Source organism: Clostridium sp. SM-530-WT-3G (genome assembly GCF_012843905.1).
Classification (GTDB): domain Bacteria; phylum Bacillota; class Clostridia; order Clostridiales; family Clostridiaceae; genus Clostridium.
The window spans coordinates 1-57671 of record NZ_JABAGC010000004.1 but is presented as its reverse complement, the minus strand read 5'-3'; the positions used below and the strand labels follow the sequence as shown (position 1 = coordinate 57671).

Below are 57671 nucleotides of genomic sequence, written 5' to 3'. Positions count from 1 at the left end.
TAATTTGTTCAACCTTTTCTGGTTTAACTTTTAAAACTATATCGTAATTTGAATTATCTTTATTGTTAGAATTATCAGCAGAATCTAAATCAGAAGCCGCTTCAGAAGTTTCATTATCAGATTGTAGAGCATTAGAGCTTTCATCTAGATTACCATCATTGTTTAAAGTCTTTAATATAGATACTGCTTCATCTTCCATAGCATTATCAATATATTCATCTGTAGTTTCGTCAATTGGCGATTCTAAATCAGTGTTATTTTCCACAGAAGAAGCTTCTGCGGCAGATTGAGTTCTTTCAAGCTTGTTCTTTAATATTTCTACTTGTTTTTCAAGTCTCTTTTCCTTTTTTCTTTGTTCATTTTTAGCTAAAGTTTTACTGTCTAATAAATTGTCTGCAACAGGAGGTGTATCTCCGAATTCTTCAGTATATGATTGTTCAATTTTTGCGCATATTTCTTCTGGTACACCACTTTCAACAAGAAGATCTGATATTGCATTGTTTGTAAGAAGCTTTGGTTCTGCTTCTGTACCATTTATTGCTTCATGGTCATCTATCATAGTATTTAATGTATCTTGAATTTCCATGATTAAGTTATCAGATTTTTCATCATCACTGCCTACAGCATTTTTTATTATGTTTGTAAATGTTTCTTTTTGTTCAGCAGCAGTTCTTACAGGTTCACAACCTAAAGTTCCTTCAACAAGTTCTGGATGAGTATCTTTAGGATTTTTTGTGTAATAAATAACTGAATGTATATCTGAACCTCTGTCTATAAAAGCTGGAAATATAAATCCATTTGAAGGTGCTTCTACAACCCAGTCTCTTTCTCTTGCACCAATTCTATCTTCTTCAGGGTGATAGCTTAACCCAGGTTTTGATAGTGATACAGGGCATATAGCACATAAAATATATTCATAAACTTCTTCAGATTCATCAAGTTTTGAATTGTCTGTTGTTTTAATTATTACGTCATAAGCATCATGGAAAAGAAGTATTAAGAAATTACCTTCATAATCATAGTTATCTATAACATTGTTATAAAATTCATCAAGAAGTGCTTCATCCTTAAGACAGCTTCTTTTAAGTTTCATAAGATCGTATTGTCTGCCACCTTCTTCTTCTTGCTCAAAAGGAAATTCAAGATTTAAAAGGTTGTTTCCAATAGTACCTGATAATGTTTTTTTAGCAATTTCTAAGTATTTAAAAAATTCATCTTCATCTAGATTTAAAAAAGTCTCATTAAACTTTAATATTATGTTTTTTTCTCCATTTACATAGCAACCGCACATCTTTGTAAATGTACAGTCATCTTTTTTTAATCTTTTTTTTAATTCTAAAATATCTTTTTTTCTCATAATCTGTCCTTTCATTTCATGAGGTTTTGTAAGAAACATTCACGATTTTATTTATATTTTTAATTGTTTAATTTGTAAATATTGCTATAAATTAGTTTTTTATAAGCTTAAATTATAAAAAAGCCTTGTATATTTATAGAGGATAATTCTAATCACAAAACTTTTTTAGGAAGCTTAACTTGAAAAAAATATGTTACTAATAATAAGTATATTATTGAAGTTAATCATGTGCAAGAAGTATAAAAAGTTTATTTTTTCATAATTAAAAATTTTAGTATTAAGTTATATAGTATTAGAAAGATTAATATAAATTAAGTAATTATTATATATTAGGAGGAATAATTTTGGGATTAATTAAAGCTGGTCTTGGTGCTGCAGGAGGAATTATGGCAGATCAGTGGAAGGAATTTTTTTATTGTGATGCCTTAGAAGCAGATGTTTTAGTTGCAAAGGGACAAAAAAAGACTTCTAAACGATCATCTAATGCAAAGGGTGAAGAAAATATAATATCAAATGGATCAACAATATCAGTAAATGATGGGCAATGCATGATAATAGTTGAACAGGGAAAGATAGTAGAGTTTTGTGCAGAGCCGGGGCAGTTTGTATGGAATGCATCAACAGAACCTAGTATTTTTGAGGGGAGTCTTGGAGGAAATATAAGAAAGACATTTTTACAAGTTGGTAAACGTTTTACTTATGGAGGAGATACAGGAAAGGATCAGCGTATTTATTATTTTAATACTAAGGAAATTTTGGGTAATAAGTATGGTACTGCAAATCCTTTTCCATTTAGAATTGTAGATAAAAATATAGGTTTTGATTCAGATATTTCTATTCGTTGTAATGGGGAATATTCATATAAAATTATAGATCCAATGCTTTTTTATACTAATGTATGTGGTAATATTGATAACATTTATGAAAGAGACAATATAGATAGCATGCTTAAGACAGAAATTTTAACTGCTCTTCAGCCAGCATTTGCTAAGATTGCTGAAATGGGAATACGATATAGTTCATTACTTGGACATACTATAGAAATAGCAGATTCACTTAATGAAGTTCTGTCAAAGAAGTGGATTCAAACAAGAGGAATACAAATAGCATCTTTTGGAATTAACTCTATTACAATATCTCCTGAAGACGAAAAGATGATTAAGGATCTTCAAAAGTTAGCTGTATATAAAAATGCAGGTATGGCAGGTGCTGGTCTTGTAGATGCACAGGTTGAGGCTATGAAAAATGCTGCTAAAAATGAGAATGGAGCAATTATGGGCTTTATGGGCATGAATATGGCTCAGCAAACAGGCAGTAATATGAATGCTCAAAATTTCTTCCAGATGGCACAACAACAGCAACAAAATTCTAACAACCAATTTAATAATCAATTTGAAAATAATAATATGGTTAACCAAGGAAATGAAAATAGTTTTAATAAGATACAAAATACAACCAACAATAGTGTTGGCATGTGGACATGTAGTTGTGGTGCTACAAATAAAGGAAAATTTTGTGCTGACTGTGGTAAACCTAAGCCTATTTCAAATGATAATGGATGGACATGTAGCTGTGGTGTTTTTAATTCGGGAAAATTCTGTAGTGAATGTGGAGCTAAAAAACCACAGAGTGTATCACTTTATAGATGTGATAAATGTGGATGGGAGCCAAAAGATCCTGCACACCCTCCAAAATTCTGCCCTGAATGTGGAGATCCCTTTAATGATGAAGATATTAAATAAATGATATTTATAAAAATATTAATAGAAGAGTGGTGAGTACAATAAGCGAAACATTAGAATATAAATGTCCATGCTGTGGTGGAGCAATTGAATTTGATAGTACTATTCAAAAGATGAAGTGTCCTTATTGTGATACAGAATTTGAAATGGAGGCATTGAAATCATTTGATGAGGAGCTAAAAAAAGATAATAATTCTAATATATCATGGGATATGCCTGAGGGAAGTGAGTGGCAGGATGAAGAACAGAAGAATATGAAGGTATATTTGTGTGAATCATGTGGTGGAGAGATAGTTTCAGATGAAAATACAGGGGCTTCTTCTTGTCCTTATTGTGGAAGTCCTGTAGTTATAAAGGGGCAATTTTCTGGAAAACTTCGGCCAGAATATATTATTCCATTCAAGCTTAGTAAGAAAAAAGCAAAGGAAGAACTTAATAAACATCTTATGGGAAAAAAGCTTCTTCCTAAAGTATTTAAAAATCAAAATCATATTGATGAAATAAAGGGGATGTATATTCCTTTCTGGTTGTTTAATGGTTCTGCTTCTGCTGATATGAGATATACGGGTGAAAATTATGAATACTGGAGTGATTCAAACTATAATTATACAAGAAAAAGTTATTATATGGTATTACGTAGTGGTAGTGTGGAATTTGAATATATACCAGTAGATGGCGCATCAAAAATTGATAATGACCTTATGGAATCTATTGAACCCTTTGATTTTAGTGAAGCTGTTGAATTTCAAACTGCATATCTTGCTGGGTATTTAGCAGATAAGTATGATATTAATTCAGAAGAAAGTATAACTAGAGCTAATGAAAGAATTAAAAATACTACAGAAAGTGCTTTTAAGGAAACTGTAGCTAAATATGATAAAGTACAACTTGAGAATAGTAATATTCAAATTGAGAATGGTAATGTAAAATATGTACTTTATCCAGTATGGATTTTGAATACTACTTGGAATAATGAAAAATATATTTTTGCTATGAATGGACAGACAGGAAAGTTTGTGGGGAATCTTCCTATGGATAAATCTATATATTGGAGATACTTTACTATCTATACATTAGTTTTTGGAGCAGTTATATATGCAGCAATGTGGCTATATTCATTATTGTAAGGAGGCTTGGATTATGAAAAGACACATTATATGTAGGTTTATGAGTATTATAATGACTTTAGCATTATTAGTTTGTATTCTTCCCGTGCCTTCTTATGCTGATAATAAAAACGTAAATAATATTCCAGATAAAAGGCTGTTTGATAGAATTGTTGATAATGCTGATATTTTAACAGATAGTGAAGAAAAATCATTGTTAAGTAAAGCTGATGAAATAAGTGAAAGACAGAAATGTGATATAGCAATTGTTACAGTAAATTCTATAGAAGGCAAAACTCCAACAGAATATACAGATGATTTTTTTGATTACAATGGATATGGTATTGGGCAAAACAAAGATGGAATATTATTTTTAATAGCTATGAATGAGCATGAATGGGCTATTTCTACTCATGGTTATGGTATAACCGCATTTACAGATGCAGGACAGAAATATATGATGAAAGATGTTATTACTAATTTAAGTAGTGGTAAATATGAAGAAGCATTTTCAGTATTTTTAGATTATTGTGATGATTACTTGACTCAGGCTTATACAGGAACTCCATATGATTCAGGTAATCTACCTAAAGAACCAGTATCTTCAATATGGATTTTAGGTAGTTTATGTATTGGAGCAGTTATTGCATTTATAATTCTTAGCACATGGAAAAAACAATTAAAGACAGTTGAAATGCAGAATTGTGCAGATAATTATATTGTGCCTAACAGCTTTGAGCTTAGTTATGAAAATGATGTGTTTTTATATGATACTATAATAAAAGTAGAAAAGCCAAAGGATAATGATAGTGGAAGCAGTACACATACAAGTTCATCTGGAGAAGAACATGGAGGAAGTAGTGGGAGTTTTTAATGCTCTATAAGATAAAACATATTATTTTGATAGGAATTGAAAAAATGTGATTTAAATCACATTTTTTTTGTGGAATTATATATATAATTTATTTGTAGTCAAGTTTTGAAAGAAAAGATTCAAATAGTTTGATACAGAAATTTAAATAATGTTAATAAAATAAGTTATTTAACAAATAAAAAATAAAATTCTAAAAGCAAAATTTAGATGTTGATTTAAGGAGAAATAATTATGATATATACAGAAAAAGTAATGGATCATTTCCAAAATCCAAGAAATGTAGGGGAATTAAAAGATGCAAATGGTATTGGTGAAGTAGGAAACGCTAAATGTGGAGATATAATGAGAGTATACTTAAAGGTTGAAGATAACATAATTAAAGATGTTAAGTTCATGACTTTTGGATGTGGATCTGCAGTTGCTTCATCATCAATGGCAACAGAAATGATTAAAGGAAAGACTTTAGAAGAAGCTTGGAATTTAACAAACAAAGCAGTTGCTGAAGCATTAGATGGACTTCCACCAGTAAAAATGCACTGTTCAGTGTTAGCCGAAGAAGCTATACATAAAGCTATCAACGATTATAGAGAAAAAGCTGGATTAAGCATGGATGGATGGGAATTTAAAGAAACTGACCATGATGAACTTCATGAAATGGAACATGATAATTAAATAATATATATAAAATATCTGCTTCATTATGAAGCAGATATTTTTATTTGATGGTATATAGGTAATCTGTTATATAAGCAGGTGCTTTTTTTATGATTTATCAAGAAATATAAATAATATAAATAATATAAATATATTTTTTTATTTGATTAGAATCACATTTTTTAATTTTAAAAACTTATATAATGATGTTGTAAGGTAAAGGGTCAATATATTAAAAATATATGATAATATCCTATTAAATTACGATATGAGAAGTCCGTTTAATGACTTATAACATAAATAAAAAACTATCAAGATAAATGTAGGTAGTAGGGGTGAAGTTTTTATGACAGATAAAAATATAAATATAGTTGATTCTAAATGGAAGGGATTCAAAGAAGCACAAGTATTTAAGATAATAGAAGAAAGTAATAATGTTAAATCCTTTTATTTAAGAATGGCAGATGGCACAGCACTTCCAAGCTTTGTTCCAGGACAGTTTATTGCCGTTAAAGTAAAAAACGAAGATGGCACTTATACTAAGGTTAGACAATATACATTATCAAAAGATTATAATAGTAATTATTATAGAATAAGTATTAAAAGAGAAGAAGAGGGTTATTTAAGCAAGATATTATGCGATACAATAAAAGAAAATGATATTATTGAAATAACTGCTCCAATGGGGAATTTTGTACTTAAAGAGGGTAAGCATCCACTTGTTTTAATTGGTGGTGGAATTGGAATAACACCAATGATTACAATGGCATATGATTCTAAGGATGCAGATAGAGATGTATATTTTATATATAGTATTCCAAATTCAAATTGTCATTGTTTTATTGATGAAATAAATAATATTGCAAAAGAAAATGATAGATTAAATAAGACAATAGTCTATACACGACCTTTAAGTTCTAATGAGATTGGAAGAGATTTTGATTTTAAGGGACGAATCAATAAAGAATGGATGAAAAGTCATCTTCCTAAAGATGCAGAATTTTATTTCTGTGGTCCAGTTTCATTTATGAAATCTATTTATGATAATCTAATAGACCTAGGAATAGATGAAGATAGAATTAATTATGAATCATTTGGACCAGGTATGAATTTTTCAAAGTAAGATTTTAAAATATTTTTATTATTAATATAGATAGCAGGTATTTAAAGTATTTAAAGTTTGTACGTATATACCTTTAATTGAATTGTTACTAGGGAGGAAATATATATGTTTAGTGATATAAGAGTAAACAAAAGATATAAAAACTTAATTAATGGGGAGTGGAAAGAGAGTAAAGGTGGTAAATTTATAGAAATTAAATCACCTATAGATGATTCTCTTTTAGGTGAAGTACCAGCTATGACTCAAGCAGAAGTTGATGAAGTTATTGAAGCTGCAACCATTGCTCAAAAAGAATGGAAGAATGTACCTACAAATAAAAGAGCAAAGATATTATATAAAGCAGCTGATCTTTTAGAAGAAAATGTAGAAGAATTAGCAAATGTAATGATGATGGAAATTGCTAAGGACAAGAAGAGTTGCAAATCTGAAATAATAAGAACTGCAGATTTTATAAGATTTACAGCAGATAGTGCTAAGAATATGTCTGGTGAAAGCTTACCAGGTGATAATTTCCCAGGATTTAAAAACAATAAGGTTTCTATAGTAAGAAGAGAAGCTTTAGGAGTAGTCTTAGCTATTTCTCCATTTAACTATCCTGTGAACTTAGCAGCATCTAAAATTGCACCAGCAGTTGTAATTGGAAATTCAGTTATTTTAAAGAGTGCAACTCAAGGTTCATTAAGTGGACTTCATTTAGCTAGAATCTTTGAAAAAGCTGGTTTACCTAAAGGCGTGTTAAATACAGTTACAGGTAAAGGAAGTGAAATAGGAGATTATATTACAACACACAAGGGAATAAACTTCATTAACTTTACAGGAAGTACAGCTGTAGGTCAAGGAATAGCTAAAAAGACTGCAATGGTACCTCTTCTTATGGAGCTTGGAGGGAAAGATGCAGCTATAGTTTTAGAAGATGCAGATTTAGATCGTGCAGCTTCTAATATAGTAGCAGGTGCTTTCTCATATTCAGGTCAAAGATGTACAGCTGTAAAGAGAGTCTTAGTAGTAGATAGTGTTGCAGATGAATTAGTAAGAAAGATAAAAGAAAAGATGTCAACTCTTAAAGTTGGAAATCCAATGGAAAGTGAAGCAGTAGATGTAGTTCCACTAATAAATGATAAAGCTGTAGAGCATGTTATGGAACTTATAGAAGATGCTAAGAATAAAGGTGCAGAATTATTAGTTGGAGGACAACGTGAAAATAGACTTATATATCCAACTTTATTTGATAAGATAACATTAGATATGGATTTAGCGTGGGAAGAGCCATTTGGACCAGTGCTTCCTATAATAAGAGTTAAGGATAAGGATGAAGCTATTAAAATAGCAAATGAATCTGAATATGGTCTTCAAAGCTCAGTATTTACTGAAAACATTGATGATGCATTTTACATTGCTGATAAGTTAGAAGTTGGTACAGTTCAAGTGAATAATAAGACTGAAAGAGGACCAGATCATTTCCCATTCCTTGGAGTAAAATCTTCTGGGATTGGAACTCAGGGAATAAGATATTCCATTGAAGCAATGTCAAGACCTAAGGTGACTGTAATTAACTTAGTAAGATAAAATATTATTTAACCTCACAACTGTAAGATTGTGGGGTTTTTATTTGTTGGTATTTTAATTTGGCAAAAAAATAACTTGATTAAAACCAAAATCGAAAAAAGTAATGTATAATATTAAATGATGTTTAAAAATGTCGAAAAATGGTTTGTGAATGATGATTTTGAGTTTATAATATACTTGTATACATAAAAATAATATTGTTTTGATTCTCATTTTTAAGAAAAGGAGGACATACTTGAATAGTGAGATTTCGCAAATATTTAAATATTACTCTTTAGTTTTTGATACTGTAAGGATTGTTGACCCTATTAAGAAGAAAGTAATTTTGAATAGTTGCAGTGATAATGGACAATGTGATAAATTTTGCTTTGAATTACTAAAAAAAGATGGTGCATGTACAAATTGTACATCAGTAAGAGCATATAATGAAAGAAAAAAAATTATGAAAATAGAATATGTTGAAAATAAATTATATATGATTATATCTGCACCTATTGAAATTGAAGAAAAGTTATATATTTTTGAATTTATAAAAGATATTACTGATGAAACGGTTATTAATAATAGTACTATTCAAATGCAAAAAGAAATCGATAGAATTAATCTACTTTCTGTGACAGATGAACTTACTGGAGCATATAATAGAAGGTTCATAAATGAATATCTTTCTGTAGGAATAAATGATGATGATTTAAAGGATAAATGCCTTTCAATAACAATAATGGATATAGATTTCTTTAAAACTGTAAATGATACATATGGACATTCTGCTGGAGATTTTGTATTAAAGGAAATTGTTAAACTTATTAAGTCTAACATAAGATCAACTGAGTGGATTGCAAGATATGGTGGAGAAGAATTCGTTATTGTATTTAATCATAATAAAAGTGAAAATATAATAAATGTAATAGATAGAATAAGAAAAACAATAGAAGAACACGAATTCTTTTTCGAAGGAAATAAAATAAAGGTAAAAGCAAGTTTTGGAGTAGCTTGCCGTATAAAAGATGAAAATATTAATACATTACTTGAAATAGCTGATAAAAAGCTGTATGAAGCTAAAAATAGTGGTAGAAACAAGGTTGTATATTAATTATAGAATGTTTTTCTCCTAGAATTAACAATATTATATTATGTTGATTCAAAAATTGAATTGTATGATATATTTTTAATAAAATATAATGAGGAACTTAGGAGGAAAAGTTATGGATAAAATGAATTGTGAGAAGTGTAGCAGATTTTGTGCTAGTAGAGTACCTATATTTGAAAATTTAGAGTCTCACGAATTAGATGAAATTGTTAGTGAAATTGAACATAAATCTTTTGAAAAGGGAAGCCTTATATTTACAGAAGGCAGTAGTGCCAATACATTGTATTTTATAAATGAAGGAAAAATAAAGTTATACAAGTATAATAAAGATGGAAAAGAGCAGATATTCCATATACTAACCAATGGTGACTTTTTTGGAGAGTTAGATCTTATAAAATCTTCGAAATATAAGTTTAATGCGAAAGCTATGGATAATGCAAAAATCTGTACTTTAAAAAAGAATGAAGTTAAAGATATAGTTTTAAAGAATCCTGAAATTGCATTAAAGCTTCTTGAAAGTGTGGGAGAAAGATTAGCTGCTATTGAAAATCTGGCGCAGAATTTATCAACTAATGATGTGGATGCTAGAATTGCATATTTATTATTAAATCTTATGGATAAGTACAGCGAAGAATTAGAAGGAAAAAAACTTATAAAGCTTCCTTTATCGCGTGAAGATATGGCAAACTATATTGGAGTAACAAGAGAAACAATAAGCAGAAAACTTAAAAAGTTTGAAGATGAAGGTTTTATAAAATTAGTAGGTACTAAAAAGATACTTGTTCTTGATGAAGAAGCTTTAGATGACTGTATATAATCTTAAAAGGTTTAATTTATATATCCTGTTGAAGTAAGATAATTTATATTACTTCAACAGGATATTTTATTTATAGTATAAGTTAGTTAAAGTACAATAATATACAATCATTTACTCAATAAAAAATTAATATAATTATAAAAAAGAGTATGAGGGATAAAAAATGTCTGATAGCAGAAATTTGTTTTATGATCCGAGGGCAGAAAATCGTTTGATAGAGTATCGTGGGAATTTTTTAGAACAGATGAGTAAAATAGACTATGCTGTAGGTAGTGTGTTAAATGAAGCCTTAGGAATAATAGCAGTTTATCCAGAGGATGTAGACAGACTATTAAATGATGTACCAGCTATAATTTATATTGATTTTAGAACTATGTTCGTTTTAGGAGATATTGCTCCAGATTATGTTGATAATATAAACAGTGTAAAGATTAATCCGTACTTAGATCTTAATGGAAGTGGCGTTACAGTTGGAATAGTAGATAGTGGAATCGATTATTTAAATAGTGAATTTATAAATGAAGATGATACATCAAGAATATTAACAATATGGGATCAGACTATAGAAAACAATTCTGATGATCCTAATAAACCATATATAGGCACAGTTTATACTAATGAGCAGATTAATGCAGCTATACAAGCTAAAATAAATAACAATAATCCATATGATATAGTACCATCAAGAGATGAGCGTGGTCATGGTACAAAGGTTGCAGGGATAATAGGGGCAAAGGGTAATGGGATAGGATTTAAAGGTGTAGCAGATAGATGCGACTTTATTATAGTAAAGCTCTTTGAGTCATCTAATTTTAAGGAGAAACTTGAGGGTGATCAAATAGGCGACGTAGCTGTATATAACAATTCAGAAGTTGTAGCAGGTTTAGAGTTCTTAAAACAACAGTTTTTTAAGCTTAACAACAAGGCAATGGTCATATATATGGGAGTAGGAGGTACTAATGGAGCTCATGATGGAGGGAATCTTATTTCTAGATATGTAAGTTCATTGGGAATGAATAGAGGTATGTGTCTAGTTACAGGTGTAGGTAATGAAGGGGATGCGCAGGGGCATGCAGTTGGTTTTCTTAAGTATAAAGGTGATAAATCTATCCAAGAATTAAAGATTCCAAGAGAGGTCAAAATGCTTACTGTGGATATATGGATTCAAAAACCTAATAAAGCCTCTATAAATATTATTTCTCCAACAGACGAATCATCTAGTATTATAGTTTCAAAATTAAATAAAAGTGAAACTAGTAAATTTGTATTTACTGAAACAGAATATAGTGTTTTTTTTAGAACACCTGATCACTTTACTGGACATGATTTAGTTCAGATAGTATTTAAGAATATTAAGCCTGGTATATGGAAGATAATGCTTGTAGGAGAGTATGTAATAAATGGTCGTTACGATATATGGCTTCCACCTCATTCTGTTATTCCGGAGGGCCTCGTATTTCTTACACCAACATCAGATAATACTATAACCCTTCCATCTACATCAACAAATGTAATCTCAGTTGGATATCTTGGAGAAAATAATGTAATAGTTTCTTCATCAGGCAGAGGATTTACTACAAATGTTAATTCAGTTCGTATGGCAGTAACACCTATTATTGCAACAATAGGAAAAAATATTATAACTACAGATCTAAATGGTGCTAATACAACAATGTCTGGTAGTTCTGCAGCTGCAGCAGTAGTAGCTGGAGGATGTGCCCTTCTTTTACAGTGGGGAATAGTAAAAGGAAATGATCCTACTATGTATTCAAAGAAAATAATAAGCTATTTGGAATATGGTGCAGCAAGAAATCCATTATATAAATACCCTAATAAGGAAACAGGCTATGGAGAGTTTAATCTTCTTGGAGTATTTAATGTTATAGGAAGACTATTTAAGAGTTCACAGTTAAATCGTCAGCATAGAGGTATTAGAAATATAGGAATGCAAGTAAATGAATTTGGTGATTACGAGTATTATGTTGATAATCTCTTTATAAGAGTACCTAGAAATTGTATTGAGGAGTTTGTATGGAAAGAGATGTAAAAAATAATAATATATTTAATGATCCTAATTATTATCATTATCTTATACAGTTTATTGGAGATATTAAAGCTGAAATTAATCCTCACCCATATTTTGTAGTTACTATACTTTCAGATATTTATGCCATATTATCCTTTCCTAAAGAACATGTAGATGATATTGACCAGGGACTGAAATTCAAAACAATTGTATTTGTTAAGCCCGCTGAAATATTTACTTTACAATCTATAACACCAGCTGAAGCAGCACAGGCAGAATTTCTACAGTTAGATCTTCCCTTAAATTTAACAGGGCAAGGTGTGGATGTGGCAATTATAGATACGGGTATTGATTATCTTAATGAAGAATTTATGGATAAATATGGAAATTCAAGAATAAGTTTTATATGGGACCAGACTGCTGAAAAGAGAAAAACTGATTTTCCAGTAGATGCACAGTTTGGAACAGTTTATAGCCATGATGAGATACAAAATGCTATTAATGAATATAGAAATGGAAATGATCCTTATAGAGTTGTACCTTCAAAGGATGAAATAGGTCATGGTACTCAGATGGCAGGGCTTATTGGTGGTACAGGAAAAAGACCTGAGCTTAAGGGTGTTGCACCTGAATGTAATTTAATGTGTGTTAAATTAGTTGAAGATTATGGATTTGAAAGTTCTTTTAAACCATCAGCACCTGTGTATAATCTTACTTCTCTATGGGCTGCTTTCTTATTTTTATATCGATATTCCTCAGTATACAATAGACCACTTGTAATATATATGCCTCTTGGAACTAATTTAGGTAATCATAAGGGAAATGGTGTATTAGATTCTTTAATTGATTATATATCCATGAATTCAAGAATAATAGCGGTTACCTGTGCAGGTAATGAAAGAGCAAATAATAATCATGCTTCAGGATCTATAAGTAGTGATGAAAATTCAAAGACTATAGAAATAGATGTTCCTCCTGAAGAAAAAAATCTATGGGCTGAAATATGGGTTGATGCTCCTAATATTATGTCTGTTGAAGTTATATCTCCATCTGGAGAAGATAGTGGAATTTCAACATCTACATCACAAAAAACAAGCACGTATCAATTTATATTTGAAAAAACCACAATAAAATTAAATTATTATATACCAGAGCAATTAACAGGTGACGAGCTTATAAAAATACGTTTTTATGATTTACAGCCAGGCATTTGGAAAATAAGGCTTACAGGAAATATTATTTTAGATGGCAAATTTAATATATGGATACCCCAGCTTGGAATTACATCTGAAAACACTAAATTAAGTCCAGCAGATACCTATGGTACTATAATAAATCCATCTAACAATGATTTTTCAGTTACAGCTGCAGCTTATAATCAAAATAACAATAATGTTGTAAGTTATTCAGGAATGGCTTTTAGTGAAAATTATATAAATGCTATTGATGTTGCAGCTGGAGGTGTAGATGTTTTAACCACTGCACCAGGTAATAAAACTGCCATTGCAAATGGAACATCAGTATCTGCTGCTATAGTGGCTGGAGCATGTGCTATGCTTTTTGAGTGGGGAGTAATACAAAAAAATGATCCTTATATGTATTCTAAAACTATTAAGACATATTTAGCTAGAGGAGTAATTGCAAGAGGAGGAGATTATTATCCTAATCCTCAGTGGGGGTATGGCATACTTAATATATTGAATATGTTCCAAAACCTTACTTAGATTATTATATTGGTTAATGTGTAGAAAACAAATTAATATGGAGGAGATTAAAATATATAGACAGAATATTGGAAGTAGCAAGGTTAATGCTTCCATTGGACTTTTGACCAATGTGCCAATGGAGATTAAAAATAAGATTCTTAGACGTATGTATTCTAACTCTAATGATGGTAACGTCGAAGAAAATATAGAAGTTATAATCTTATATAAATATAATGCTCAAAATATAAAGGGATTTATAGAACAATTAGGTGGGACTTTTTATGATCTCCAATTTAATTTTGCAATAGTTACTATACCTATAAGTAAAATATGGGATTTAGCAAATTATCCAGAGATTAATTATATGGAGCTACCAAAGGAACTTTTTGAATCGGATACGAGTATAACTGTTGGAGCCTGTGGTACACAAAAGATTTCAGTGAAAAATGAAATTACTGGAAAAGGTGTAATAGCTGGATTTATTGATTCTGGTATAGATTTTACTCATCCAGCCTTTAAAGATAAAGAAGGAAATACACGTATTCTTTATATATATGACTTGGTAAGCAATGTGGTTTATGATAAGAATCAAATTAATGCTGCAATAAAATCAAATAATCCATATGAAATGATACCTGTAGAAGATATTACTGGTCATGGTACTCATGTTGCAGGGGAAGCTTGCGGAGGTGGAAATGTACCTTCTGAATATAAAGGTATAGCAGAAGATTCAAGTATAATTATGGTCAGAGGCGGAAGAGGAAGATGGGTTTTAAGCAGTAATATAATGAAGGGCTTAAAGTTTTTAATAGATAAGAGCAAAGAACAAAATATGCCTTTAGTTGTTAATATAAGCTTAAGCACAAATTATGGATCTCATAATGAAGCCAGCCTTCTTGAGCAGTATATAAGTACAGTTGCTGAACTAGAAAAGGTTACAATTGTTGTTGCGGCAGGAAATGAAGGGGATGCAGGTCATCATGTAGAGGGAACTATTAGTCGAATTAATAAACAAAGGCAAGCATTTAATATAGCTAATGATGAAAGTATGGTTGCAATAAACGTATATAAGTCAATACTTCCTCAAGCAACTATAAGTATAATAGGGCCTAAAGGTATAAATAGTGGTGAAATAGAAATTCAAGAGGGATATAAAACACTTACTATTGGACAAACAAGGTGTGATATATATATATCAGGTGCAAGGCCTTTTGATTTAGAAAGTGAAATTCAAATTATTCTTACACCTAAAGTGTCTGAATTTATAATTGAAGGTACATGGAGTATAGAAATTAATTCTGTAGATAAGGAAACTGGAAACTATTATATATGGCTGCCTATTTCTGAAGGACTCAACCCTAAAACAAGATTTTTAACACCTAGTCAAAATAATACCCTAGGAATACCTGCAACTGTAAGAAATGTTATATCAGTTGGGGCTTATAATTCTACTACAAATACGTTATCAACATTTAGTGGAAGGGGAGGTTTAAATCAAAATTATGTAAAACCAGATATTTTAGCACCAGGAGAAAATATATATGGACCCCTTGTTGGAGGTGGATATGATACTAAAACTGGTACATCTATGGCTGCTCCACAGGTTGCAGGTGTATGTCTATTATTTTCAGAATGGGGAATAGTAAAACAAAATGATCCATTACTATATGGTCAGAGATTAAAATATTATCTTATTGTAGGAGCAAATAGAAATAGAACGAATATAGTATATCCTAGCGTATCATGGGGATATGGATCTATCTGTCCTACAAAAAGCTTTTCTATTTTATATAATGACATATTACAGAATAGGGGGGAGTTTAGAAATTCTCATTTGAAGTATAGTGATGAAAATTATATTAAAATAGAAGAAATTAATGATTATATGAAAATTCATGGTGATTTAAATCATGGTAAAAGTAAGCTTTTTTATAGAATGCCTGAATAAATCATAAGGAGTATAAGAATTAATATGTAGTAGTAAATAAAGTGAATATATTTAAATTTTATGGTTGTAATGATGAACAAGGCTTTAGAGATTATAAAGAGCCTTGTTCATTTTTTGTTTTTAATATATGGTAAAATTATGGATTTTGCACCAGTTAAGATATAAAAATAAATATAGTTAATAAAAATAATAATTATTATCATAAATGTGATTCGAATCACATTAAGTTACATTTTTCAGGACTATAATGAAGTCAGAAGTTAAGGAAAGAAACTTAACAAAGTAAAAATAAAGAGTGAAGCTGAGGAGGAATTACCTATGAAAATAGTATATTATAGTGAATCAGGAAATACAAAGAGAATGGCTGAATTAATTGCAGAAGGAATCGAAGTAGAAGGAGAACATGTTAATTTATACGATGTTGAATCAGTTTCAGCTAAAGATTTAGAAAATGAAGATGTAATAATATTAGGATGTCCAGCACAAGGAGCAGAAAGCCTTGAACAAGCAAATATGGAACCATTAGTTGAAGAATTAGAACCTAAGATAAAAGGTAAAAAGGTTGCTTTATTTGGTTCATATGGCTGGGGAGACGGCGAATGGATGAGAAACTGGGAAGAAAGAATGGAAGCTGCAGGTGCAGTATTAGTAGCTAAAGGATTAATAGTCCATGAAGAACCAGATGAAGAAGATAAGGCTAAGTGTATTAGCTTTGGTAGAAGAATTGCAGCTAGTGTATAAGTGAAATTTTTAAATAATAAAAGTAATAATTAAGATAAATATAATATTTATAAATATAGCATTTAACAATATAATTTTATATAGACAAAAAATATAGAATTTAACAAAATAATATTTGATAATGAATAATAATATTTTAAATGGAGTAATGGTTATGGAAATTAAGGAAAGTATGGATGAACTAGAAAGTGTAAATCTTAATCCAGTAAATATAGAAAAAATAAGTGAATCTAAGAAGCTTTTAGGAATGACTCCTAAGTTTAAGACAATGTATTTAAAGTTTGAAGAAGGAAAGAAGCTTTCAAGCAGTTCACATAATGGATATGCTTCAATATTTGTTTATGAAGGTAAGATAAATTTAAAATTTGAAACTGGTGAAGAGTTTCAATTAGAAAAAGGTTCTTATTTAGCTCTTGATGGAAGTGTAAAGCATAGTGCTGTTGTAGAGGCTCCAAGTAAGGTTGTTGTACATATGTGTTTTGAAGAATAATTTAAAAATAACTCTTTTTTGACAATAATGGATGGTTATAATCAAAAAAGAGTTATTTTTATTTAAATTATAATTACTTTACAGAGTAATAATATTTCGATTAGAAAGTCTTTTAGTTGAATTGTATTAGTAGAAAATATATACTAAAGATAGGGGAAAAGGGGGAGCTTGTATGAAGGTAAGAATAGCAAAAGTAGAAGATGCAAAAGAATTGGTTTCTATTTATAAATATTATGTTGAAAACACTGATATAACTTTTGAGTATGATACGCCAACAATTGAAGAATTTGCAGATAGAATAGGAAAACAGGGGATTGGTACTATGCTTTATAATGAGCTAGAAAAATATCTTAAGCTTATGAATATTATAAATGTTAATGCTTGTATTGCATACCCAAATGAAACAAGTGAAGCATTTCATAAGAAATTTGGATATAAAACTGTAGCTCATTTTACTAAGTGTGGTTATAAGTTTGGAAAGTGGAAAGATATGATTTGGATGGAAAAGATGATAGGACAGCATATAGATAATCCTCCTGAAGTTATATCATTTCAGAATATAGTAGAAGGAATATAATAATTTATAAAAGAGAAATAAAAAGGCTTTAAATGAATGGAGACTATAGATATGAGTAAATTAGAAAAATGTATAAATGAAAAGTATAGCTGTTACTGTAACAAGTTAAGAGAATGCAATGAGTGTGAAGGAAATCATATAGTAAATGGTAAATGTGAACTTAATCCTGCTGACTTCTGTACATGCAGACATTGTGGTAAGGCCATTAGAAGTGATGGGTATAGTTATACAGAATAAAAAATTAGATTTTGACTAATATTTAAATTAAAAAATATAGAAAAGTGTTTTAATTATAAGTAGTATTATATTTATATAAAACAAAGGAAGTGTAATGATTATGAATAATAAATATGATTTTATGTTCAAATATCTACATAATGCAACTAAAGAAGAAAGACATATTGAAGAGATGGAAGCATTTGCGAAAAAGCATCCATTACTATTTGCAAAATGCCACTTTTTATTTAGACCAATAGTAAGTGATGATGAAAATAGTAAGGAATACATAGAAGCAAAAGCCAAACTAGAAAAAATATTTGAAAAGAATGAAGAGGATTTTTCTACTTTATTTAATGCTGTTAAAGAAAAATTTTCGGGTAAGTATTTTTAATTATGTGAAAGAGCAATATTAGAACTTTTGTTTAATTAAATATTATAGATAACTTAATAAGCCTACATATCAAATGATATTTTTTGATGTGTAGGCTTATTTTATAGTGTAGGGAAATAAGGAGTTTGAAAAGGCTAGACATAAGTTATATCAATGGTTTGAAAGATATTAAGTGCATTCAATATATTAATATAAAAAATAGTATAAACAGCTGTTTTAAAAAAATGTTGGTGCTTAATTATGCTAGATTAATTATGATATAATCTCACTTAGGTGGTGAATAACATGTATAGATTTAGAAAAACAAAATACTTGTTGGATGAACAGTATGATGAACTTAATAATCAAGAAATATATTTTGCTTCTCCAGAAGAATTAAATGATCCTATGGAAGGTATCAAGGATATATTCTGGCAAGGTGATGAAATTTTATGGAGAAACTTTATAACTCACTATCTTATGTGTCTTGAACATGTTACAAATATGTGGAGTGTAGTAGGTGAAGATAAGGAAATTAATAAGAATTTTATTCCAGTATTTAAAAACAGTATTGAATTTTCATCTGTTAAACATAAAGAGAGATTTATTAAAATACAAGATTATTTCTTTGCAAATAAAATTATAAAGAATATGCCATCATTTTTGGCAGATAAAAATAAGAAAATAAGATACAATGAGCTTCTTAAGTATTTAAAGATAATACATAAGTTCGCATTTGATTCTATAAATTTTGTAGATTATAATTATGGATATATGAAGCGAATTAACATATTTGAAAATATATTAGAAGAAAATAATATAATACAGCTTGAAGGTGGAGATAATAATGGAGAAGAGGATGATAAGGAATTTATATTGGAAGATGAAATTGAAAGTATGTTTAATACTCTTAACAATATTAATTCTAGTAGGGATATTTTTAAGTTTTATGATGAAAAAGGAGAAAGTGTATTTAGTAACAAGACGTTTATAATGATACAGTTTCCAGAAGCATATTTAAGTAAAATTGAAGAACTTATTTGGCCAAAGTGGTATGCTGCATGTTTTACAAATCAATGCACAAGTGTATCATCATGGGGGACTTATGGTGATAATCATAAGGGTGTGTGTTTAAAATTTAAGACTAAGTATAAGGAAGATTCTAAAACAGAATTTTTAAATTTAACAGGGGTTATTAAAAATGGATTTAATTCAGTAATAGGTAGTAATCATTATAAATTATCTAGTGTTAATTATAAGAATGTATTGCCTGAGATAGATTTTTTTAAAACCCTTGGAAGGTTAACTTACCCTAATTTCAATAAACATTGGTATACAAATGAAGAGGCAGAAGTAAGCAATACTATAGTAAATATGGATTTTAATGAAGAATGGATGAAGGCATATTCTAAGAATTTTAATAAAAGTATTACTACCAAAACCACAAAATATTCTAGTGAAGAAGAATACAGAATTATATTAGATGATTTATTCAATGATTATAGTGATAAAGAAGATAGAAAACTAAAATATGATTTTAATGCTCTTGAAGGAATTATATTTGGAATAAAAACAAGCAGTGTAGATAAGGCAGAAATAATTAAAATAATAAGAAGAAAGTGCCATGAAACTGGAAGAAAGAATTTTGATTTTTATGAGTGTGAATATTGTCATGAAAGCGGAAAAATTAAGCCTGTAAAAATTAATATTCCTATATAATAAAATTACTAATGAGATACAAAAGATTTAGTGGGATTTTATTAGGTGATCTATTCTTTATTAATTGTAAAAGTACTGAATATTTGAATCATATACTACAAATAATATATTAAGAATAATAAGTCATTTGGAGTTAATATATGTTTGAACATAAAAAGAATCTATTACAAGAGGTAAAGGTAGAAAGACCTAACCCACAATATGCAGTGCTTATGCAGGAACAGTTAGGTGGAGCAAATGGTGAACTTAAAGCTGCATTACAGTATATTTCTCAAAGCTTTAGAATTAAGGATCCAGTAATCAAGGATTTATTCTTAGATATTGGTGCAGAAGAATTAAGTCATATGGAAATGGTAGCTCAGACAATTAATTTGTTAAATGGTCATGATGTGGATAATGAAAAGGTTGATAACGGACAAATTCAGGCACATGTGGAAAATGGTTTAGCACCTGCACTAAAAAATTCTTCAGGATCACCTTGGACATCAGATTATGTTTCAGTTACAGGAGATCTTGTTGCTGATTTATTGTCTAATATAGCTTCAGAGCAGAGAGCAAAAGTTGTTTATGAAAATTTATATAGACAAATAGAAGATAAAGAAGTAAGAAAAACTATTGATTTCTTATTAAATAGAGAAGAGGCTCATAATGCATTATTTAGAGAAGCATTAAATAAAGTTCAAAAGACTGGTTCAAATAAAGATTTTGGAGTTACTGAAGATTCTAAGTTATACTTTGATTTATCAACACCAGGACCTTCACATGAAGCTCCAAATCCAACACCACCATCTTTTGATAATCCTAGAAGATCATAAGTTTATAATAAAATTATTTTTATACGAAAATACAGGCTGTAGTTATTTTAATATAGTCTGTATTTTTACGTTCTTTAAAATAATGAATTATTAGGGACATAATATGTCTGATAAAATTATGTATAATATTCATATAATAATTATTTAGGAGAGGCAGCAATGAGCGAAGAAGATAGAAGAGAAAAAATTTATAGAATATTAGAAATGTATGAAAGATTTAATAAAGGCGAAAAAAGAAATAAACAGTTTTTTGTAGACAAGTATAATGTTAATGAAAAAACAATACAGAGAGATATTAATGATTTAAAAGGCTACATAGAAAAAGATGAAAGTAATAAAAGGACAATAATATATAACAGAGCAGAAAAAAAGTATGAAATGATTAATCCAACAGGATTTAAATTTTCGGATAAAGATATATATGCATTATCTAAGATTATATTAGAGTCAAGGGCTTTTTCTAAGACTGAAATGAATAGAGTTCTTGATATACTTATTAGCCAGTGTGAAGATGATGGGATAATTAGAAAGATAATTAATAATGAAAGATTTAACTATGTACCTCCAAAACATAATAAAAATATTATAGATTTTATCTGGAAAATAAGTGAAAGCATACAAAGACAGAATATTGCTGAAGTTAAATATGAGAGACAAGATGGGACAATAAAACAATATAAATTAAAGCCATTAGGTTTAGTATTTAGTGAGTTCTATTTTTATCTTATAGGGGAAATGGTGAGTAAGAATAAATCATTTAACATTGTATTTAGAGTTGACAGGTTCCATGAATATTTTATAACAGAAGAAAAGTTTTCTATGCCATATAAGGATAGATTTGAAGAGGGTGAATTTAATAAGAGAATACAATTTATGTATACTGGGCAATTAATGAAAATCCAATTTAAATTTTGGGGAGATTCACTTGAAGCTATTCTTGACAGACTGCCAACAGCTAAAATAATAAAGTATGATGAAAAGGATAATAAGCCTATTATTGAAGCAGAGGTTTATGGGGAAGGCGTTAAAAGATGGATTCTTTCTCAAAAGGAATTTTTAGAAGTATTAAGACCTGAGTCTTATAGAAATGAAATAAAAGAAACTATAAAAAGAATGTATGAATTATATGAAAAATAATCACAAGTACAATATGTGTCCATTAAGTTGAGTTAAAATAATCTCAAGAAAAGGTTAAAAAATATTTATAAACAGAAGATTATTCATGTAATGAATTGGAGGATGGAAAATGGCACACGATATAGTTGCAGTAATTTCAAAAAATTTAAAAGATGTACATAAACTATTAGATCTACATTGGATATATTATCCTATTGAAGATATGTTCCTTGACGATATGGAGAGAATAACTTATACAAGAGAAGAAGTAATTTCTAGAGCAAAAGGCAAATTAGAAGAATTCAATAAAGTTTTTTATTCAAAATATCTTATGGATAAGGAGAGCTTTAAAAAACAATATAAGTATTGGCCAGGATTTTTAGAGTATGTAGAAAAGGTATTCCCAGAAGATCTTAAAAGAAGTGATGATGAAATATATGAAGATATAGTACGTCACCAATTATCATTAAAGAGAAAAGAAGACGGAAGTGTATCACTTGACTATAATCCAGATAGGAAATTTGCTAGGTATTCTTTACCAAGAACACAGGGGACATTATGGGATTTTAAGTGTCCAGATAGAAAAATAAGAAGAAAAACTAAGGGTAGAGTAAAAGATTTAATGAGGGAAAGAAGACCATTAAAGAATGAAAGAGTAAATCTGCAAAAGTATTGGGATGGAGTTATGAAACGTCCAGAAGATGTTAAAGAAATTATTGAATTAGATGGCCTTACACCAGATACGTCAGAACGTTATAAAGACTGTTGTAATAAGAGAGATGCTCTAATAGGTATTTATGGTGACTTTGAAAATTTTCTAAAATATAATAATAAGGTTCAGTCATTTGCAGTGATAACACCTGATGGAAAGTGGCATGAAAATGTACTTAGAGATTGGTTTGGCAATGTAACTCATATTATAGAAGGTGAAAAGGAATGGATCGATAATTATTATGAAAGATTTATTGAACCATATGGTGAGTATTTTATTACATTTGTATGTTTTGCACATTACTAGAATAGTATAAAGTTAATTGTTATTACGTACAAGGGATTGTATCAATGGAGTTTTATGCTCTAATTTGGCACAATCCCTTCTTTCTGTATTCATAGATATATTGTTAAGATTAAATATATTTTAATATATCGAATAATAAATTATAAAAAAATGATTACAGGTACAATATGTGTCCATTAAATTGATATAAACTAATCTCAAGAAAAGATTAAAGATTATTTTATATAACATAACGGAGGATGAAAAATGGCACATTATACAGTTGCAGTAATTTCAAAGGATTTAAAAGATGTAGAGAATTTATTACTACCATATGCAATATATAATCTTGGAGATGCAAAAGAAATAACATATACAAGAAATGAAGTGGTTTCTAGATCAAGAGATAAGTTGGAGGAATTTAATAAATTTATTTATTCAAGATATCTTATAGATGCAGCTAATACTGAAATATATGATATTCAATCAAAATTAATAGAGCTAAGAAGTGAATTAGTAAGATAAATATTTTTGTGAAAAATTTAGGGTTAATTATGAGTTGGATTTATTACTTTAAAATTTAGTTAACAGTAGATTGATTATTATTGTAAAAAAACCGTATTACTCAAAATGAATAATACGGTTTTTATTTAAATAATATTAATAATTGATTCCAGCAGCTTGAACGTTTTCTACGTCATATTGAGAGCATGGAGTAACGCCATATGTCATATGACAATTTGGACATACAGATACGCATGTTTCCATTAAGAAATCAGTTCCGCAAGAACAATGTATTGTATGAGGAGTATCTAAAGGCATATCAGCTCTTCCAACTTCTCTTACTTTATCTACAACAGCTTTTCCATCTTTTTTGTCTGTACCACAACCACAACCCATTGATTGTACCTCCTATGTATAAATAAATATCTATTATTATACAATGAAATTCAATGAGTGTATGTATCATATGTTACATAAAAAATTATTTGTTTAAAAAAGGATATTATAAAAGCAATAAAATTCATAATACCCTTGTATAATATACTGTTTAGTTTGTAATAAGTTCTAGTATTTCACTTTCAGGTAATGAAGAATCACAGCGTACTTTTAAGTCCTCATTTTTTGAAACAATAAAACCAGGAACAGTTGCAATATTATATTTATTTCTAAATGAGCTTATATTTGTATCATTGTGATTAATACTGTCCACATAATATATAGGTACATTAATGTCATTAATAAGTGAACTTAGTTTCTTAACAAATTTTCTGCAGTATGGACATTCCTCTTTGCCTATGTATACAACAATTGTTCCATCTCCATCTAGTAATTTTTCAGCTTCGTCAGAATTTATTTTTTTAAATAAGCTTACATCTTTTTTGTATGTATCTTTATCAAACATTATTCATATTCCTCCTAAGTTTTTTTATAAATTTATTTTTTCCTATTTTATGTGAAAGATACCTCATGATTTCTTTATACCTACATGATAACATATTAAGGTTGAACTAAAAAAGTATAAGGTTTTTGATGAAAAAGTTACTTGTTAGCAGGAATTAAGTGTGGAAATAAATTTGTGTGGAAATAAAAATATTAATATACAATTATTTTAAAAAATGTAGAAATTAACTTGGAATTCATTTATAATGTAACAGAAAACTGTATTAAAAGTAGTTTTTTTTAATTAAATAGAATGTCTTTTTAATATTTTTAAAATTAAATAAAATACTGTAATTAAGGTTCATGGATGAAGAGAATATGTTGGGAGAGGTAATGTGACTAAAAAAAGTTTTATTAAATTATTAATAGCAATAGCATGCTCGCTTATGTTGTTTTCTATTATTTTAGGGAAAATAAGCGGATTTTATGTTTATAACAATAATAATTTTGATGAAAACATAAGCGTAATAGTAGAACATCCAAATGGAAGCAGTGAATATTTCGATTCATTAGATTTTCCTTTAGTTAATAAAGGCGATGTGATTTATGCCACAATCAATTTGGATCAAGATAGATATATTAAAAATTCATCTATTTGTTTTTATGTGTATCATAGTATTGTTTCGATTTATGATGATGAATATAATCTCTTGTATGAAAATGGTAAATATTTAGCGGAACAAGGTAAAATGATTGGGGCGGCTTTCATAGCAGCTGATATTCCAGAGAAAAGCTGGGGCAAATCATTAATTGTAAAATTAGAAGTTACAGAAGATAAAGCTTATTCTAAGTTACATGATTTTATGGTGATAAAAAGTGTAGATTCTTATAAATACTTGATTTTAAATCAACAAGCAGAATTTATAATTTTTATAGCAATATCAACAATATCAATAATAATTGTATTTAGTCTTGTATTTCTTCTTCTATTTGAAAGAAAATGGAGTTCTATTAGCAGGCAAGGAATATTTTTATTATCATTTTTGTTTTTAATATCTTCATGGTTCTTAGCTTTTAATGGTATGTGCAACATTTTTATAAATGACAAAGTGTTTTGTGCGGACATAGAATATATATCATTATTTTGTACTCCAATAATGCTATCGCTGTTTTTCTTTGAACAGACTAAAGAGTATAGAGTTAAAAAGATTCAAATACAATTAGCTATATTATATAGTTTATTTGCTATTATATGTATTATTTTAAATTACAATACTCAAAATTATCATTATTGTAAGATGATATCTATTTTTCATGTTTTACTGTTAATTGGGACTGTTTTAGATTTTATTATAATTATGAAATATGATATGAAGAACGAGTTGTCTAGTGCAGTAATTAAATATGGTGCATTAATATCACTAGCAATTATGTTTTTTGAAATAGTCAGATATAATATACATAGACATGCAAGTATATACATATCAGCCTTATCACGAAGCTTTACATCAATTGCAGTTGTAATATTTATCTTGGCCTTAGGATTAAGCTATGTGGTGCAGCTGGCAGATCATTATATCAGTAAATATGAAAAAAGAAATCTTGAAAAGCTGGCATATTATGACGTGTTAACAGGAATTTCTAATAGAGCTGGATGTTATAAACATTTTGAAAGTTTAGATGCATCTAAGGAAAATGCTTTAGTATTCATAGATGTAAATAATTTAAAATATGCTAATGATGTTTTTGGGCACGAAATGGGGGACAAGCTTATAGTATTTGTTGCAGAAGCTTTGAAAACTGCTTTTAGAAAAGATGGCTTTTATGGAAGATTAGGTGGCGATGAATTCGTAGCAGGAACTTATTCTGATAAAGGTCAAAATATTTATGTTTGTATGAATAGATTCAATAAAATTCTATATAATGCAAATGAAGAAAAGTTATTTCCTTTTAATGTTTCAGTTTCATATGGAATTAGTATAAGTAGTAAGGAAAATCCAATTTCTATAGACCAATTAATAAAAGAAGCGGATAAAAAAATGTACGAAAATAAGAAATTGAACAAAATGGAAAGATGTCAGTAAGATTAATATAACTATTTAATGTGTTAATTTAAAAAAGTATATAAAAAGGATATTGTGAAGACTTTAAAATTCACAATATCCTTTTTATATTCATTAATTTATAAGAGTTCTAATATTTTATTCTATATATATCTAATGTATTAAATTAGTTATATTTAATAACGAAATAGAAAATTATATTAGAATAATATTGACAAATCCTTTTTAGAAAAGATGATTCTTTTATGAATTGAAACTGAGATGGCGATATATAATTATTGAAAATGTAGAATTTATTTTGGGAATGCTATATAATAAAGTAGCATTATTAAAGCATTAAGTATTTATTTTTCATATAAAGGATTATCTTTTACTTCTAACTTTTGAAGTTTTAGAGAAATTATGAGTATGGGTTATATACTAAGGAAAAAGTTAGGAGATTTACGGTGACTAAAAAAGGTCTTATTAAACTAATTATAATAATTATGTGTTCACTTTTATTATTTTATCTTATTATAGAAAAATTAAGTGGATTTAATGTTTATAAAAATAATAATTTTGATAAATACATAAGCACAGAAATAAAACATCCAGATGGCACAGTTAATTATTATGAATCGGGTGTATTTCCTTTAGTTAATAAGGGGGATACAGTTTATGCTAAGGTTGATTTGCCTCTAGACAGATATATTAATGATTCAGCAATTTGCTTTTACGCATATCATAGTGTTATTGATGTTTATGATGAAGAAGGTAATTTGCTATATGAATATGGAGATAATCTGGCTAAAGAAGAAGATATGATTGGAGGAACGTATGTATTTGCTCATATTCCTAATGAAGCTTGGGGAAAATCTCTAACAATAAAATTACAAGTTCAAAAAGATAAAGCTTTCTCAAGAATACAGGGAGTTGTGATATTAGATAGTTTAGATGCTTACAAATATTTAATAGGTGATAAAGAACCTGAATTTATGATTTTTTTAACCATATTTGTAATTTCAGTAATATCATTATTTATTCTTATACTTGAAAGAAAATGGTCATCTATAGTGAGACAGGGAATATATTTATTATCATTTTTATGCTCAATATCTTTATGGCTTTTAGAGTATAATGGTATGATAAATCTTTTTACTAATAATAAAGTATTGGCTGCAGATATAGGATATATTGGGCTATTAATTAGTCCTGTTATGCTGGCATTATTTTTCTATGAGCAGAGCAATAATATAAAAACTAAAAGAATACATCTTTATTCAGCATTAATATTTGGTGTTTTTAGTCTTGTATGTATCTTGTTAAATTATACAACAGTAAATTATCATTATAGTAAGACACTTTATATTTTTCATATTTTGTTAGGAATTATAATTATTCTTGAGTTGTATCAAGTTATCAAACATAGTAAAATAGAAGATTTATCAGGTTTAGCTCTTAAGTATGGAGGATTGATATATTTAGTAATTATTTTACTAGAATTAATACGATATTATATATACAAAAATACAAATTATTATGTTGTAGCACTAACAAGAAACCTTTTTTCTATTGCAATTATGGTATTAATTGTATCTATAATATTAAGTTATGCAACACGACTTGCAAATTACTATATAGATGAATATGAAAAAGGAAATTTAGAGAAATTAGCATATTATGATGCCTTAACTGGAATTCCTAATAGAACAGGATGTTATAGACATTTTGAAAGTTTAAAATCTTCTAATGAAAATGCTATAGTATTTATAGATGTAAATGATTTAAAATATGCCAATGATGTATTTGGACATGGAATGGGAGATATGCTCATAAGGTTTATTGCAGAAACTTTAGAAAAAGCTTTTAAAAATCATGGTTTTTATGGGCGTTTTGGTGGAGATGAATTTGTAGCTATAATTAGCTCTAAGAAAGTTAAAAACATTTATGAATGCATGGATGCTTTTAATGAAGAATTAGCTAAAGCTAATGAAGAAAGTGTATTTCCATTTGAAGTATCAGTATCCTATGGAATAAGTGTAAGTAGTAAGGAAGATCCACTTACTATAGATCAACTAATAATAAATGCTGATAAGATAATGTATCAAAATAAGAAAAAGAAAAAATTAATAAGTAAATAACATTGTTAAAATTAAAAATTTATATTATGTAATTATAGCTTCAGTTAAAAGTAAGCTTTTATATAATGTGATTGTAGTAAAGAAAGAGATTGTTTGAGATATAACAGTCTCTTTTTGTGTTGTATAGGATTTGTAATTAATCGTGTATGTAAAAAATTTAGATAAGAAGCAAATTTATAACGAAAATTTACTTGGTTGTAATAAAATTGCTTTAGTTTATTTAATAATTATTATGTAAAGTAAAGTATAGTTAGTTGGTGGGTTTGAGAATATGCATAATCATGCTTTAATTCACACAAAGGTTAAAAAAGGGAATTCCTATTCCTGACGTCATAGGAATATAAGCGATTCGCGCAAAAACAAGTTTTTGGCTCTCTGCTTATAGAAATATAAAATTTCTATAGAAGAAGTTTGTTTTTATGCAAAAAATGAACAAAGATAAAAATTAATAAAATAATCTTACTTTTATCTTTGTTTTAATAAACTCTATAAAAAGTTATGATAAACAGTTTAATATTTAATTAAAGACATTTTATGTTGTTACAAACTTCAATAGTATGTTTAGCGTTTATCATTACATTTTCAAATGTTGTTTAACAATAGTTTGTTTTTTAAGTATATATTGATATAATTCTAATTTTGTGTATTTCTATTATTTGTTATTTATATAAGGAGTTGTTAATATGAATAATAGTACCTGCAATTGTAACCTATTTCTTAAATGCTATTTAATTATCTTAATTTAAAATAAAATGTCAGAGTATAAAAAACTTAACTCTGACATTATTATTTAATATTTATATATTGTTAACTTTATTTAAATGCTTTATTCAAGCCATATTCTCTTATGCTCATCGATTAAGTCTTTAGAGCATACTTCGTTTTTAAACCATTCACAATGGCTGCATATTTTTATAAAAGTATTATAATTGTAATTCTGATAAATAGTATTTATTATTTCCTTAAAAGAATACTCATGATTATTTTTAAGGCTCAAATATTCAAGGGTATGAGAGTCTAGTAAACTCACATTATTCTGATAAATACATTTACTGTCATTAGTTTTATTTGGACAGCATTTACACAATGAATCACATTGAGATACAAGTTTTATATGCGTATAAGGATTATTGTGTAATTGAGAAATAATATCTTTCATATTAGAAGTAAATTCAAAATTATAACCAAGACCTTTGAAAAAGAATATACAATTTATATGATGTGGTCTAATAAGCAGCATGTTTTTGAGCTCCTAATATAGAGTAAAGTCTAGGCTTTATTGTATATCCTATAAAAATTGCTACAAAGATAGTAATACAGTCTTTTATTATAAATGGCATTATACCACCAGCTATAGCTGCATTCATAGATATTGATGTTACATATTTTAATTGAATAGCACCAAGTATTAAATCAAGTATTATGCCTAAGAAAGCTAGTACATATAATAAAAGTTTATTTTTCTTATAAGATCCAAATCCAACTAAGAATGCAAGTATTATAAAGCCAAAGATATATCCTCCTGATGGTCCTACTAATACACTAAATCCACCATGAAATCCAGAGAAAACAGGAATTCCTATAGCACCTAATAAAGTGTATATAATAAGTGTGAGTGTTGAAAGCTTATGTTCTACAATAACTGAAATTAAAACTACTCCAAAAACCTGAAGTGTTATTGGTACTGGTGTAAAAGGAAGTGGAATTGCAATCTGAGAAAATGCTGCCATGAGAGCAGTACATAGCCCAACTAAAGTTATTTGTTTTGTTGATAAATGTAAATTCATATTTAAACCCCCTAAAATTTACTAGTATATATTGATAATACTACAAAAAAAATAATTGTCAACATAATTTAAGAAAGAGGTTAACAATAAACTTAGACTAAATCCTCAACTAATGCTGTAGTCAGACATAAGGATAATTCAAATAAATATAGGTACTTATTTCTATGTGCTACAATCTTTTTATAAAGTATGATATAATGGTAAAGATTCATATCTAAGCAGTGAAAGGAGTTATCATGACAGTAGCAGAAGTAACAAAAAAGATGATTGAATATTCTAATGGAAATCTTCATGATATAAATCATTTTATGAAGGTTTATGGATATGCAAAAACAATAAGTGAATGTGAAAATGTAGATGCTGATACTAAAGAAATTTTAGAAGTTGCAGCACTTTTACATGATATAGCATGTCCTTTATGCAGAGAGAAATATGGTAATACTAATGGTAAGTATCAGGAAGAAGAAGGCAAAATATTAACAGCTGAGTTTTTAAAGGATACAGGATATTCTGAGGAATTTATAAATCGTGTTGTTTATTTAGTTGGACATCACCATACTTTAACTGATATTAAAGGGGAAGACTATCAGATATTAATTGAAGCTGATTATTTAGTAAATGCTGATGAAAGCAATTATTCTAAAGAAAATATTAAGAATATGCTTGAAAAAGTATTTAAAACATCAACTGGAATTTCATTATTAAAATCAATGTATGGAATAGAGTAGTGGTTTAATATATGGGTGTATTGAAGTGATATGAATTATACTTTAATAAATATAAGGAGTGTTAGTTATGCCATTTATAGGATCAAGAGTAACTGTTAAAATATCAAAGGAAAAAGAGGAAATATTAAAAACTAGATTAGCTGAAGCTGCTGAATCATGCTTAGGTAAACCAGAAAAATTCTTAATGGTAGGTTTTGAAGATGAGTACACATTATACTTTGGCGGAGATAAACTTGAAAAAGGTGCATTTGTTGAAGTAAAAATTCTTGGAAAAGCTACAAGAGAAGAATTTGAAGAAATGACTGCTGAAATATGCAAGATTTATGGAGAAGAATTAGGAATTCCTCAAGATAAAATATATGTTAAATATGAAGAAGTTCAAAACTGGGGATGGAATGGTTCTAATTTTTAATAGTTAAATATATATGTAATTATAAAAGTGTTATAGTAAAATTACTTTTACTACAGCACTTTTTCTATTTTAATTATGTATATAAATCTCACACCTGTTAAACAGTAGATGGCATTGGTTAAATTTTATTGGTTATTTTACTAGAAAGATGTTATCATATTCTATGGTTGTTTATAAATTAAAATAATATTTTGTTAGACAAGTTTTATATTGTATAACAAATATGAAACTTAATTAAAAAATGTAATAATAAATGAGATACTAAGAAAGTAGAGACTATTAATGAATTATATAAAAAAAACTAAAGAGGCAACAGAAAAAATAATAAAAAAAGTTGAGAAGGGAATTAATAATAACATTAATTCAGTAAGAGGAAAAATTTATAAAGCACAGGTTGAAGCAGAAAATAAAGCTAGTGGTTTATCCATAAAGGATATAAAGCATGAACTTCAATTTAATTTGTATTCTAATGAATTAGGAAAATTTTTGATTTCATTCTGTGAATATATCATGTATATATTAGCATTCTGTGGAATTATAACATTTTTATACGGGCAATCTACTGACTATAAGGTGGTGAATTTATCTCTTCAATTAGGTGTAATTCAAATATTTATAGCTTCAGTTATAGGAGGTATATGCTATATAAAGAATAAACCACTACCAATACTAGTTTATACAGTAATAACTGCAATTACATATTTTTTAAGATTAACAGACCGTTCATATTATAATATAATAAATGTTTTTGTATCAGTATGTATGAGTATTGGAGCTGTATGTATCATAAAATCAATTATAAAATCGAAAGGATTAAAAGGAATAACTGGAATTTTTAATGGCTTATTTAGTGCTGATGATGAATATAGTGAGAAGATAAGCCGTACAGAAATCATGATAAGATGTCCAAAGTGTGGAAAGATATGCTCAAAGGATGATAATTATTGTGTTCACTGTGGTGAAATGATTAGATTACAAAGAAGAGTAGAAAGAAACAGTAAGAAAAAAACCACTGAAAAAGCTTCTAGTAAACTTAAGAAATTATCGAAAAAAGCTATGAATGCTAAAAATAATAAAACTACAGTTATGAAAGACATTGAAAAAAAGATTATAAATAATACTCAAGATTAGGTAAAAGATAAGTTATTAAAAAGTATATGGAATTTAATAAAGTAGAAGACAACTTTATTTAAAAAATAAGCATAGGATTTTGTATCTTATGCTTATTTTTTAAAAATTGAATTACAGAATATGGTATAATAGGATGTGTGGAATATATTCCAAAATAGAAAAATTTTGATTTTGAGAAAAGTAGGATTAATTATATGGCATGAAGTTAGTGATGACAAATCAGTAATTTTAGAGGAGGGATTAATTTGGAAATTAAGAAATGTAAAAAAGAATCATTTGTTGTAATAGGGAAAGAAGGTTCTACAGCAGATGGGCAAGGGTTTATTCAAAATTTGTGGAAAGAAGCTACAGAACACTTTGCAGAAATTAAATCATTAGCTAAGAAAGAGGAAAAAGGAAATTTTTTAGGCTTTTGGGGTGCAATGTCGGATGTATCAAGATCATTTAAACCTTGGGAAGATAATTTTACTAAGGGGTTATATTTAGCTGGAGCTGAGTGTAATGATGATGCTGAAGCACCAGAAGGATGGACAAAATGGAAGATTCCAGGTTATGAATATCTTTATGTTGAAAGTAATGGACCAGATACTTTTCCAAATATGATTCAATATTTAAAGGATAATAATATTGTATTAGCTGGAGCGGTTCATGACTTTACATGCCCATGTGACGGAAAAAATTATATGTTTTTTCCTATAAATAAAATTTAATATAGTTATCTTATTTCCAATTAAGTAAGAAACTAATTTTTAAAAAGTAAGTTATTATGGTATAAACAATAGTAGGTATATTCACAATAACTTATAAAAGAGATAAGCATATGGAAGAGGGTGAAGAAAAATGATTTCAATTAAAGAAACAGATGAAGAAGATAGATTAGAAATAATAAGCGACTGGGAAGGCAGAATAGTAAAGCACTTTAAAGGGGACTTATATTTAATAATAGATACAAATGTAATTCATACAGAAACTAATGAAAGAATGATATATTATAAGGCACTGTATGAACAATGCAGAACATTTGTAAGGCCAGCAAATATGTTTATAGAAAAATGTACTGACGAGCAGTATAAAAAATATGGGCAGAAATATAGATTTGAATTGTTTGAGATGGTTTCAAAGAAAAAATAATATGGATCAAAATGAAAAAAAGTACCCAGTAGAGAAAGCTAAAGGTTCAAGCAAAAAGTATACAGAACTTTAGCATAACCAAAAGTGGCAATGACAAATAAAGCTTTTAAGGTTGTTTTTTTAAATACAACTGTATTGGAAACTAGAGCTCAGACACATAAATAAATTTCAATTTGGGCAATTTATCTTAGAGGTGATATATATGAGTAGTAAATATACAAACACAAAAAAGAAGATGGCTTCATTAGGTCTTAAGAAAAATAAACAAGGAGATTATGAATATATAGATCCACAAGATACTACTTCAGAATTTGTGCCAGTAAGAAATTTGAATAGGAAAAAAGAAAAATAATAAAAAACACAGATTTTCTGTGTTCATGGAAGGATAAAAGCCTAGGAGATATTTTATAACATTTCCTGTGACTTTTTTGGTGTAAAAGACTATAGAAATAAATTTAATATACACCAAGGTTTAAAGTATATTAGATATAGGATATATTAATATTCAAAATAGTATAAATAGCTGTTTTAAAATAATGTTGGTAAGATTGAAATTGTATTTTGTAAATTTATTCGCTTGATTTGGATTTTTGCCTTAAAATATACATAGTATGTAAAACAACATTTATTTAAAACAGGATTATATATAATTTCTTTATGTATATGAATTATGAGAGGATTACATGAGAGCTTCAGATAGGTATTATAGAGTTAGTTAGAGTATAAATAATTGTACTGTTGAAGATTATTATCAATGTAGAAAAATATAAAAATATTTTAGTTTAATATTTAATATATACAATTTTTAAAAGATAAAACTGGAGGAATATAATTATGATTAATTATTCAATTAAGGAATGTACATTAGAAGATATAGATAAGGTTAAGGAAATAAGTGAAAAGACATTTTATGAAACTTTTGCAGATCAAAATACAAAAGAAGATATGGAAGAATATTTAAAAGAAAATTTTGCTTATGAAAAAGTTGAAGCAGAGCTTAAAAATGAGTATTCAAAATTTTATATAGTAGAAGATGGTGACAAAGTAGCTGGGTACATGAAGGTTAACTTTGATAAGGCTCAAACAGAAGAGGGATATGATAATTCACTAGAAGTTCAAAGAATTTATATACTTGAAGATTATAAAGGAAAGAAAATAGGTAAGAGTTTAATTACAGAAGCTATTGAATTAGGTAAAAAGAATGATGTTGACTATATATGGCTTGGTGTATGGGAACATAATTTAGATGCTATCAAATTCTATGAGAAGATGGGATTTGAAAAGTTTGATACACATATATTCGTACTTGGCGAAGATAGACAAACTGATAATTTAATGAAGTTAATGTTATAATTTACTGTGGGATAACTATAGGAAATAACGTTGTAATAGGCGCAGGAAGCGTAGTTACTAAGGATATTCCAGATAATATGATAGCAGTTGGAAATCCATTTAGAGTTCTTCGTGAGATTACTGAAGAAGATAGAAAGTATTACTTTAAAGATAGAGTTTTTGACATGGATGATTATAAGTAAGTTTATGTTTAATTACTTATTTCTTATTACTGTTGCCAAAAGTGACAAGGGTAAAAGAAGAATGTAAAAATATTAGAAAATACATAGGAGAAAGTAAGATAATATGAATTTTAGAAAATCAGAAAAATCAGATGTGAAATCAATAATGAAAATTATAAAGCAGGCACAAGAATATTTAAAAAGCCATGGAATTGATCAATGGCAGAATAACTATCCTAATGATGATGTGATAAATAGTGATATATCTAAGGGAGAAAGTTATGTTGTTGAGGAAAATGGAAATATTGTGGCAACTTCAGTAATATCTTTTAATAAGGAAAAAACATACGATATTATACATGAGGGTAAGTGGCTTACTGATGGTAAATATGCTGTTATTCATAGGATAGCTGTAGATAATACATGCAAGGGGTTAGGTGTTTCCCATAAAATAATTGAATATGCAGAAGAAATGTGTAAGGAAAAAGGTATCAATAGTATAAAAATAGATACTCATAAAGAAAATTTATCAATGCAGAAGATGCTTGAGAAAAATGGATTTAAATATTGTGGAATTATTCATTTGGCTGATGGGGCTGAAAGAGTAGCCTTTGAGAAGAATTTCTAAATAATTTTCAGCAGTTAGAAATATAGTATTAGTTTATATGATTATGAAAATAACCGTTATTTTAGGTGAATTATTATCCTGAAATAGCGGTTATTTTTAGTGTAGAAAAAATAATATAGCAAAATTATGATTTGTTTAGAGGAATTGCATTAGTTTTGCCTATTATGAAATTTTACTATAAATAAGTTAACTAACAAAGTTGGATTCTGAGTTTTAGTAAATTTATAACATTGCTAATATAGTTAGACTTCTATATAATAAAGTTTGTTAATTAACTATTAATACTATCTTTGACTAGTTATAGAGAAGGAAACTAATTATAGAGATTTGTATGTATTAGTTTTAGAATTATAAGAAGATAAATTAAAAATATGGTTTTAGAACATTTTTCGTGGTTATAGCTTTATAAGCTATGGGATTTTTTTATGAGCAATAATCAAAATTGCTGCCCTCACTTTATTCTCTATTTTATATAAAAGCTTATTGTAGGTAATCATTTACAGGGGTGTCTACATTTTTTGAATTTATTTAATTTAGAATTTAAATATATAGTAGGAAAAATTATTTTAATACTAAGTAGTATTGTAAAAATTACATAATTCTTGAAGAACTATTTTAATAAAAATAAGATTATGTAAATTGCGCATGAAAGGAATAGACAAGTGAAAAAAGGAAAATTTAAAAAAAAGTTTGTGAGCATTATGCTTTTAATTTTTTTGATTGTCAGTTTTACTACTCCTCCAGTCTATGCACAGAGTAATATTTTTATTGGTGTAGATAATGTAGAAGTAGCAGAACATACAACATTTGATTTACTAAAAGGTGTATATGCACAAAATGAAAAAGGAGAGAAATTACGAGTATCAGTAGCAAGTATACTATGTGATAATAAGAAAATTGACCAGAATGACAATTCAGATACTCTTTTGATTGGCAGTACTGGAACAACGTACATAGTAAATTATAAAGCAGTTTCCTCGGATTTTTCTGAAGAGTATGAAGCTTCAAGAAAAATTATTAGTGTTAAAGATAATGATAATAGTGAAATTAACAATTATTCAGGTGAAAATATTGCAGAATTAGTACAAGATACAACTTCACCAGGAGCAATAAAAGTGTGTTATGCAAATGGAATTCATTACGTTGAAGATAAAGAAGATTCTGATAGTAATCTGATTGTTTATGGTATGAATAATGAATTAAGATCGCCTAATGGAAATGATGCTCCTTATTATAAAGATAGCATTTTGAATCCAAGCGATTTTAAATCTGAAGATGATTATAAGGAATGTAGTAAAAGGCTACGTAAAATACTATATGAGGGCTACCCATATAATGGGGAGAAATTATTTAAAATTGTAGAAGATTCAGAAAGACATATCCCAACAGTAGAAGAGTTTAATGATATGTTAATTCCATTACCAGTATTAAAAGATGCTTTTCCTGAATTAGCTGATTATGATTTTTCATATAATGATTGGTTGAATAAGAATGAGAAGCATTTAAGTGTTCTCTCATCATTTATAAACGAAGTTCTTAAGCTAAAATTATCAAATAAAGAGACATCTAATGGGTTAACAGCTGATGAGATATGTTCTATGCCATTTTACAAAGCTGCATACTGTATGGTATTAGAAATGGCTGAAACACCATTAGAGATATTTTCAATAATTTATGAAGATTCATACTATCTGACTAAAGAACAAGCGTATTTATCAACACAATGTGCAATTTGGATATTATTAAATGAATATAATATTCCTAATAATAATTTAACTCAATCAGTCTTTGCGAATTATCAACTTGCAAAAGTTTTATATGAAGATTCAAATATGGAAAGTGAGCTATTAGAATATAAACCTGATGTTAGTAAAATAAGATTAGAAGGGAATTTAACGTTTGATTACAATCCTAGTGATGGCATGTGGCATAGTGGAAAGCTTATGATAGAAGAACCAGCTGGATATAATGGGGTTTATAAGCTTACTCTCCCAGAAGGAATTACTATAGTGTCTAAAAATTTATCTCAGGTTTTTGGTAATAGTGAATTTGAATTGATTTCAGACAAGCAACCTGAAAGTAATGAAGTTTTAGAAATAGAAGCAGATTTTAATTGGTTAAAAGAACTAAGAAAATATACACCAGTTACGGATACTAAAGTGGATGGAAATAAATTTGAAAACATGGTAGGAGAAGTTGTAGGAAATGAAGATTTTTCATTAGAAACTCATATTAATTCTGATGATGTACCAAGTGATAGTCCAGGAAATCAGCCGGAGGATGTTCCAGATGATAAGCCAAACAATACCCCAAGTGATAATCCAGAAGGTCAACCTGGGGATATTCCAGATGATAAGCCAAACAATACCCCAAGTGATAATCCAGAAGGTCAACCTGGGGATATTCCAGGTGATAAGCCAAACAATACCCCAAGTGATAATCCAGAAGGTCAACCTGGGGATATTCCAGATGATAAGCCAAGCAATACCCCAAGTGATAATCCAGGAAATCAACCAGGGAATGCTTCAAATGGTAAACCTAATAATCATCCAACTGCAAATAAAGCTGATTTAATTATTAGTAAAGTAATTACAGGAGAAGCAGGAGATAAAACTAAAAAGTTTACCTTTGAGATTAATATAGAGAGTAATAAAGGGGCAAAGTTAAATGGTACTTATAAGTATTTAGGAAGTGTTAAAAAAGGCTATGAAAATGAGAGTACAGCACCTGAAAATGGGGAGTTAACATTCGTAAATGGAAAAGCTCAAATTGAACTTTCTCATGGACAACAGATTATTATTAAAAATTTACCACGAGGCTACACTTATACAGTTGTTGAAAAAGAACAAAATCAAGATGGTTATACAACCACATATAATAATGTAACAAAATCAGCAGTAGGAAGCTTAGATAAAGATTCAGAAGTTGATATAGTTAATGATAAAGAAAAAATACCAGAGAATAATATTCCAGGTAATTTAGGTCCAAATGAATCCAATGGATCTAGTGGAAGTAGTAAACCAGATAGCTCTAGCAATCCAAATGAGCTAAATAAAACTGACAAACCTAATGATTCAAGCAATCCAAATGAACCAGATAGAGTTGATAAACCTAATAATTCAAATAAGCCAAGTGAATCAAATAGAATTGATAAATCATATGGTTCAAGTGAGTCAGGTAAACTAGATAAAACTAATAAACCTTATGCTTCAATTAAGTTAAATAAGCCTATTAAAGTTGATGGTTCAAGTAAGGCAAATGAATTAAATAAAGTTAATAAACCTGATGATTCAAATAAACCAAATGAATGGGATAAAGTAGACGAACAGAATAGCTCAAATGAGCCTGATGAGCTTGAAAAAGAAGAGGTTAAAGATAACTATAATTCTGAAGAGGTGTTATCTCAAGCTAAAAATACAAATAATATAATTATTTATATTATTAAATTAATGCTTATTTTATTGCTAGTTTTAATTCTTATTGTTTTCTATAAGAAGAGAAATAATAAATAAGTATATGGATCAATGTTAAAAATTTAAAAAAAGAAATATAAGAAACAACTGGAATACTTAGAGCAGTGATAGTTTTAAGCATTCCAGTTTCTTTTTGATTGTAAATCATAATTATTTAATAATAGATTACATAACGAATTTTTTATACAGTAGAATATATTTAATTTAAGTAGTAATTTCAGTATTATAATAATTTTTATAGTTCATATAATAATTATTATGTAAAGTAAAGTACAACAAAGTGGTGGTTTGGTGGATATTAATAATTTAGCTATAATTCATACTATTCAAGAAAAGAGGAAATTCCTATGACTGACGTCATAGGAATATAAGCGATTCGCACAAAAACAAGTTTTTGGCTCTCTGCTTATAGAAATAGTATATTTCCATAAGAAAGATAGTTATTTTGTTATAGTTTAAAATTAAGGTAATTAGCAATATATTTAATAAAAAATATAGATTGATTCATAAAATTGAACTGATTGATATTTTTAAAGATCTAAATTACAGATATATAATTAATTAGTAAATGTTATGATGATATAGTAAAATAATATAAAAAATTATTGATTGGAGGGTTATTATGGAACTAAATCATTTGTTAAGTAAGGCGGTAGAGTATAAAGAAAATAATACATTTTTTAGTGAGTTTAATCAACAAAAAAAGAATTTTACTAATAGATTTCCTATTACAAGATTGATGAATCTTCCTATAGAGGAATATGTACTTCAGAAAGATAATTATCCTAATAAATACCATGATACTTTTGTATATTGGCTTGAAAGAAAGAAGGGTATTGGTGGAGGAATAGGCGGAGGTAATTCATCTAAATTTTATATTTATATGGATAAAACAGGGGAGTATTGTGTTGGCTATGGAAATAAAAAGAGATATATTTCAGGTGAGGAACTTTCATTTCAATATAGGGAGCTTATTTCTAAAATTGCTAAGGCAATTAAATTGGCTAAGGATGAGAAAATAAGTGAAATTAGAGGCTTGGATATACCAATATGGAATATGGTTCTTTTGAAAATATTATCTATATATGTACCTGAAAAGTTTATTGATATATATTCTTCAAAAGTCTTAATACCATTAGTTGAAACTCTTAAACTACATGTAGAAGCTATTCCAGAAAACATTATTGAGATTAATTATTTAACAAAGAAAAAGTTATTAAGTATGCCAGAGTTTAAGGGATGGAGCAATGCGAAGCTTTCTAATTTTATATGGGAAAACATGCAGGAGAGAAAGCCAGTATACTGGGCATTAGGACATAATTATGATAGAAATCTAGATGTGTTAGATATGTTACTTAAAAAGAATAAAATATCAATTGGATATTTTGATGAAGATTTAAGTGATGTTATTGGAGACAAACAAGAACTTAAATTATATATGGAAAGTAATAATTGTGATAAAAATTCTATAAAATCCTTATGCTATTTTAGTGACATAAAAAAGGATGATATAGTGATTTTAAAAAGTTCATATACTGAAGGAACAGATAAAAAAACAACTGTATTTGAAGTTTCAGCAATGGCAAGAGTAACTGAAGATGCTGAATTAGGATATGAGTATGATGAAGAATTAATTCATACATTACCTGTTGAGTGGATTTCTAAAGATAAGAAAATAATTAGAGGTATTAATTATTTAAAGACAATAACACCAATAAAAAATAAGGATATACTTAATATTATTTTAAATCAAGAAAATGAAAAAACAAAGTTGATAAATGAAAATGATGATTTAAATGAAGATTTAAAAAACATAATCTTATATGGGCCTCCAGGAACAGGAAAAACTTATAATGTTATAAATAAGGCATTAGGAATAGTTGATCCTGAAGGATATTCAGAAATAAGTGATACAAATAATAGAGAAGAGATTTTAAAGAGATATAAAAATTATGGAGATAGAGGTCAGATTCAATTTTGTACTTTTCATCAAAGTTATGGATATGAGGAGTTTGTTGAAGGTTTAAAGTCTGATGGTAATGGCAATTTTGTAACTGAAGATGGAATTTTAAAAAGAATTGCATATAGTGCAGCTTATGAAGCTTTAAAAGATGAATATAAAAATGGTGAGCAAACATATGAAGAGAAAAAAGAAAAAGTAATGAAGTATATGAATAAAGAAAAAGCCTTTAAGGAAGCAAGTAAGTATGTACTTATAATTGATGAAATTAACAGAGGAAATATATCAAAGATATTTGGTGAACTTATAACTCTTTTAGAAGAAGATAAAAGAATAGGAACAACTAATCAGACAAATGTCTTTTTACCATATACAAAGGAAATGTTCTGTCTTCCTAATAATCTCTATATAATAGGAACTATGAATACATCAGATAAATCAATTGCACTAATTGATTCTGCACTAAGAAGAAGATTTTCTTTTGATGAAATTATGCCTGACCCTGAAATACTAGATGAAGTAGATGGAATTGAGCTAGACAAACTTTTGACTGTTATAAATGACAGAGTTGAATTTTTATGTGATAGAGATCATTTAATAGGTCATGCATATTTTGCAAATGCTAAAACGTCATTTGACGTTATTGATATAATAACTAAAAAGCTTGTGCCTTTATTACAGGAGTATTTTTATAATGATAATGAAAAAGTAGGTATGGTTTTAGGGGGAATAGGTACATCTTCAAAAGACAAATATATTATCTATAAGGAAGAAAAATCCGCAACATCTTTATTTAAGGGATTTTCTAATATATCAGATTTAGGAACAAAAACATATTTCAAAGTTAAGAGTAACTTTGGAATAGAGGAGATTAAAAATATATATGAATAATAAGTATATCATATTACGAGAAGCGTTTGATTGGATTTGTATAGGAAATGAGAGTAATGAGTTAAATAAGAGTGAATATGATAAATTGTGTATTTACTTGAAAAAGAATTTACCTAAAGTTTCTGTTTTATATGATTATAACAGATTGAAATTCATTAATTATGTTGGAATAATACATATTGATAACATTGTAATAGAGATTCTGCCTAAAATATCATTAAGTACAGATGCTGCTGAAGATAGAAAAGCATTATTGTTTATGCTATCTAAATGCAGAAAAATTAATGTTGATATTAGGAATATGATAGAGAGTAATATAATTAAGCAACACCTTATTAATATACTGGCTAAAATTTATGTTACAAGGCTTAAAAAAGAAATTCAAAGGGGTATGCATTACGAATATAAATCTGAAGAGGAACTATTAAATAGAATAAAGGGTAAAATTATGATTACAGAAAATATAAAAAAGAATCCTTTTAATAAAACAAAAGTGTACTGCAGATATGATGAATTTACATGCAATAATATGCTTAATGCAATTTTAAAAAGAGCAGTTTGTATTTTATATGATTGTGTTGATGATGATTATGTAAAAAGTGAACTTAATATTATCAGAAAAATGATGGTGGAAACTGATGATATATATATTTCAGATGACATATTGGATAGCTATAGTTTAAATAGAAAAAGTGAGCGGTTTTCAGAAGTTTTATCTATTGCTAAGCTTATATTGAAAAATTCAACTATGGATAAATCAATGGGTGCTGATACTGGTTTTTCAATATTATTTGAGATTAATTATTTGTATGAAGAATATATAGGAATTGTGCTTAAAGAAGTAATAGATGATGAAAGGATTTCTTTGAGTGCTCAGGAAAAAAACAAGTATCTTCTATTTAATACAAAGAAAAATAAACATGAAATAGCATTAAAGCCTGATATAGTTATTTATAAGGAATCATCTGTAAAGATGATAATAGATACAAAATGGAAAGCATCAATGGTAAATAACATGGAAACATATAAGCAAAGTGATATATATCAAATGTATGCTTATATTACTACTTATGAAACTTGTGAAAAATGTATTTTACTATATCCTAAAATGAGTAAAGAAAATGATCACTCCATATGGAAGTTAAATAATACTTTTAATGATAAAAGGATAGCTTTGCATGAAATAGACCTTAGTAGTTATGAAAAAACAAAGGATGAATTAAAGGAATTGATAGCAGATTTATAAAATATTCTTACACACCGTTGTCATTTGTGGCAATGGTATTTATATAGATTTGAACAATTTTTTAAATATAGATATATATAAGTAAAGTTATTCACAACATAACAATTATGTATTATATTAAAATAGAAAAACTATAATAAACGGAAATTAAATATAATTTAAACTAGATTCTGGGTTGGAACTCCTAAAGATAGAGATTCTGTAAAGAGGTATGAGATATACAAGGAGCTAATATCTTCAGGTAAAATGGATGAAGGCGGTCAGACTGATGGAGATGGAAAATGGAGTTCTGCTCAGTTTAAAGCATTACCAGTACCATTAATGAGATGGGTTATGGGTAACAGAATGCATGATGATGAGATTATGTGGCTTGCAGATTATGCTTTAGAACAAAAGAGTAAAGGGAATAATTATCTGAGTGCATACAATTACATATGCGTGGAATAAGCAAAATAATAGATATGAATATATTATTCAAAACAATATTTATGGATGGTCACAGTCAGGTAATGAATACTATGAAAGATTGCTAGGCTGGGGAAATAAAAATTGGAGTGAGTGGCATTCTGCAAGTTATGCAGTTTTAGCAACTGATGCAGTAAATGATTATGATAATTATATTAAGGCTACTGAATTAAATATTTTAGCTGATGCTTATAGTGATAATTCTACTAAAAGAGAAGCATACTTAAAAGCTTTAGATTATCAAAAAATTAATGTGGATTCTATGGAAGGCTTAATTAATACATATAAAGCAGACAGTAGTACTACAAGTACAGATTATTTTAATTTAAGTAAAGGAATAATTGATACATACACATATTATCCTCAAGCAATGGTTGAGTTCTTAAATATCTATTAATTCAACTAATGATATAAAAGTAGGCTTAGTTGGTATAGATGATATATTTACTATAGATATATTAGATAGTAAGCCTATTACAGAATCAACTGTATATAAAAATGATTTAGAAAATTTATTAATTGGTGATATAGATAACTTAGAATTTTCATTAGATGGTGGTAATACATGGTGTGATTATGTAGGTGGTCTTGAAAATGGTATAAGATTTACAGGAGATAAGACGGTAAAGCTTAGATACAAGGCTTATGGACATTATCTTCAAGGAAATAGTGTAGATTATACTTTTACAGAAGATACAAATACACCTGAAAAGACTTATGTACAATTAAACAATGTTAAACTAGAAGGATACTCAACTCAACAGGATGATTCAGATCATGCTGCAACTAATTTTATAGATGGTAATTATAATACAGGATGGCATACGAAATTTAACTATACAGATCCTGATAAATTCTATACTGTATCCTTTGATAAAGTTAGAAATATAACATCTTTAGAATATATAGCATCAGGTGGATTCAATGGGATGATAAAGGATGCAGATATATATACAAGTCTTGACGGTGAAAACTGGGTTAAATCAGGAAGTAATTCAAGTGGTGGTTCTGGACATCATCATTCAAGTGGTAGCAGTTCTGGTTCAGGTAGTAATTCAAGCAGTAATTCAGGAAATGACGCAAGCAATGAATCCAATAATACTGTAAACTCAGAAAATAAAGATGATTTAGACAATAATAATAATGCCGGAATTAAAGATTCAGGATGGAGCCAAGGCAATAATAATTCATGGTCATATTATAAGGATGGTAAACCAGTTAAAAATGACTGGGTTCAAGATAATAATAAGTGGTACTACATGAATGAATCAGGTGATATGGCAACAGGTTGGATGCAATCTCCATATAGTGGCAAGTGGTATTACATGGATGGATCAGGAGCTATGACAACTGGATGGGTTCAAGACAATAACAAGTGGTACTACATGAATGAATCAGGTGATATGGCAACAGGTTGGGTACAATCTCCATACAGTGGAAAATGGTATTATTTAAATCAATCAGGTGAAATGCTTACAAATACAACTGTTAATGGGTATGTATTAGGTCCATCTGGAGAATGGATTAAATAAATTTAAGTGAATAAAGTGTAAAATAGATACTAACAATATTAGAATTGTTTTTCTGATATTGTTAGTATTTTTTAATTATAAAGTTTTTATTAGAAAAGTCTTTCATATATTTTAGTGATATAATTAATTTGGTAAATAATTCAAATGGTGGTGTCATATTAAATGAAAAAACATTTGGGGGCTTTTTTAATTATATTAGGTGTATCAATAATATTAGGTTCATTATTTATAAAATTTAGAGTTGATTATAAAAAGAATCAACTAATTAATGAATTTAAAGAATCTATGGTTAGTTTACAGAAGGATGAAGATGAAAATAATATTAATGTCAATAATGATTATACGAGTGTAAATGAAGATGATTGTGTTGAAATTAGTTTAGATGAAAAAGAAAACTTGGATATTAGAAAAGAAAATGTAATAGGTATAATTGAAATTCCTAAAATTAATCTTACAGCACCTATTGGGCAAGGAACTGATAAAGAAACTTTAAAGTATACAGTAGGTCATTTTGAAAAGACTGCAATGCCAGGGCAGAAAGGAAATTGTTGTATTATAGGTCATAGAAGTTATACTTATGGAGAATTTTTTAATAGATTAGATGAAATTAAAGAGGGAGATAAAATAATAGTTAGCTATAATAATAATACTTATAATTATATTGTTAAGAAAGTATTTGTAGTTGAACCAGAGGAAATTTCAGTATTAGAACATGATAATAATATTGAATCAGAGATAACATTAATTACATGCACACCATTAAGGGTAGGGACTCATAGACTTATAATAAAAGGTGAATTAGAATGTTGATAAATACAAGAAGCTTTTAGTTTTTCGTAGATAGAAGAACTGAAAGCTTTTTATTTTTGCTTTAAATTTTAAATATTTATTTAGTAGAAAATTAATTTTACATAATTTTGGTTTTATTAAGTGAAGAAAAAGCATATATTAAATTGATTGAAATTTGTAAATAGCAGAAAATTTAGCTTTTTATTTATATTTCAATCAACTATACACATACCAAAAATTTACAATTAACAAATTAAGGAGGGAGATTTATGTACAAGGTTTATAAGGGTAAACGAAAGAGTAGAAATTTATTTGAGAAAAGCTTAGTTCATTTTATGAGTATTTCATTGCTTTTTCAATTATTTGGGCTGAATTTCACAAATAAATTAGTGTATGCAGATGGTACAGAAGATAAACTTAAAAATACAAAAGTATCTTTGTTAAATGGGAAAGATGAAACTGTTAGTGAATTAAATTTGAATGATAGTATTAAAATCAAATATAATTTTGTAATTCCCAAAGGAACGGAATTAACCGAAAATACGGAATATACATTTGAATTTCCAGATGAATTTAATACGGTCAGTGAAGGAGATACAGTTTTTAATGCAGTAACTACGAAGATAGAAAAATTAGAAGCACCTTTGAATACTTTAGCAAATCAACAAGAAAAAGTCGCTGATAATCCTGAAAATAAAGATATACAGGAAGGATCAGCTGAAGAAATTACTGATAATAAGGAACAGCAAGAGAAAAATGTAAATGAAAATAATGACGAAGATATACCTAATGAAAAAAATGATGATAATAAAAATACAGATGAATCAAATCAAAGTGAAAACTCTACAACAGAAGTAAAAACTGAATTAGATGTAAATAAGGAAGTGAAAGCTGAAAACAACGAAGTAAAAACTGAAGACAAGAAAGAAAATAATATTGAACCTAAAAATGAAACGAATAATGAGGCTAGCAATAGTGAAACAAAAGAGAGATTAAATAATAACGAAAGTAATGAGGTTCAAGAGAAATCACAACAAACTTCAGGTGTTATTAAATTAGAGCAGAATACTGAAGTTAAAGTTAATCCAGCATCTTTAGAAAAAGAAAAAACTGAAGAGGTTTCATTAGATTTTATTAATTCTATGAATATTGATATTAAAGAAAAAGATGGGAAAAAGTTTAATAGAATAATTATTAAGTCAAAGGCTCTATCTGCAGAGGAAGATATAAAGTGTGAATTTACAGTGAATACAACTGTAAGTAAAGAAAATGTTAGTATTGATGAATTTAATAAAACTAATGAACTTAAATTTTATATTAACAATAAAGTAATGTCTTATAATCTTTCTTTTAAAGGCAAGGAGATACCTGCAAGTGATTTTATTACTGGAGCCTATATATCAGATAAGAGTTTTTCAAGTGATATTAATGAAGAAAGCTGTCCTATGAACCCTGGATTTGAGGAATATATTAAAAATCATAAAATAGAGAATTTTGACCCGACTTTAAATTCTCTATATACATGCTATAAATTTAGAGTTCCTGAAGATATTTCTATTGATAAAGGAGATGGCTTTACACTAAAACTTCCAGATGAAATAGCAAAAATTGCTCCCACCAAAGAATTCGATTGTGATTTGAAAACTGATAAAAATATCAAAATAGGAAGAATATATTTCAAATCAGATAATACAATTAAAGTTGTGTTTAATGAAGAAGTTTCTGAAAATTCAAAGGTAGAAGGTTATTTTTGGTTTGGTAGAAAGATTGAGGAGAAAATAATAGAAAATAAAGAAGAGGTTAATATTGTTTATAAAATAGGTGAGGAAAGTTTTGAATTTACAGTAAACTTAAAACATGAAGATAAGAAACCAAGTATAACTAAGTCAGGTAAATATGTTAGAAGTGAAAATGCGATAAATTGGGAGGTTAAAATAAATCCTGGAAATAGTTCTGATATATTCAAAAACTATACTGTGTATGATGAACTTAAAGAACCAAAATTAAACAGCTTTATTACAGATTCATTGGTAGTAGATGATATACCTATGCCAGATAAAACAGATTGTTTTGATGGAAGTAAATTTAAATATACCTTTGAGGAAATAAAGAAAAATGAAGAGCATTGTATAAAGTTTAAAACACAGCCTACACAAAAGATTGTAGATTCAATTGGAGAAACATATACAATTAATAATGCTGCAATATTAAAGGATAATAATGAGGATACTGCTTCAGAATTATGCAAGGCTACAGCTAAGGTTGATATATTAAATGATTATATAAAAAAGACAGGTAAGTATGATGCTAATGGAAAACAAGTTATTTGGAATATTTCTATTAATAATAGTAATATGGAGCTTAAAGATGTAGTTGTAGAAGATAAAATTAATACTGATATCTTTAAGATGCCAGAAATTGCTGATATTACAGCAAAAGATGGAACTGTATCTATATCCGGTTCTACTATATTTATTAGTTATCCAGAAATTAAAGAAAAGAAGACAATAACAATAAAAACTAAATTAAAAGATGATGTTTATACTGAATCTTTTGGTGCTGAGAAGATAGTTGATAATAAAGCCAAAATTTACATTGAGCAAAAATTTGTGCAGGAGTCTGTTTCACCTTCAGTTAAAATAGGTACTATAGGGGAAATGATAAAAAAATCACTTGTATCTGGTCAAGGTAATAAAGTTACAGACTTAATAGTATGGAAAGTAAATGTGAATTTGAGTAAAATAAAAATTAAAAATGCTAGATTGTATGAGTCGCTTTCAGATAATCAGGAATTTAAAAGTGCAGATGTGTATAAAGCAGAGGATTTTGGCAAACCAGATAAATCTCCAGTGAAGACAATTAATTCATTATCTATAGATGGTGATAATAAGAGTTATATTGATCTTGGTTTTTTAGATGATGAGTATGTAATTATAGTTACTACTAAATTGAAAGATAGTGTTTTGAAAGAGTTTAGAAATAAAAATGGTTTGGTTAGTAATTTAGTTAAAAACACATCTACTCTTAAAGGTGAAGGATTAAAATTAGACGGGTATTCAGCTACTGCATTTAAGAGTATAAATACTACTGTTCTTGAAAAGAAGGGTAGTTATAATAAAGATGATAGAACAATCGAATGGACTATAATTGTTAATAGTTCTCATAATCCTATAACAAATGCTGTACTTACAGATATTATACCTGAAGGTCAGGAGTATGTAGTTGATACATTTTCAATTGAAGATAAACAACAAGGAGATAGTAAGAAAGATTCTAATCTTCCAAGTAGTACTGTAAAATATACTGAAGCAGAAGCTGGAAATCCATCTAAGGGTGGAACTTTAACTTATGAATTTGGAAGTGATGTGCGTGAAGATTCATATATTATAAAATATAAGACTAAGATATCTGGTGATAAAAAGTATAATGAAAATTCTAGTTTTAAAGCTAAAAACACAGCTAAATTAAATGCAGATGAGTTTTCAAAGCCTGTAATTAAAGAAGCTGAAGTTGAAGTTAAAAATTTCTTAATACAGAAAAAATGTGCTTATAATGATGGAGATGATTTTATAACATGGGAGGTTTATGTAAATCAGAATAATATAATGCTTAATAATATGACTATAATTGATGAACTTCCAGAAGGGTTAAAGCTAGATAGTGATACTTTAGAATTTTATAAAGTAAAGTTGGATTCTAATGGTAATATTACTGGTGATAAGGAGCCAGTGCCACAAAGTGATTATAGTGTTGATTATGATATATCAACAGGTAAAATCACAATAAGCTATCCAAAACCAACAAATGATTCATTTTTGCTTAAGTTCGAAACACCTGTATTAATTAATCAAACAAAGTATACTAATAAAGTATCTATTGAAAGCAACGAAATAAAATCTGTTACAACACAAGAGTCTAAATTTGTAAGATTTGATGAATATGGTGTAGGCGCACGTGGTGAAAAGGGTACTATAAATATAGTTAAAGTTGATAAGAATGATGAAACGCATAAGCTTCCAGGAGCTAAATTTCAATTAATTAGAAAATCTGATAATAAGATTATGGATTATACTGACAGTGAATCAACTACTGATGATGATGGTAAGGTTACATTTAAGAAGGTTAAGTATGGAGATTATATTGTAAGAGAAATAAAGGCTCCTGAAGGATATGAAACTGCTGTTGACCAGGAGGTTACTATTTCATCAGAAAATGAAACTGTTAATCTTAAGTTTACTGATGAATTTATAGTAGTTAAGGATATAGATATAAGTCTTATTAAAGCATTTAGTGATAATAAGACTGGAGTCAATGTGAATGAAGGAAGTGGAGCTGAATTTACGTTATATACTGATCCAGAGTGTACAACTTCATCAGCAGTATCATTAAACAAAGAAGCTTTATGGGATGGCTCTAAATATATTGTTATTTTCAAGGTAAATTATTTGGCTAAGAATACAAAATATTATTTAAAGGAGACTAAAGCACCAAATGGGTATTCGTTAAATAGTACTATTTACTGCTGTAATATAGATGTAGATGGAAATGTGACTTATGCTGAAATAAATGAGGATGGAACTATGAGTGATTATACAAGTGAAATTCCTGTATGCCTTAATAATAAAGAAGATAATGGCGGAGGTTCTTCATCTGGCGGTCATCACCACCATCATAATAATTCAGATGATGATGATGATGACGATAATTCAAACAAACAGCCTGATGAAACAAATCCAGAAAATCCAAGTGATAATCCATCTATAAATAATGGGCAGACAAATCCTAATACTAATATACCAATAATTAATCCAGGAAATAACAATCCAAATGGTAGTACAATTAGTAATTCACAGTCTAATACTGATAAACCTAATAAATCTGAAAAAACATCACAAAGTAAATCAAGGCTTCCTCAAGCAGGTTCAATGATTGATACAAAAGTATTGGTTGTTCTTGGTGCTATTTTAGTAGTATTAGGTGTTGGAATCGAAATTAGAAAGAAGCATACTAATTAGGTATAGGATTTAGATAACTAATATATATAGTAATTAATATATTAAATTTATAACTCTCTTTATAGATGATAGTTAAGACTGTTTCTATAGAGAGAGTTTTTGTTTATATAATCATGTATAGATTTAATTTTATACAAATAATCTAGATGGTACGCCTAAATAAGAAAATACATATCAATATGCACTTTTAAAGCATGAGTGGAAAAAGTTTTAATTAACTATTAATGTTATGGTTAGTGTTTGATAGGATATAACATTTGTTTAAGAGAAATGCAACTATAATATATACAAAAATATAGAAATAATGTATAATTTTGAGGGAATAAGTGATTATTAATAATTGAGAGGTGTAAAAATGTATTATAGTGACGTTGAAAAATTAGCAAGTTCATCGGAAAGCAAGCTTAATATAGCTGATTCAAGTTTTATTAAATATTTTGGACGAGCTATGATGGCTGGAATATTTATATTACTAGCTACAATTCTTTCAAATGTAGTGGGAGCAGTTCTTTCTGAAAACTTTCCTGAAGCTGCTAAAATATCAGGAGCAGCATTATTTAGTTTTGCAATAATAGCAGTTGTATTCTTTGGTGGAGAACTATTTACTGGTAATAATTTAGTTATGATTATAGGGTTAATCAAAAAGAAAGTAAGTTTACAAGCTACAATGAAAATATGGATTTATTCATTTTTAGGAAACTTTGTTGGCATATTTGTATTTGCTTATCTTTTTGTAGCAAGTGGTGCAAGCTTTGATCTTATAAAATCTTATGTAGAACCTGTAGTTTCTGCAAAAGTAAACCTATCAGTAATGCAGTTGATTTTTAGAGGAATCTTATGTAACTTCAGTGTATGCCTTGCTGTATATAGTGGTATAAGACTTAAGAGTGAAGTTGGAAAAATGGTACTTATGTTTTTGTGCGTTTTTACATTTGTAGTTGCAGGATTCGAACATAGTATTGCTAATTTAGCTGTATTTTCAATATCATATTTTGCTTCAGGAAGTATTCCAGTAGCAGGAGTTTTAAATAATCTTTTATGGGTTGTTATTGGAAATATTATAGGTGGTGGAGTTCTTTTAGGAGGACTAATACACATATCTAGCATTAAAGATAATTAATATAATTAAAACAAAAGGCATTAAGGGAAATTAACATATTTCTTTTAATGTCTTTTATTAATATTTTACTTACAAATGATAAAGAACTTGTATCTTTCTGTACATTGGCAGAAGAGGATGACATAAGAGATAGTGGACTTACTCCATGGATAGGATTTGTATATACTTTTCCACAGTATAGAGGGAATAGGTATGCAGGAATTCTTTTGGAGCATGGATATAAAACAGCTAAAAATTATGGAGCTAAGCAGATTTATATTTCAACTGGTGAAACTGGATTGTATGAGAAATATGGATATACATTCTATAAAATCATGAAGGATACGCACGGTGAAGATTCCAGAGTTTATAAGATTAATATTAAGTAACTATAATATTGCTTAAGATAAATTGATTTTGATATTATTCAAGGTGAAGCTATTAAAAGAGATGGAACAATGCATGTTCATGTTGAAAAGGACAATGGTAAAGCTGTTTCAGTGCAGATTTTAGGAAATACAGTTATTGCTTTTAAAACAGAAATTGAATATTAAAATGTATAAAGACAGTAATAATTGATTTTAAAAAACTTAATCAATTATTGCTGTTTTATTAATTTTAAGAACTTAAAATAAACAGAAATAAATTTAATTGGGGAAATTATTTTTAATTTTATTATTGGACTTACTTTGAGTGCTTATTATATCTAATAAAGAATATATACAAATTATGATTGATAATGTATAATATGCAAGGATTACAAACAAAAGATGAAGAGGTGTAAAAATGTACGATAGTGATATTGAAAGTATGGCAAATTCGGCAGTGAGTAAAGTAGAGATTGCTAATGGAAGTTTAGTGAAGTACTTTGCACGAGCTATAATGGCAGGAGTATTTATATTGTTTGCTACTGTTCTTTCAAATGTAGTGGGAGCTATTCTTTCGAAAAACTTCCCAGAAGCAGCTAGAATATCAGGAGCTGCATTATTTAGTTTTGCAATAATAGCTGTTGTATTATTAGGTGGAGAACTTTTTACAGGTAATAATTTAGTAATGTTTATTGGAATAATTAAAAAGAAAGTAAGCATAGGGTCTACAGCTAAAATATGGATTTATTCATTTATAGGAAACTTTATTGGTATTTTTATATTTGCCTATATTTTTGTAGCTAGTGGTGCTAGCATGGATATTGTAAAATCTTATGTTGAACCTGTAGTTCATACAAAAGTAAGCTTATCAGCAATACAGCTAGTTTTTAGAGGAATATTATGTAACTTTAGTGTTTGTCTTGCTGTATATAGTGGTGTAAGACTTAAAAGTGAAACAGCAAAGATAATTCTTATGTTCTTATGTGTTTTCACATTTGTAGTAGCAGGTTTTGAACACTGTATTGCTAATATGGCAACATTCTCAGTTGCATATTTTGCAACAGGAAGCCTTCCAGCAGCAGGTGTTTTACATAATATGATCTGGGTTGTAGTTGGAAATATAATAGGTGGAGGAGTTCTTTTAGGAGGACTACTATATATTTCAAGTATTAAAGACAAGTAGAATAATAAAAAAGCATTAAAAGAAACTATAGAAATTTCTTTTAATGCTTTTTTATTATGAGCATTATTCTATTTTATAGTATAGGTTGAAAGAAAAGTAGAAGGATTCCCTTGAAGCTTGTGTAATGATAATATATAATTTAAAAAGTATGAGTCATATAAGGAAATCTTATACAAATTCTAAGAGTAATAATTATACAAGGAATTTGAAGACGATTAATACTTAAAAACAGGTAAAATGTGCATAAAAATAAGGGGTAGTAAGGTTATATTATTAGCAAAATGAAAGATAAAATGTTCTGGTAATTATGAGTAGTAAAAAGAATTTTTGCTATAGTATTTTATTGGGAGGTAATATGAGAAGAAAAGACAGAGAAATAACTGATTATAATAAAATGATAAAAATCATGCAGAAGTGTGACTGCTGCAGATTAGGTTTTATAGATGAAGATGGAGTATATATACTTCCATTGAACTTTGGAATTAAAGAAGATGATGGAAAGCTTATTTTATATTTTCATGGTGCAAAAGAAGGCAAGAAAATCAACTTAATTAAATCTCAAAAGCATATTGGATTTGAAATGGATACAAAACATCAGCTTGTAAAACATGATACAGCATGTGGCTATTCATATTTATATGCAAGTATTATAGGCAAGGGAGAAGTGTCATTAGTTGAAGATATTACTGAGAAAATCATTGGGTTAAACAGTATTATGATGCATTATAGCAAAAAGCAGGAGTGGGTATTTACTGAAGAAATGGTTAAAGAAATTGCTGTAATAAAATTAGTGGTTGATAATTGGACATGCAAGGAGCATTAATAAAAGAAACATTATCAATGTTTCTTTTATTAGTTAGGTGATTATTTTGTTAACTAATGCAACTTTAAAGTGACAAGTTTACTATAAATGAACCTGAGAGTTGGTGTATGCTGCCATGATCCAGAAGGTGATGCTATAGGTCATATGTAAATTTAAACTTCAAAATAGAGAATTCCCATTTTTCTTTAAGTTGGAGTAGTTCACTAATATAAATGTTTAGATTGAAAAGTTGCAGTATTTTGAAAAAAGACTGTGACTTTTTATTTTAATGTGGGAAAATATTAAGTTCTCAATTAAAAATTAAATGTAAAGTTATGAAATGCAGGGGAGAATAGATGAATTTGCAAAACGTAATATAAGGGTGTAAGATAAAATTAAAGAGATAAATTATATTGCTTGTTCTTAATTATAGGAACAGACAATAGTATTGATTGGGAGATAGGAAGATGAAAAAAGGATTATTAACAAAGGTATTATTATCTTCATTAGTAATTGTATCAGCAGTAGGATTAAATCCAATAAAGGCTCATGCAGAATGGAGACAAAACTCAACTGGATGGTGGTATACTAAGGGAAGTTTATGGTCTGTTGGATGGGACAATATTAATGGAAAGTGGTATCATTTTAATAAAAATGGCTACATGGATATAGGATGGCTAAATGATGGAGGCAAATGGTATTACCTTGATAAGAATGGCGATATGAAGACTGGATGGATAAATTATAAAGACAAGTGGTACTATCTTGATGGTAGTGGATCTATGGTAACTGGTTGGTTAAATGATGATGGAAAGACTTATCTTCTAGGACAAGATGGTGCAATGGTTACTGGTAGTAAATTGTACAAGTTTAAACCATCAGGTGAGCTCATATCTGCTGAGCCATATATAGATGAAGCAAAGAAGCAAAAGCAGGCAGAAGTCAGTCTTTATGGAAATCCAACAACAGGCTATACTTGGGAATACACTATTGGTGATAATAGTATTGTAAAGCTTGATTCAAAGGATTTTATCTCTGAAAATACTGATCCAGAAGTATGTGGAGCAGGAGGAACATTTACTTGGAAGTTCTCAGGATTAAAGGCAGGTACAACTGAAATTACTTTTAAGTATTTAAGACCTTGGGATGAAAGCTCATTATACGAAACAAAGACTTATGTATGTACAGTTGATAAAGATAAGAATATTCTATTAGAAGAAAAGTAATAGAAATATTACAATGAATTTTAAAATAAGATATTTTATTTGTTATTTAGGTGTTGCCCATTTGTAGCAAAAATAAAAGTCATAAAAATATGGCATTATTCTCATTGTTAGAATAATGCCATATTTTTATTTTAAATTAATTTATTATTATAATATTCTTTTTTATGTATTAATTAGCTATATTTTTATAATAATATGGCAATAATTACAATTGCGAGTCGGTAATATAACTTATAAAGTTTGAGTTTATAAAATAGGGTGAAATATAGCTGTACAGTATTATGTAAAATTTAATACATAGAAACTTTATAGATTGAAGCATAGATAAGCATATTTAATAATATTTTATATAAAGGTAGTATTAGAGCTTATTAAGATGGGAGGATGATGTATCAATGGATATTAGTATTAAAGAAATTAAAAGGAATGCAAGGAAAAGTTTAAAAGGTAAGTGGCACTTGATGATACTGATCACAATACTTTATAGTATAACAGGACTTGTCTGGAACCTAATTCCTGATATAATGAACAACTGGAATTCAACCTTTGATATAATAAATATTGTAGTTGATTCATTATTGATATTTGGATATATGAATATAGTTCTAGATGTATCCAGGAGGAAGTTCATTGATATATCATTGCTATTAAAGGGATGTACCAAATTTTTTAAAGCTTTAGGTATTAAAATATTAATGTTTGTTTTTATAACACTTTGGTCACTGCTTTTTGTTATTCCAGGTTTTATAGCAGCCATTAGTTATTCTATGACATTTTATATATGGGTAGATAATCCTGAGATTGGAATTAAAGAAGCTATAACAAGGAGCAAAGAACTTACAGAAGGTCATAAGCTAGAGATATTTGCTTTATTATTTAGTTTTATGGGGTGGATTCTATTAGCATTAATACCAGCATGCATTATTAAAGGCTATTTTCCACAGTTCTTTAATTTTACATTAACTTTAGGAATGATAATTGTAGAACCATATATAGCAGTATCCCTTGCAGATTTTTATAATAAGCTTATTGATGAAAAGGCTAAAGAAGAGACTAGTTATTTTGTATAAAAAATATATTTCAAGCATTGCCTTTTGTGGCAATGTTTTTTTAAGGCAATTTTGCAATTTGAAATCTAATTTAAATTGATAAGTTTATGTTACGCTAAGGTTTTAAAATATATAAGATATGTGTGATATAGTACTGTTTTAATAGCATATAGAGCTGTTTTCAAAAAATGTTGTTTATAAGTTATACAAAGTTAAATGTAAACAAGTAGTTTTAGTGGGCTGGAACTGGTCCTAATATTTTATGAAGTATATGAAGTTAAACATAAATTGATGTGAAAAATATATTACAAGACAAGTTCTGATTTTTTAATATTACTTGTTTTTATAAATCCAAAATATTTTACTAGGGAGTAGGACATATCCATAGACTTAAAGCAATAATCAAGGTTAAATAATATAAAATAGGATAAATAGTTCTCTAAATATTTAGTTGCTATTCCATAAAAATCGCAAAACCAAGCTGATACTTTGTGTCCAATATGGTTAATTTTATCGTCAATAACTCTAGATTTGCTTTTCCATCTTTTGTTAGTTTTATTATTATACCTTTCACTTACAGCTCTTAAGAAACGATTCCATCCATTAGTGATAATTAATGCTTT

General features: G+C 28.0%; 50 protein-coding genes and 3 pseudogenes (1 of these 53 running past the window's edge). 47 read left to right on the top strand and 6 right to left on the bottom strand.

The features are described 5' to 3' along the window. Positions 1–1357: the 5' portion of a DUF4317 domain-containing protein gene (locus tag HF850_RS02935; RefSeq protein ID WP_169103991.1), read on the bottom strand. It extends 92 nt beyond the left edge of the window; 1357 of the gene's 1449 nt are visible here — the first part of the coding sequence; the start codon lies at positions 1355–1357; its stop codon lies beyond the left edge, outside the window. Positions 1358–1701: 344 nt separating this feature from the next. Between HF850_RS02935 and HF850_RS02930 the strand changes: the two genes are divergently transcribed. The 21 genes from HF850_RS02930 to HF850_RS02830 all read left to right on the top strand — a co-directional run bounded on the left by HF850_RS02930 (position 1702) and on the right by HF850_RS02830 (position 23578). Then, the gene (locus tag HF850_RS02930; protein WP_169103990.1) at positions 1702–3099 is read left to right on the top strand and encodes an SPFH domain-containing protein; all 1398 of its coding nucleotides are present in this window, start codon (positions 1702–1704) and stop codon (positions 3097–3099) included. A gap of 32 nt (positions 3100–3131) precedes the next feature. Beyond that, a complete protein-coding gene (locus tag HF850_RS02925; RefSeq protein ID WP_206151574.1) occupies positions 3132–4226 on the top strand; it encodes a hypothetical protein in 1095 nt (364 codons plus the stop codon). Between the two features lie 13 nt (positions 4227–4239). Beyond that, the gene (locus HF850_RS02920) at positions 4240–5079 is read left to right on the top strand and encodes a TPM domain-containing protein (RefSeq protein ID WP_243159374.1); all 840 of its coding nucleotides are present in this window, start codon (positions 4240–4242) and stop codon (positions 5077–5079) included. 231 nt (positions 5080–5310) lie between these two features. Then, a complete protein-coding gene (gene nifU, locus HF850_RS02915; protein WP_169103989.1) occupies positions 5311–5751 on the top strand; it encodes a Fe-S cluster assembly scaffold protein NifU in 441 nt (146 codons plus the stop codon). A gap of 328 nt (positions 5752–6079) precedes the next feature. After that, positions 6080–6856, top strand: coding sequence for an FAD-binding oxidoreductase (locus HF850_RS02910; protein ID WP_169103988.1), 777 nt, complete (start codon positions 6080–6082; stop codon positions 6854–6856). Between the two features lie 105 nt (positions 6857–6961). Beyond that, on the top strand, positions 6962–8422 hold the full coding sequence (locus HF850_RS02905) for an NADP-dependent glyceraldehyde-3-phosphate dehydrogenase (RefSeq protein WP_169103987.1): 1461 nt from the start codon (positions 6962–6964) through the stop codon (positions 8420–8422). Positions 8423–8657: 235 nt separating this feature from the next. Continuing rightward, on the top strand, positions 8658–9515 hold the full coding sequence (locus HF850_RS02900) for a GGDEF domain-containing protein (RefSeq protein ID WP_169103986.1): 858 nt from the start codon (positions 8658–8660) through the stop codon (positions 9513–9515). Positions 9516–9627: 112 nt separating this feature from the next. After that, positions 9628–10329: a Crp/Fnr family transcriptional regulator gene (locus HF850_RS02895; RefSeq protein ID WP_169103985.1), complete on the top strand. Its 702-nt coding sequence runs from the start codon at positions 9628–9630 to the stop codon at positions 10327–10329. A gap of 163 nt (positions 10330–10492) precedes the next feature. Beyond that, positions 10493–12376: a S8 family peptidase gene (locus HF850_RS02890; protein ID WP_169103984.1), complete on the top strand. Its 1884-nt coding sequence runs from the start codon at positions 10493–10495 to the stop codon at positions 12374–12376. After that, a complete protein-coding gene (locus tag HF850_RS02885) occupies positions 12361–14079 on the top strand; it encodes a S8 family peptidase (RefSeq protein ID WP_169103983.1) in 1719 nt (572 codons plus the stop codon). The genes HF850_RS02890 and HF850_RS02885 overlap by 16 nt, the downstream gene beginning before the upstream one ends. Before the next feature lie 37 nt (positions 14080–14116). Continuing rightward, positions 14117–16009: a S8 family peptidase gene (locus HF850_RS02880; protein ID WP_169103982.1), complete on the top strand. Its 1893-nt coding sequence runs from the start codon at positions 14117–14119 to the stop codon at positions 16007–16009. Between the two features lie 318 nt (positions 16010–16327). Beyond that, positions 16328–16750, top strand: a complete 423-nt coding sequence (locus HF850_RS02875) for a flavodoxin (RefSeq protein ID WP_169103981.1) — start codon at positions 16328–16330, stop codon at positions 16748–16750. Between the two features lie 154 nt (positions 16751–16904). Beyond that, positions 16905–17240, top strand: coding sequence for a cupin domain-containing protein (locus HF850_RS02870; RefSeq protein ID WP_169103980.1), 336 nt, complete (start codon positions 16905–16907; stop codon positions 17238–17240). 172 nt (positions 17241–17412) lie between these two features. Further along, the gene (locus HF850_RS02865) at positions 17413–17817 is read left to right on the top strand and encodes a GNAT family N-acetyltransferase (protein ID WP_169103979.1); all 405 of its coding nucleotides are present in this window, start codon (positions 17413–17415) and stop codon (positions 17815–17817) included. Between the two features lie 51 nt (positions 17818–17868). Next, complete coding sequence (locus tag HF850_RS02860; protein WP_169103978.1) at positions 17869–18054, top strand: hypothetical protein; 186 nt, start codon at positions 17869–17871, stop codon at positions 18052–18054. A 100-nt stretch (positions 18055–18154) separates the two neighbouring features. Next, a complete protein-coding gene (locus HF850_RS02855; RefSeq protein WP_169103977.1) occupies positions 18155–18427 on the top strand; it encodes a hypothetical protein in 273 nt (90 codons plus the stop codon). A 285-nt stretch (positions 18428–18712) separates the two neighbouring features. Then, positions 18713–20125 carry a DUF2971 domain-containing protein gene (locus HF850_RS02850; protein ID WP_169103976.1) on the top strand — a complete coding sequence of 471 codons (1413 nt, stop codon included), beginning with the start codon at positions 18713–18715 and terminating at the stop codon, positions 20123–20125. 140 nt (positions 20126–20265) lie between these two features. Then, entirely contained in the window at positions 20266–20940 is a 675-nt protein-coding gene (locus HF850_RS02845) for a manganese catalase family protein (RefSeq protein ID WP_169103975.1), read from the top strand. Positions 20941–21099: 159 nt separating this feature from the next. After that, complete coding sequence (locus tag HF850_RS02840; protein WP_169103974.1) at positions 21100–22077, top strand: WYL domain-containing protein; 978 nt, start codon at positions 21100–21102, stop codon at positions 22075–22077. A gap of 109 nt (positions 22078–22186) precedes the next feature. Continuing rightward, a complete protein-coding gene (locus HF850_RS02835) occupies positions 22187–23074 on the top strand; it encodes a hypothetical protein (protein WP_169103973.1) in 888 nt (295 codons plus the stop codon). A 246-nt stretch (positions 23075–23320) separates the two neighbouring features. Then, positions 23321–23578 carry a hypothetical protein gene (locus tag HF850_RS02830; protein ID WP_169103972.1) on the top strand — a complete coding sequence of 86 codons (258 nt, stop codon included), beginning with the start codon at positions 23321–23323 and terminating at the stop codon, positions 23576–23578. Between the two features lie 135 nt (positions 23579–23713). Here the strand turns inward: HF850_RS02830 and HF850_RS02825 are convergent, their stop codons facing one another. Both HF850_RS02825 and HF850_RS02820 read right to left on the bottom strand, forming a co-directional pair. Further along, positions 23714–23953, bottom strand: coding sequence for a hypothetical protein (locus HF850_RS02825; RefSeq protein ID WP_169103971.1), 240 nt, complete (start codon positions 23951–23953; stop codon positions 23714–23716). Between the two features lie 151 nt (positions 23954–24104). Next, on the bottom strand, positions 24105–24458 hold the full coding sequence (locus HF850_RS02820; RefSeq protein ID WP_169103970.1) for a thiol reductase thioredoxin: 354 nt from the start codon (positions 24456–24458) through the stop codon (positions 24105–24107). Positions 24459–24831: 373 nt separating this feature from the next. Here HF850_RS02820 and HF850_RS16095 point away from each other — a divergent pair, with 373 nt between their 5' ends. After that, positions 24832–26520, top strand: a complete 1689-nt coding sequence (locus tag HF850_RS16095; RefSeq protein WP_169103969.1) for a GGDEF domain-containing protein — start codon at positions 24832–24834, stop codon at positions 26518–26520. Positions 26521–26945: 425 nt separating this feature from the next. Then, positions 26946–28619 (top strand): GGDEF domain-containing protein, encoded by a 1674-nt coding sequence (locus HF850_RS16090; RefSeq protein WP_169103968.1) that lies wholly within the window; start codon positions 26946–26948, stop codon positions 28617–28619. An 826-nt stretch (positions 28620–29445) separates the two neighbouring features. Here HF850_RS16090 and HF850_RS02805 read toward each other — a convergent pair. Then, positions 29446–29859 (bottom strand): DUF1284 domain-containing protein, encoded by a 414-nt coding sequence (locus HF850_RS02805; protein ID WP_169103967.1) that lies wholly within the window; start codon positions 29857–29859, stop codon positions 29446–29448. Continuing rightward, the gene (locus HF850_RS02800; RefSeq protein ID WP_169103966.1) at positions 29846–30406 is read right to left on the bottom strand and encodes a biotin transporter BioY; all 561 of its coding nucleotides are present in this window, start codon (positions 30404–30406) and stop codon (positions 29846–29848) included. Before HF850_RS02800 ends, HF850_RS02805 begins: the two co-directional genes overlap by 14 nt. A gap of 236 nt (positions 30407–30642) precedes the next feature. On the opposite strand from HF850_RS02800, the gene HF850_RS02795 reads away from it, so the two are divergent. From HF850_RS02795 to HF850_RS02675, 24 genes and pseudogenes are all read left to right on the top strand, one after another. Further along, complete coding sequence (locus HF850_RS02795) at positions 30643–31134, top strand: HD domain-containing protein (RefSeq protein WP_169103965.1); 492 nt, start codon at positions 30643–30645, stop codon at positions 31132–31134. Between the two features lie 67 nt (positions 31135–31201). Then, on the top strand, positions 31202–31546 hold the full coding sequence (locus tag HF850_RS02790) for a phenylpyruvate tautomerase MIF-related protein (RefSeq protein ID WP_169103964.1): 345 nt from the start codon (positions 31202–31204) through the stop codon (positions 31544–31546). A gap of 282 nt (positions 31547–31828) precedes the next feature. After that, positions 31829–32677: a zinc ribbon domain-containing protein gene (locus HF850_RS02785; protein WP_169103963.1), complete on the top strand. Its 849-nt coding sequence runs from the start codon at positions 31829–31831 to the stop codon at positions 32675–32677. Between the two features lie 245 nt (positions 32678–32922). Continuing rightward, on the top strand, positions 32923–33387 hold the full coding sequence (locus HF850_RS02780; RefSeq protein WP_169103962.1) for a GyrI-like domain-containing protein: 465 nt from the start codon (positions 32923–32925) through the stop codon (positions 33385–33387). A gap of 130 nt (positions 33388–33517) precedes the next feature. Continuing rightward, positions 33518–33808, top strand: a complete 291-nt coding sequence (locus HF850_RS02775) for a DUF1653 domain-containing protein (protein WP_169103961.1) — start codon at positions 33518–33520, stop codon at positions 33806–33808. Next, positions 33804–33881 (top strand): annotated as a pseudogene (locus tag HF850_RS15590) (nucleotide pyrophosphohydrolase); the annotation flags it as partial. The gene HF850_RS02775 and the pseudogene HF850_RS15590, both read left to right, overlap by 5 nt. Before the next feature lie 129 nt (positions 33882–34010). Next, a complete protein-coding gene (locus HF850_RS02765; protein ID WP_169103960.1) occupies positions 34011–34160 on the top strand; it encodes a hypothetical protein in 150 nt (49 codons plus the stop codon). A gap of 482 nt (positions 34161–34642) precedes the next feature. Then, positions 34643–35161 (top strand): GNAT family N-acetyltransferase, encoded by a 519-nt coding sequence (locus tag HF850_RS02760; protein ID WP_169103959.1) that lies wholly within the window; start codon positions 34643–34645, stop codon positions 35159–35161. Further along, a pseudogene (locus tag HF850_RS02755) lies at positions 35152–35343 on the top strand (sugar O-acetyltransferase); the annotation flags it as partial. The gene HF850_RS02760 and the pseudogene HF850_RS02755, both read left to right, overlap by 10 nt. 103 nt (positions 35344–35446) lie before the next feature. Then, positions 35447–35950, top strand: coding sequence for a GNAT family N-acetyltransferase (locus HF850_RS02750; RefSeq protein ID WP_169103958.1), 504 nt, complete (start codon positions 35447–35449; stop codon positions 35948–35950). 662 nt (positions 35951–36612) lie between these two features. After that, positions 36613–39462: a DUF5979 domain-containing protein gene (locus HF850_RS02745; RefSeq protein WP_206151573.1), complete on the top strand. Its 2850-nt coding sequence runs from the start codon at positions 36613–36615 to the stop codon at positions 39460–39462. 583 nt (positions 39463–40045) lie between these two features. Beyond that, positions 40046–42274, top strand: coding sequence for an AAA family ATPase (locus tag HF850_RS02740; protein ID WP_169103956.1), 2229 nt, complete (start codon positions 40046–40048; stop codon positions 42272–42274). Continuing rightward, entirely contained in the window at positions 42267–43520 is a 1254-nt protein-coding gene (locus HF850_RS02735; RefSeq protein ID WP_169103955.1) for a hypothetical protein, read from the top strand. The genes HF850_RS02740 and HF850_RS02735 overlap by 8 nt, the downstream gene beginning before the upstream one ends. Positions 43521–43766: 246 nt before the next feature. Then, positions 43767–43967 carry a hypothetical protein gene (locus HF850_RS02730; protein WP_169103954.1) on the top strand — a complete coding sequence of 67 codons (201 nt, stop codon included), beginning with the start codon at positions 43767–43769 and terminating at the stop codon, positions 43965–43967. Further along, positions 43939–44382 carry a hypothetical protein gene (locus HF850_RS02725; protein ID WP_169103953.1) on the top strand — a complete coding sequence of 148 codons (444 nt, stop codon included), beginning with the start codon at positions 43939–43941 and terminating at the stop codon, positions 44380–44382. Before HF850_RS02730 ends, HF850_RS02725 begins: the two co-directional genes overlap by 29 nt. Next, on the top strand, positions 44372–45517 hold the full coding sequence (locus tag HF850_RS16085; RefSeq protein WP_347564392.1) for a discoidin domain-containing protein: 1146 nt from the start codon (positions 44372–44374) through the stop codon (positions 45515–45517). The genes HF850_RS02725 and HF850_RS16085 overlap by 11 nt, the downstream gene beginning before the upstream one ends. Positions 45518–45679: 162 nt before the next feature. Beyond that, entirely contained in the window at positions 45680–46327 is a 648-nt protein-coding gene (locus HF850_RS02715; RefSeq protein ID WP_169103951.1) for a class D sortase, read from the top strand. Positions 46328–46575: 248 nt separating this feature from the next. Continuing rightward, positions 46576–51321 (top strand): collagen binding domain-containing protein, encoded by a 4746-nt coding sequence (locus HF850_RS02710; RefSeq protein WP_169103950.1) that lies wholly within the window; start codon positions 46576–46578, stop codon positions 51319–51321. A gap of 355 nt (positions 51322–51676) precedes the next feature. Beyond that, positions 51677–52441 (top strand): formate/nitrite transporter family protein, encoded by a 765-nt coding sequence (locus HF850_RS02705; protein WP_169103949.1) that lies wholly within the window; start codon positions 51677–51679, stop codon positions 52439–52441. 47 nt (positions 52442–52488) lie between these two features. Then, positions 52489–52809: a GNAT family N-acetyltransferase gene (locus HF850_RS02700; protein ID WP_169103948.1), complete on the top strand. Its 321-nt coding sequence runs from the start codon at positions 52489–52491 to the stop codon at positions 52807–52809. Positions 52810–53206: 397 nt separating this feature from the next. Further along, positions 53207–53971, top strand: a complete 765-nt coding sequence (locus tag HF850_RS02690; protein ID WP_169103947.1) for a formate/nitrite transporter family protein — start codon at positions 53207–53209, stop codon at positions 53969–53971. 355 nt (positions 53972–54326) lie between these two features. After that, entirely contained in the window at positions 54327–54794 is a 468-nt protein-coding gene (locus HF850_RS02685; RefSeq protein ID WP_169103946.1) for a pyridoxamine 5'-phosphate oxidase family protein, read from the top strand. 446 nt (positions 54795–55240) lie between these two features. Further along, positions 55241–55999, top strand: coding sequence for a protease inhibitor I42 family protein (locus HF850_RS15970; RefSeq protein ID WP_169103945.1), 759 nt, complete (start codon positions 55241–55243; stop codon positions 55997–55999). A 395-nt stretch (positions 56000–56394) separates the two neighbouring features. Then, on the top strand, positions 56395–57069 hold the full coding sequence (locus tag HF850_RS02675) for a DUF975 family protein (RefSeq protein WP_169103944.1): 675 nt from the start codon (positions 56395–56397) through the stop codon (positions 57067–57069). Between the two features lie 284 nt (positions 57070–57353). Here the strand turns inward: HF850_RS02675 and HF850_RS02670 are convergent. After that, a pseudogene (locus HF850_RS02670) lies at positions 57354–57671 on the bottom strand (hypothetical protein); the annotation flags it as partial.

Bases quoted from the DNA above. Each gene is read 5' to 3' on its own strand.
- HF850_RS02830 (WP_169103972.1), top strand. From the start codon at position 23,321: ATGGCACATTATACAGTTGCAGTAATTTCAAAGGATTTAAAAGATGTA.
- HF850_RS02865 (WP_169103979.1), top strand. From the start codon at position 17,413: ATGAAGGTAAGAATAGCAAAAGTAGAAGATGCAAAAGAATTGGTTTCT.
- HF850_RS02825 (WP_169103971.1), bottom strand. From the start codon at position 23,953: ATGGGTTGTGGTTGTGGTACAGACAAAAAAGATGGAAAAGCTGTTGTA.
- HF850_RS15970 (WP_169103945.1), top strand. From the start codon at position 55,241: ATGAAAAAAGGATTATTAACAAAGGTATTATTATCTTCATTAGTAATT.
- HF850_RS02700 (WP_169103948.1), top strand. From the start codon at position 52,489: ATGTCTTTTATTAATATTTTACTTACAAATGATAAAGAACTTGTATCT.
- HF850_RS02880 (WP_169103982.1), top strand. From the start codon at position 14,117: ATGGAGGAGATTAAAATATATAGACAGAATATTGGAAGTAGCAAGGTT.
- HF850_RS02750 (WP_169103958.1), top strand. From the start codon at position 35,447: ATGAATTTTAGAAAATCAGAAAAATCAGATGTGAAATCAATAATGAAA.
- HF850_RS02710 (WP_169103950.1), top strand. From the start codon at position 46,576: ATGTACAAGGTTTATAAGGGTAAACGAAAGAGTAGAAATTTATTTGAG.
- nifU (WP_169103989.1), top strand. From the start codon at position 5,311: ATGATATATACAGAAAAAGTAATGGATCATTTCCAAAATCCAAGAAAT.
- HF850_RS02795 (WP_169103965.1), top strand. From the start codon at position 30,643: ATGACAGTAGCAGAAGTAACAAAAAAGATGATTGAATATTCTAATGGA.
- HF850_RS02790 (WP_169103964.1), top strand. From the start codon at position 31,202: ATGCCATTTATAGGATCAAGAGTAACTGTTAAAATATCAAAGGAAAAA.
- HF850_RS02835 (WP_169103973.1), top strand. From the start codon at position 22,187: ATGGCACACGATATAGTTGCAGTAATTTCAAAAAATTTAAAAGATGTA.
- HF850_RS02805 (WP_169103967.1), bottom strand. From the start codon at position 29,859: ATGCTGCTTATTAGACCACATCATATAAATTGTATATTCTTTTTCAAA.
- HF850_RS02715 (WP_169103951.1), top strand. From the start codon at position 45,680: ATGAAAAAACATTTGGGGGCTTTTTTAATTATATTAGGTGTATCAATA.
- HF850_RS02845 (WP_169103975.1), top strand. From the start codon at position 20,266: ATGTTTGAACATAAAAAGAATCTATTACAAGAGGTAAAGGTAGAAAGA.
- HF850_RS02785 (WP_169103963.1), top strand. From the start codon at position 31,829: ATGAATTATATAAAAAAAACTAAAGAGGCAACAGAAAAAATAATAAAA.
- HF850_RS02855 (WP_169103977.1), top strand. From the start codon at position 18,155: ATGAATAATAAATATGATTTTATGTTCAAATATCTACATAATGCAACT.
- HF850_RS02910 (WP_169103988.1), top strand. From the start codon at position 6,080: ATGACAGATAAAAATATAAATATAGTTGATTCTAAATGGAAGGGATTC.
- HF850_RS02705 (WP_169103949.1), top strand. From the start codon at position 51,677: ATGTATTATAGTGACGTTGAAAAATTAGCAAGTTCATCGGAAAGCAAG.
- HF850_RS02870 (WP_169103980.1), top strand. From the start codon at position 16,905: ATGGAAATTAAGGAAAGTATGGATGAACTAGAAAGTGTAAATCTTAAT.
- HF850_RS02800 (WP_169103966.1), bottom strand. From the start codon at position 30,406: ATGAATTTACATTTATCAACAAAACAAATAACTTTAGTTGGGCTATGT.
- HF850_RS02685 (WP_169103946.1), top strand. From the start codon at position 54,327: ATGAGAAGAAAAGACAGAGAAATAACTGATTATAATAAAATGATAAAA.
- HF850_RS02895 (WP_169103985.1), top strand. From the start codon at position 9,628: ATGGATAAAATGAATTGTGAGAAGTGTAGCAGATTTTGTGCTAGTAGA.
- HF850_RS02675 (WP_169103944.1), top strand. From the start codon at position 56,395: ATGGATATTAGTATTAAAGAAATTAAAAGGAATGCAAGGAAAAGTTTA.
- HF850_RS02820 (WP_169103970.1), bottom strand. From the start codon at position 24,458: ATGTTTGATAAAGATACATACAAAAAAGATGTAAGCTTATTTAAAAAA.
- HF850_RS02760 (WP_169103959.1), top strand. From the start codon at position 34,643: ATGATTAATTATTCAATTAAGGAATGTACATTAGAAGATATAGATAAG.
- HF850_RS02860 (WP_169103978.1), top strand. From the start codon at position 17,869: ATGAGTAAATTAGAAAAATGTATAAATGAAAAGTATAGCTGTTACTGT.
- HF850_RS02890 (WP_169103984.1), top strand. From the start codon at position 10,493: ATGTCTGATAGCAGAAATTTGTTTTATGATCCGAGGGCAGAAAATCGT.
- HF850_RS02850 (WP_169103976.1), top strand. From the start codon at position 18,713: ATGTATAGATTTAGAAAAACAAAATACTTGTTGGATGAACAGTATGAT.
- HF850_RS02690 (WP_169103947.1), top strand. From the start codon at position 53,207: ATGTACGATAGTGATATTGAAAGTATGGCAAATTCGGCAGTGAGTAAA.
- HF850_RS02740 (WP_169103956.1), top strand. From the start codon at position 40,046: ATGGAACTAAATCATTTGTTAAGTAAGGCGGTAGAGTATAAAGAAAAT.
- HF850_RS02735 (WP_169103955.1), top strand. From the start codon at position 42,267: ATGAATAATAAGTATATCATATTACGAGAAGCGTTTGATTGGATTTGT.
- HF850_RS02885 (WP_169103983.1), top strand. From the start codon at position 12,361: ATGGAAAGAGATGTAAAAAATAATAATATATTTAATGATCCTAATTAT.
- HF850_RS02920 (WP_243159374.1), top strand. From the start codon at position 4,240: ATGAAAAGACACATTATATGTAGGTTTATGAGTATTATAATGACTTTA.
- HF850_RS02905 (WP_169103987.1), top strand. From the start codon at position 6,962: ATGTTTAGTGATATAAGAGTAAACAAAAGATATAAAAACTTAATTAAT.
- HF850_RS02840 (WP_169103974.1), top strand. From the start codon at position 21,100: ATGAGCGAAGAAGATAGAAGAGAAAAAATTTATAGAATATTAGAAATG.
- HF850_RS02730 (WP_169103954.1), top strand. From the start codon at position 43,767: ATGGATGAAGGCGGTCAGACTGATGGAGATGGAAAATGGAGTTCTGCT.
- HF850_RS02875 (WP_169103981.1), top strand. From the start codon at position 16,328: ATGAAAATAGTATATTATAGTGAATCAGGAAATACAAAGAGAATGGCT.
- HF850_RS02765 (WP_169103960.1), top strand. From the start codon at position 34,011: ATGAGTAGTAAATATACAAACACAAAAAAGAAGATGGCTTCATTAGGT.
- HF850_RS02775 (WP_169103961.1), top strand. From the start codon at position 33,518: ATGATTTCAATTAAAGAAACAGATGAAGAAGATAGATTAGAAATAATA.